Source organism: Flavobacterium rhamnosiphilum (assembly GCF_004349195.1).
Taxonomy (GTDB): Bacteria; Bacteroidota; Bacteroidia; order Flavobacteriales; family Flavobacteriaceae; genus Flavobacterium; species Flavobacterium rhamnosiphilum.
In genome coordinates this window covers 1-57,671 of sequence record NZ_SMLG01000007.1, presented here as the reverse complement: position 1 = coordinate 57,671, position 57,671 = coordinate 1, and the positions used below count along the sequence as shown (strand labels likewise).

Below are 57,671 nucleotides of genomic sequence, written 5' to 3'. Positions count from 1 at the left end.
TTTAGCACCTTTATTCTTACAATTATACTTCAAATAATGAATCGCATTTTCCGAAACATATTTGTGACTCGTTCCGTGAAAACCGTACACGCGAATTTTATTCTCCGTCAAAAGGTAATTTGGCACCGCATATTTGTGTGCCACAACAGGAATCGTCTGATGGAATGCCGTGTCAAAAACGGCCACTTGTTTTGCGGAATTAAAAATTTCTTCGGCAACATTTATTCCTTCCAAGTTAGCAGGATTATGCAAAGGCGCTAAATCAAAAAGCTGTCTGATTTTATCTTTTACTTCACTGGTAATGATTACCGTATTCGAAAAAGCGCTTCCGCCATGCACCACACGATGCCCGACAGCTTCAATCTCATCCGTACTTTTGATTACCCCCACTTTTTCATCCATCAGTAATTTGGCAATTTTTTCCAAACCAATTTTATGGTTCGCAATAGGCAACGTTTCTTCTAATTTAGTAGTATTGGTTACATACGTTAGATTTGAAGTTTCCAATCCTATTCTGTCAATCATCCCCGAACAAATAACTTCATTCGCCGGCATGTCGATTAATTGGTATTTTATAGACGAACTTCCTGAGTTGATAATTACTATTTTCATTTTATAATTTTTTTCCTCTCCCCAACCCTCTCCGAAGGAAAGGGTGACCGGACGATATTACTTTGTGTTTACTTTTTTTCTATTTATTCTACTATTTAGCTTAAAGTTTTTAAACTCTTAAACTATAGTCCCGGAGGTTGAGGATTAAGGAAGGCTTGTCTTTCGTTTAATACAATACTATAAAGTACAAAACCAACTTTAAATTAAGCCTAGACCCCCAATCTCCCCAAGCACCTATTAGATGCTGATTTTTTCCAGATAGTTATTTACTTTTTCATTTAAAAAACTTACTAATTTTTGGTCCATAAACTCATAATTATCCTTAATATTTAAAACTTCCGTTTTTGGCAAATCGATTTTATCAAATAATTGACGAAGCCTTTTAGAATGTTCATATTCCATTAAAAATATTAAATCTGCCCATAATATTAATTGTTCAGAAATTCTGACAGGGCTTTTTTCGCTAAATCCAGCAGACTTTACATAAAACAAGTTATGGTTTTTGAATATTTTTTCTGCTGTTCGACTTCTCCTTTTATTCCTACTGCAAACAAATAATATTTTCATTTTTTACTTTATTTTCTGATTGAAATATAACTTTCATCCGTCCAAGGAAAATTAGATATATTAATGTATTCTATTGAATTTTTCTTTAAAATTTCTTCCCCTTCAAGAGTTAAATTATTAGTTAAAAATAATAAGTTTGATTTTTCAAAATTGATCTTATTTAATATTTTTTTCAGCTCTCTTGATAACGTTACATCATCTCTATCGGTTTTAAAAGAAATGCAGGTTTTCCCTAAATGTTGTTTTGTTATTAAGCCAATAAATGGATTTGGTACCTTTTTAAAATCATTTTTATCTTTAATTTCTATTTTTTGAAAGTTTATCATTTTAAAATTATTAATAGAACTTTGTCAAATTTTAATTTTGTTTTTAGCAGAATCTTGAGGTAAACTAGCATTTATAATCCTTGTGCTTGAATAGCCGTAATCACGACTGTATTTATAATATCATCTACCGTACAACCACGGCTTAAATCATTAACCGGTTTGTTCAATCCTTGTAACATCGGACCGATGGCTAATGCACCAGTCTCTCTTTGAACCGCTTTATAGGTGTTATTTCCTGTATTTAAATCTGGAAAAATTAGAACGCTGGCTTGTCCTGCCACTTCTGAATTTGGCATTTTACTTTTACCCACACTCATATCAACTGCAGCATCATATTGTATTGGTCCTTCAATTTTTAAATCGGGACGTTTTCTTCTCACTATTTCAGTTGCAGTTCTTACTTTATCTACTTCATCTCCTTTTCCGGATGAACCGGATGAGTAGGAAAGCATGGCGATTTTTGGTTCAATACCAAAAGCCAAACTGGAATCGGCAGAGGAAATCGCTATTTCTGCTAATTGTTCTGCAGTAGGATTTGGATTAATGGCACAATCTCCAAAAACAGAAACCCTGTCTTCTAAACACATGAAAAATATCGAGGAAACCACGGAGGAATTGGGTTTGGTTTTAATGAACTGCAACGCAGGTAAAATAGTATGTTGCGTGGTATGTGCCGCTCCGGAAACCATTCCGTCCGCGTGCCCTTTATACACCATCATCGTTCCAAAATACGAGACATCTTCCATTAAATCTTTAGCCATTCCTATGGTTACATTTTTTGCTTTTCGCAACTCATAATAGGTGTTTACATAATCATCATAATGCTCTGATTCTATCGGATTTATGATTTGTACTTTAGAAAAATCGAAAGGTAGTCCCAATTCCGCCACTTTACTTTCAATTTGTTTTTTGTTGCCGATAATCGAAATATCAACCACATCCATCGTCAATAATTGTGAGGCTGCAATAATGATTCTTTCATCATTTCCTTCCGGTAAAACAATGTGTTTCCTGTGTTGTCTGGCTCTTTTTACCAAATTATATTGGAACATTTTTGGAGTCATTCCCTCCGCTTCAAAAGTAATTAGCTTTTCAGCCAAGTTGTCTAAGTCGACATATTTTTCGAAAGTATTGATCGAAATTTCAATCTTCTGCTTGTTGTTTGCGTAAATTTTGGATTTAATGGAACCTATTTTATTGGTAATATAATACGTGCCTTCTTCCACCGCAATAATTGGAACAATGGTAGAAAGTCCTTCTATCAATTTCAAAATACTAATTTCCGGCAAGATATTCCCTGTCAAAACAATTCCGGAAATAGTAGGATAATTTACGGACTCATTAGCTTGTAATGCGCCAAGAATAATATCGGCTCGGTCTCCAGGAGTGATTACCAAGCTATTTTCTTTTAAATGCAACAAATAATTACACAATTGCATGGCGCCTACGCTAAAATTCCCGGTTTGATTGTTCAAGTGTGCCGAGCCAAATAAAACTTTAGCATCTAACTCATTTACAATTTCCTGTACCGTTGGATTATTCAAATTATGAATCAAAGGAATTGAATTGACCAATATACTTTCGGGCAAACTTTTCTTTAAACCGTTGGTTACTAACTCAATATTTTCCGGCTGCACTTTATTGGCGATGACAGCCAAAACTTCGACATCTTTGACTTTAAAAGAATCGTAAGCTAGGTAAAGACTATCTATCAATTCCTCTAATGTTTTGCCCACTCCGGAGCCCACGATAATAGTTGGAATCCCAAGATTTTTGGCAATCAAAACATTCATATCTAATTCGATAACTGTTCCTTCTCCGGTAAAACTGGTTCCTTCAACCAAAACAAAATCGAAACGCTCTTCTAATTTCTTATATTTTTCAATAATCAAATCGAGAACCTCTCCTATTTTTCCCTTGTTTTTCTTTTTGATTAATTTACTTTTTGTTATGGCATATGCATCTTCAAATTCAATATCCATCCCAAAATGACCAATCACGGTTTCAATATGATTGTCAAATCCTCCTTCTTCAAAATCTTCAACAATCGGTCTAAAATAACCAACTTTGGCCATTTTGCCAATAAGCATACTCATCAATCCCAACGTAATAATCGACTTCCCACTATTTTGTTCGCTTGTTGCAATGTATATGGCCTTGTTCATTTTTTTATTTTTAAATTTAATTCCAAATTAATTGGATGCATTCCTTTTTAATTTCTAAAACCAACGGCGTTTTTTAAAATAAACAATCATTCCAACTACTATTAAAAACATTGCGCCAATAACGGTATGATAGCCATAATGACGTTTGAGTTCCGGCATATATTCAAAATTCATTCCGTAAACCCCCACAATAAAAGTAAGCGGAATAAATATCGCCGATACAATGGTCAGGGTTTTCATAATCTCATTCATCTTATGCGTTTGTGCCGAAAAAAAGAAATTAGACGCACTTTCCAAAGATCCCATATCGGATTCAATTTGTTCTAAAAGTTCCAAACTCTTTTGATGCAATCGGGCAAAAAAGCTAAAACTATCTGCTTCCATCACATTAAATATGTTATCGTCTTTTATACTTTTTATATCATATAAAGAATCCCGAAGTGGAATAATGGAGCGTTTTAGAAAATTTAAATTATCCCTGTGCTTCTCTATTTTTTCTAAAATTATGGGATCAACACTTTCCTTGGTAAGATTAATCAATTCCTCTATTTTATCTTCCTCGTTTTCTAAAGTGATGTAGAAATTTTCCATGATGGCATCCAGAAGAATGTACAACAAATAATCAGCTTTCTTTGTTCTGACAATTCCTGAATGCGTTCGAATGCGTTCTCGAATATGGGTAAAAAAGTCACTTCGCTTTTCCTGAAAAGAAATTAGAATCCCATCTTTTAACAAAAAACTAATTTGTTCCACACTTATATTATCCGAATGTTCCGCAGGCAAGAGTGATTTTATATTAAAAAACAAAAAATCATGAGACTCTTCCAATTTTGTTCTTCGGGCGGTATTTAAAATATCGGCCAACATGAAATTATCGATTTCAAAATAATCTCCAATCGATTTTAACCAATCAACATTATTTAAACCGTGAATATTAATCCAATTTGTTTTTTGTTCATCAATATATTTATCTAAATCTGAAACCTTAAAATCCTCATATTCGGTAAGATTCAAATCATCATAAACAAACAATTGCATCTCCGATTCCTTACTTTTATGAATACCTGTATATTCTAAATTATAAGGTTGCATTTTCCTTCCTTTCTTATACTTGATTTTTCTCATCCCAACTTATTTATGTAGTAATATTACGAAAAACTTTTACAAAAATATCGCTTTTCAGCACTTTTGATATTTCTAAAAATGAAAAAAATGGGTTTGAATTAGTATTAAAAAAAACAAAGATAACTCGAAACAATAATTCCTTTCATGAGAAAAATCATATTACAAAATAGAAAAAGCAATTAATCAACGATTGTTAAATAGTGTTAATTTATATAAAACTGCACTTCAAAATGGCATTTTCTTAAAAAGATATCAATAAATTTGACCATAAATAGTAACAAAACACAAAAAATGTTACTTATTAACCAAAACCAATTATAAACTTTTTTAATACATTGACTAAATGGTAAAAAAAAAACTAACCTTAATTATTACATGTCTGTTATTTTGTTTTGCTCAAGGCACATTTGCACAAAGCAAAAAAAAGAAAAGAGCCGATAAAAATGCCTCCGCTAAAGTTGAAGCTAAAGCTCCTGATGCTAAAGACGGCAAGAAAGAACCGAAACCGTACAAAAAAGTTATTGACTCAACAGCAGTAACGCAAAAAGGATTAATTGACATTCATAAAATTAATGACAAATATCTTTTTGAGATTCCAGACTCCCTTTTAGGAAGTGAAATAATGACTATAACCCGATATTCTAAAACTCCTGCTGGAGGAGGAATTTTTGGAGGAGAAGAAATCAACAGACAAGTTGTTCGTTGGGAAAAAGGGCTGAACAACAACATTCTTCTTAGGTCAGTTACCTATGTTATCATGTCTCCGGATGAAGACAAGCCAATGGCTCAGGCTGTTAAGAATTCAACTTCAGATCCAATTATTGGAAACTATGATATCTTGGCCTTCAAAAAAGATTCAACCGGGAAAAATAATGCTGGATATGTGATCGATTTAACGAGCACTTTCGATGCTGACGTACAAACTTTTTCATTAGATCCTATAAAGAAACAATTGTTAAATATACAAACGTTTCAAAAAGACAAATCATTCATTTCTAAAATAAGCAGTTACCCAATAAATACTGAGATTAGAAGTGTAAAAACATTTACGACCACTCCTCCGCGTATTTCAACTACTCCAACACCACAAATTGGAGTTAATTTACCTTCCGGATTAGATGCGGGAGTAATCACGGTAGAGATGAATACCTCCATGATTTTATTGCCAAAAACGCCAATGCGCAAAAGAGAATTTGATGCACGTGTTGGATATTTTGCAAACCAATATGATGTTTTTGAAGAAGAATCTCAAAAATCAGATACCAAAGTATTTGCAGTGAGATGGCGTTTAGAGCCAAAATCTGAAGAAGATGCTCAAAAACAAAAAAGAGGCGAATTAATTGAGCCTAAAAAACCAATTGTATATTACATTGACCCTGCAACTCCTGAAAAATGGAAAAAATTCATCAAACAAGGTATCGATGACTGGCAGGTTGCCTTTGAAAATGCGGGATGGAAAAATGCTATTCGTGGAGAATATTGGCCAGAGAATGATCCAACAATGAGCTTGGAAGATGCCCGTTTTTCAGTATTACGATATTTTGCTGCTGAAATTCAAAATGCATACGGACCTAATGTTCACGATCCTAGAAGTGGTGAAATTTTAGAAAGCCACATTGGTTGGTATCACAATATCATGAGCCTTTTAAGAAACTGGTACTTAATTCAAACTGCAGCTGTAGATCCAGCGGCAAGATCTAAAAAGTTTGATGATAAATTAATGGGTGAACTAATCCGTTTCGTTTCTTCTCATGAAGTAGGACATACTTTGGGATTGCGTCACAACATGGGAGCAAGTTCTGCCACTCCGGTTGAAAAACTGAGAGACAAAGAGTACCAAGAAAAAAATGGACATACTTCTTCTATCATGGATTATGCTCGTTTTAATTATGTGGCTCAACCAGAAGATGGCGTTACAACCTTATTTCCTAGAATTGGAGATTATGACAAATGGGCCATTAAATGGGGATATTCTTATTTTGACGAAGCTAAAACTGAAACTGAGGAAAAAGCGAAGTTGAATGAAATGACTAAGGAAGCCTATAAAAATAACCGTTTATGGTTTGGTACAGAAACCAGTCCTTATGATCCAAGATATCAAACGGAGGATATTGGAGATAATGCGATGAGAGCTTCTGAATATGGTATCAAAAACTTGAAAAGAATTTTACCTAATTTATTAGAGTGGACTAAAGAAAACGGGGAAAGCTACGCTGAACTAGACAATCTTTATGGCGCACTTACAGGACAATTTAGAAGATATATGGGACATGTTACTAAAAACGTAGGTGGAATCTATGATTCTCCAAAAACGTATGACATGACTGGAAATCAATTTGAAGTAGTTCCAAAAAGTATCCAAAAAGATGCGGTTTTATTCTTGAACACTCAATTATTTACAACACCAAAATGGTTATTGGATCAAAACATCCTTTCGAAAATAAACCCAGAAAGCGGTGTTGAAGCAATCAAAGCAATGCAAGATGCTACCTTATCAAGTTTATTGGCTGGAGATAGAATTGTTCGTCTTATAGAAACTTCTTCTATGAATAAAAACAACTATTCCGTTGATGAATTAGTAAGTGACTTAAAAAATGGAATCTTTTCTGAATTGAAAGGAAGTGGTTCAATTGATCTGTATCGTAGAAACATACAAAAATTGTATGTAGACAAAATGATCGAATTACTTAAACCAGGCACAGCCATGGTTAGAGCGGTTCCTGTAGGTGTAACTTACGGTTTCACGACAAGAAGAGTAAATTTAGCTCAAACCGACTTACCTTCTATTTCCAGAGGTCAATTGAATAGTTTAAAAAACGAAATGAAATTAGCCTCGTCAAGAATGACTGATCGAATGAGTAAGTATCACTTACAAGATTTAATTTCTAGAATAGGACAAGCTTTAGATCCTAAATAATGAATTAAAAAAGGGGAAATGTTCAACAACATTTTCCCTTTTTTTTATGATGTATTTGATGTGATTTCAACGTAGAGACGCATATTATATAGAAATACACATTATTGTAAAAACGCACATTGTAGAGACGCACTGCAGTGCGTCTCTACGTGATAAATAATAATAACAAAACCCGACCCGTTTTTAAAACAGGTCGGGTTTTTTATTTAATCCCACAAAAAAACCGTTCACCAAAGGCGAACGGTTTTTTAAATCAACAATAAAGACGGACCACATCCGTCTCTACGGGAAATTATTATTTTACTTCTTCGAATTCAACGTCTTCAACATTGTCTCCTTGAGCAGCATCCCCTTGAGGTTGTGCTTCACCTTGACCTTGTTCACCTTGAGCATACATCGCTTCAGTTGCTTTTTTCCAAGCAGCGTTGATGTTGTCAAGAGCCGTTTGAATTGCAGGAATGTCTTGAGATTGGTGTGCCATTCTCAATTCAGTTAATGCATATTCTACAGCAACTTTGTTGTCATCAGATAATTTAGAACCTAGTTCTTTCAATTGAGTTTCAGTTTGGAAGATCATTCCGTCAGCTTCGTTCAATTTTTCAGCTCTTTCTCTTAAAAGTTTGTCAGAATCAGCATTAGCTTCTGCATCTTTTTTCATTCTTTCGATTTCTTCAGCTGTTAATCCAGAAGAAGCTTCGATACGAATATCGTGAGATTTTCCAGTTCCTTTGTCAGTTGCAGAAACTTTGATGATACCATTAGCATCAATATCAAAAGTTACTTCAATTTGTGGAACACCTCTTGGCGCTGGTGGGATACCATCTAAATGGAAACGACCGATAGTTTTGTTGTCAACTGCCATAGCTCTGTCTCCTTGCAAAACGTGGATTTCAACTGTTGGTTGAGAATCTGCAGCAGTAGAGAAAACTTGAGATTTTTTAGTTGGAATAGTTGTGTTAGACTCAATTAATTTAGTCAATACACCACCCATAGTTTCGATACCTAAAGATAAAGGTGTAACGTCAAGTAACAATACATCTTTTACATCTCCAGAAAGAACTCCACCTTGAATAGCTGCTCCAATTGCAACAACCTCATCAGGGTTAACTCCTTTAGACGCTTTTTTACCAAAGAATTTCTCCACTTCGTCAGCAATTCTTGGCATACGAGTAGAACCTCCTACAAGAATAACTTCGTCAATATCAGAAACTGTTAAACCTGCATCTTTCAACGCTTTAGCAACTGGTGCCATAGAACGTTTTACTAAAGAGTCAGTTAATTTTTCAAATTGAGCTCTAGTTAATTTTTTAACTAAGTGTTTTGGTCCTGAAGCCGTAGCAGTTACGTATGGCAAGTTGATTTCAGTTTCAGCAGAAGAAGACAATTCAATTTTTGCTTTCTCAGCAGCTTCTTTCAAACGTTGCAATGACATTGGATCAAGACGTAAGTCAATACCTTCTTCAGTTAAGAATTCAGCAGCTAACCAGTCAATAATTTCGTGGTCAAAATCATCTCCACCTAAGTGAGTATCTCCGTTTGTAGACAATACTTCGAAAACTCCGTCTCCTAATTCCAGAACAGAAATATCAAATGTACCTCCACCTAAATCGTAAACAGCAATTTTTTGATCTTTACCTTTTTTATCTAAACCGTAAGCAAGTGCAGCAGCTGTAGGTTCGTTGATAATACGCATTACTTTAAGACCTGCAATTTCACCAGCTTCTTTTGTAGCTTGACGTTGTGCATCATTAAAATAAGCTGGAACAGTAATAACTGCTTCAGTAACAGTTTGACCTAAATAGTCTTCAGCTGTTTTTTTCATTTTTTGAAGTGTCATAGCTGACAATTCTTGAGCAGTGTATAAACGACCATCAATATCCACACGTGGTGTATTGTTGTCCCCTTTTACTACTTTGTAAGAAACTCTTTTTGCTTCAGCAGAAACCTCTGAAAAAGAGTGACCCATAAAACGTTTGATAGAAGCAATAGTCTTAGTTGGATTAGTTACCGCTTGTCTTTTAGCAGGATCTCCTACTTTAATTTCTCCACCTTCTACAAAAGCAATGATAGATGGCGTTGTTCTTTTTCCTTCTGCATTAGGAATAACAACTGCTTCATTACCTTCCATTACAGAAACACAAGAGTTGGTCGTACCTAAATCAATTCCGATTATTTTACCCATTTTTAATATATTTAATTTTATTGTATACTTGTTTTAATGACTCGAAGTCGATAAGTCAATCTTTGTGCCAATACAAAACCAACTATTAAATTGTCAGTTTATGTTAAAATTGGCGTAAAAAAATCTGACAAGATGACATTTCAGTGGGTTTGTCATTACTTCTATAAAACAAAACAGCATTCCTTTTAAGAGTGAAGCCACAAACAAAAGAAAACAGCGATTTAAATTCGTTTTAGATTGTATCCCTTTAAAAAAGTATTTCCATAAAAAAACGGGAATAAATCCCGTTTTAATAATTGTCCTTTTAATTCCTCTTTAAAATTTAAAGTTTAACCCCGCTGTAAATGTGGTTCCGTTAAAACCAAATTGGTTTACTTCCCATGGATATTCAAAACGACCTCCCAAATCAGTAGCTACGTCACCTTTAGGATCCAGTTTGTCAGGATAAACATTTAATAGATTGTTTACCATCACATTGGCTGATATTGTGCTGGTAAATTTATAAGAAATACCTAAATCTGTGATCACTTTTCCTGCAAAAGTTTGATCTTTTGACATATCGGTAGCATGCTGCCAAGTAACTTTTCCAAAATAATTATTATTAAAAATAATACTCATTTTATTAATATCATAATTGATCCCTAACAATACTTTTGTATTCGGTCTGGAATTCAGTATTCTGCCTTGTTCTTTACGGTTAAAAATGTCATACCCATTTGCTTTTAAAATAGCTGGTGTAGCAATTTGCCCGTCAATTTTAGTTTTAGAAATATTAGATGCTAAACTAAATCCTAGTTTCCCATTTCCTAATGCTAAATTTTTATAATTCATCACGACATCAACTCCGTTAGTTACGGTATTAACAGCATTGATAAAAAATTTCATACTTGTTATATCATTATCAATTAATACTTCTTCAACCGGGTTTGTAGTTGTAGTATCTTTATCAAAGCCAATCTCTCCAGAAAAAAGAACACGATCTTTTACTTTGATATGATAGTAATCAACCGAAGCAGAAAAATTTGCTCCTGATCTAAAAGTAATCCCTGTTGATAAATTTTGAGATTTCTCCGCATGCAATTTAGGAACTCCTAATCCTATAACCGCCGGATCCACATTGTTAAAAGTCCCTTGATTAGCAATTTTATTATCTGTAACCAAAGTTTGAATATTACTCAAATAAATCTGATGTAATGCAGGTGCTCTAAATCCTGTACTGTAAGAGGCACGTATAGCAATATCGTTATTCAGTTTGTAACGAGAATTTACTTTCCAAGAAAAATTATTCCCAAAATCAGAATAGTTCTCATATCTTAAAGATCCTCCTATTAAAAAAGCCTCAGTCACATCATAATCTAAGGTAGTATAAACACCTACGTTATTACGGTCTTTTTTTAATGCATTTGCTGGTTGCAATCCAGGAAAAGACTGTGCGCCTCCACCTACATACGACTCCTCTTGACCCGCTCTCGCTTCAAATTGTTCTTTTCTCAATTCTGTACCAAAACCGAAAGTCACTTTATCAAAAGTTCTGCTAAAATCGGCATTACCCACTAATTGACTAAAAGTATATCCACCCACATTAAATTCAGTTGGACTATTAGCCCCTAAAGAAACGTTTAATGTGTTTTTTACTGTATAATCAACCTTATTAGAACCCGCTGTTAAACTGAAATCCGAATTAAAACCAAACAAAGTAGATCTTAACCCAACAGATCCCAGATTATCAAGCACATTCGTATTAAATGTAGGCTGAAAACCATTATAAGGAGTTCCTGCTTCATGTAATAAATTGTTAGGATCTGAAACCCAATAAGGAGTTCTGTAAAGTGCAAAACTGGTTCCTTTTCTAATATTTAAATCTCCAAAAGCATAAAGCGTTGTTTTCTCCGAAAGAGGATATTCAGCATTAACTACTAACGCTCCCATTTTAGAATCAGACTGTCCAATAGTCATTCCTAAGTCAGGATTGTTTTTTAGCCAGTCTCCCCATTCCGGATCGTTTGACGGTACTCCAAACAAATCATCTTTTCCTGGTTTTCCAGCTCTATTGGTTTTATTTTGATCAAAATAAGAAAGGTTGAAATTTACAAACCCTTTGTCAGCAAATTTAAATCCCGAGTTTAGATCAGCTCCAAAATTAAAACCATCTCCTTTTGACGTTACTCCCGAAGTAAGACTTACTTCAGTAAAGTTGGTTTGCTTTTTAAGGATAATATTTACTACTCCGGCAATGGCATCAGAGCCATATTGAGAAGACGCTCCATCACGCAATACTTCCACTCTTTCGATTGCAGAAAACGGAATACTTTTCATATCTGTTCCTACTTCTCCTTTCCCCGGAGTATCGTTTATGTACACTAATGCACTTTGATTTTTTCTTTTTCCATTCACCAAAACTAAGGTACGACTGGGTCCTAAACCACGCAAATCTGCCGGGTCAAAATGAGCTGTGGCATCAGAAATAGCTTGACTGCTAGAATTGAAGGAAGGAATTTTGTAGGCCAACATTTTATCAAAAGTAACCTGACCACTCGATTTAAGATCTTCAGAGTAAAGCTTATCGATAGGAACAGCAGAATTTAATACACTACGCACTTTTGATCTGTTTCCTGTAACAACAACCTCATCTAAACTATTATTAGGCAATAGCTTAAAAACAATGGGTGTGGTATCATTAGTCACCTCAATATTTTGATTTTGGTATCCCACATATTTGGCTGTCAATGTAGCGGGTAATCCTTTTACCTTAATTTCAAAGTTACCGTTTCCGTCCGTGGTCACACCATTGGATGTCTCTTTATCTATAACATTAGAATAAGGCAAAGCTTGCCCATTCTCGTCCGTCACAATTCCTTTGATTGTTTGGGCATTCATAACTGCAGGCATTATTATCATAAATAATACACCTAAAATAAAACGGTTAAATCTCATAAATAGTTTTTTAATAGTTTCAAATACTGAATATAGCAAACCTATGTGTTTTTGTTAAAACAATCTTAAAAAAATCATATTTTTATTGAAAAAATTATGAACAATGCATTTTTACTCAAAAAGTCTTACAAACATTACTTTTATACATTTAGCCATCCGCTATTATTTTGATGTGTGACACGCTTGTACAAACAGCTAAATAAACTCTACTTTAGGGGTCAAGTCCTTTAGTTTTCTGGAGCTCTCCCGATAGCTATCGGGGCCCGCTCTCCGCTATATCTTTTCTTTTTTAAAGAAAAAAAGAAAAGGATGCCGCTGCTATCGGGGCTAGGGAATCTGATTCATAAGTTCTATTTCACATCTTGACTTTTTTCAGGATTTCAATACAAATAATTCGTAATAAATTAATTACATTAGCGGAATGATAGAAAAATAGATTATTGAGTATATTTAACCAAATAAGGTTGAATTTGCTCAATTAGTGGCAATTTAAAGAAACACTTTCGTAATAAAATATTGAAAAATGAATGATCGTCCAAAAAAATTAATTAGTGTTACTTTATTGCTTACAATTGTCCCTGCATATATTTATTTAGCAAGCTTTGAATATGAGCTAGGATATTGTAATAATTTTGACATACCAATGTATTTAATTGAGCCGAGTTTAAACACAATTTTGATTTTTGCAACTACTCTTTTGGGCGTTTTGATTTCTAGTTCAAAATTACTAGGTCTTTCATTACCGCTAATCCAAGCCGCAACTTCTGAAAAAAAACCACATCTACGTGGCATTAATTTTATAAACGGAATTTGCTTATTTGGCTCTGTATTAATAATTCACGCATATCCTCTAAGTTGGACTCTTATAATAGTTTTAGTTAGTATAACTTTCTTTCTAAATTTTATTACTTGGGGCTTTCCGTATTTGTTTATGTTAAGAAAAAAGAAAAGTTTTAAAGAAAAACTAGATGAAATACATGAAGGGTTCAATTATAAAGATAATTCTGATCTGATAACATATTTAATGAGAAATTTCAATGCTGAAGAAAGAAGTTTTCTTTTAGTGATAATCATTATTCCTTTAATAAGCTATGCTTTGGGTGATGGAGAAGCTATGAAACAAAATAAATTCCAAACATTGGCATCAGATAAAAACACTGTCGTTTTAAAAAAATATAATGATATTTTTGTTTGCGCAAAATTTAATCGCAAAAAAAAAGTTTTGTCAGACAGTTTAATTCTCATTAAAATGGGTGATGCAAGTCCATTAATTTTAAAAACTGAAAAAATCGGTCCTTTAAAATTGAAATAAAAAAAACTACCGTACTCCGCTAGCCCGAACGTCCCGCTCGTGACCATAAAAAATTAATTCGTTCAAAAACATCAATCACTAAAACCAACAATCATCATGAAAAAAACTTTCAAACATTTTGCAGTAAAGACAATCCTAATTGGTCTATTCATCCAGCTCATTACAGTAACGGTTTCCTTTGGGCAAACCAAAGCAGATCAAATCGATAAGTTGATGAATCAATATTCGGAATATGGGCAATTTAACGGCTCTATCCTTGTCGCTGACGCAGGTAAAGTTATTTATAAAAAGGGATTTGGAATGGCAAACATGGAATGGAATATTCCGAACCAGCCGGATACCAAACACCGATTGGGTTCTGTTACCAAACAATTTACCGCTATGTTGATTTTACAATTAGTTGAACAGGAAAAATTAAAGTTAGATGCTCCTATCTCAACGTATATTCCCGGCTATCCTAAAGCTTCGGGCGATAAAATCACTATTCATCATTTACTGACGCATACATCTGGAATTCCTAATTATACTTCGTTTCCTAATTTCGTAAAAGATTTAAGTATCAATCCGTACAGCCCGGAAGCATTTGTGAAAAAATTCGCTGACTTACCGCTGGAATTTACGCCAGGCGAAAAATTTGCGTATAGCAATTCCGGTTATTTTTTATTGGGTTACATCATAGAGAAAATCTCCGGTAAAACCTATGAGCAATGTCTACAAGACAATATTCTTACACCACTCAAAATGAATAATACTGGATTCGATCACCATGAAACGATTCTGAAAAACAGAGCCTCAGGTTATGAGAAAAACGGTAAAAACTACAGCAATGCCAGTTATCTTGATTTATCTATTCCCTACGCTGCCGGTTCTTTGTATGCTACTGTAGATGATTTGTATTTATGGGATCAAGCACTTTACACAGAACAATTACTTTCGAAAAAAAATAAAGAGCTTTTATTTAATTCCTATATCCCTGCAGGACCGGGACATTATGGTTACGGATGGTTCATCAATAAGGCTTTCAATGGAGAAAAGAATGAAAGCATCCAGGTTATTGAGCATGGTGGTGGAATAAATGGATTCAACACGTTGCTTTCCCGTATTCCGTCTGACAAAAATCTGGTGGTATTACTAAATAATACAGGCGGTACAAACTTAAACGAAATGAATAAAGCAATTAGAAATATCCTATACAATAAACCGTACAGTTTGCCTAAAAAATCATTGGCTGCTGCTTTCGTAGACGTTATTCTGGAAAAAGGAATTGCATCTGGATTAGCTTATTTTAAAGAAAATAAAAATTCAAATACCTATGCTATCAATGAAAATGAAATGAATAGCGCAGGATATCAATTATTACAAACCGGAAAAGTAAATGAAGCAATCGAAGTTTTCAAACTAAATGTAGAAGCTTTTCCGCAATCAGGAAATACATATGACAGTTTGGGAGAAGCCTATTTGAAAAACGGAGATAAAAAGCTTGCCATTATAAATTATAAAAAATCCGTAGAACTGGATCCAAACAATGAAAACGGAAAAAAAGTATTGGAAGAAATTTCAAAATCGTAAATTCGTCCTTCTTTCGTATTAAATTAAACCGAAAGGACAGCGACATTAACTAAAACAAAACAACAATGACTTCATTTAGCAAAGAATTATCCTTTCGTTGGTCTGATCTTGACCCTAATTTCCATGTACGACACAGCGCTTATTATGACTTTGGAGCACAGCACCGTATCGAAATTCTGGAAAGTCTTGGTTTAACGATGAAAGTCATGCAAGCACAACATTTTGGGCCTATTCTATTTAGGGAAGAATGTGTTTTTAGAAAAGAAATAAAACTTTCTGACAAAATTTTCATGCATACCAAAACCTCAAAAGTAAATGCTGATGCTTCCCGTTGGTCTATTGTACATGAGTTTTTGAACGAAGACAACAAACTTTGCGCAACCATAACGGTTGATGGTGCTTGGATGGATACCAAACTTCGCAAACTAGCTTCTCCTACTCCAAAAATTGCCATTGAAGCCTTGAGTATTTTTCCTAAAAGTGAAAATTTTGAAGGACTTTAAAATTATATCCGAGTCCCTATTTCCTCAAAATTGAAATCCCTAAGCGATAAATAACCGTTACTACTAATGGATTTCAATCCTAAGCTACAAAAACTACAACTCTAAAAAAGTTGTAGTTTTTTTTATTTAAATGTCCCGATCACACTTGATTATGAAGCCCTGCAATCCTTTTTAACGCTTGTATCTGTTTTTTATCCAGAAGTGAAGCACTGTCTGTTTTTTTATTAAAATCATACAATTCGTACTTACAATTAGTTAATTAACAATATCTTAGCTAGTAATTTAACTAACTTTACAACATGTAAATATTAAATCCGGAGTGTATGAATTTTAAAATTACAACAAAAATAAAATTGTCAATTTATAATTAGACATCATTTTATAACACTCGAAAAATAATATTTAAAAACAACTGTCATGGAACCTACAAATAGAAACCAAGAAGCTAAAGGATTTGCGGAAGCAAAATCAGAAGCAGCATATAATTTAAGAGACTTATTTGAAGTTGGGTTGAAAGATATTTACTCAGCAGAAAAAGCATTGATGAATACCTTACCAAATATGGTGGAAAATGCTTCATCACCCGAATTAGCCAACACCTTAAAAAATCATTTGACCGAAACGAAAGCGCATGTTTCCCGCTTGGAGGAAATATTCGAATCTAAGGGTATTAAAGTCGTTGCAGAAAAAAGTGAAGCTATAGAAGGATTAATAAACGAAAGTAAAGACATAATAGCAAAAACCGAAATAGGTGCCGTGCGTGATGCTGGAATTATTGCCACTGGACAAAAGTTAAAACAATATGAAATTGCTACCTATGATGCTTTACAATCATTTGCAGAAAATCTTGGTGAAAACAAAGCCGCAAGTTTGCTCGCTATGACATTAAATGAACAGAAAAAAGCGAATGCTTCTTTGAAAGAAATAGCTCAATCTAACAATAATTTTAATGCTTCAGGAGCAGAAGCAATTGAAAATATTGAATAATAATTTTGATTGAAGATCAGCAATTATTTACTGTTTTTCAGTTTGATATAAAGCCTGCCAAGTGCAGGCTTTTTTTTGGCTAAAATTATCCACAATAAAGGCAGCTCTTCCAGATTTGATGTTCGGGTATTTTATTCTTATCTTTAGTCCTATTTTTAACTATGGAAACCCTCAATACTATATTTAAACTTTTCGCTGGCGTAGGGCTGTTTCTTTTTGCCATGTATCTTGTCGAGGAATCCTTAAAAAATCTTTCCGGGAGAAATTTCAAACTGTTTCTTCAGCGAATCACAAAAAACAACATTGGTGCAGTAGCGGGCGGAACAATAGTAACTGGTATTCTTCAGAGCAGTTCTATGGTTTCGTTGATGGTTTTGGCATTTGTTGGTGCAGGCGTTTTTACCATGAAAAATGCAATGGCCATTATTTTGGGGGCAAATCTGGGCACAACACTTGCCAGTTGGCTGGTGGCAACACTTGGTTTTAAAACCAATATAGAAGTGATTGCTTATCCGGCAGTTTGTTTGGGAGGTTTTTTGCTAATTCTCCTTGGAAACCGGAAAACCATAAAATATGTTTCTTATTTTCTTCTGGGATTTGGTTTAATGTTTATCGGTCTTTCCTTCATGAAAACTGCTATGGAAGCACAGGTTCAACATTTTGATTTTTCACAATATGCTTCGAAACCATTACTGATTTTTCTGATTATTGGTTTTTTGATTACGCTGGTTGTTCAATCAAGTTCCGTAACTATGGCACTTACATTGAGTGCTCTCAACGCTGGAGCAATTGGATTTCCCATGGCAGCGGCAATCGTTCTGGGTAGTGAAACGGGTACCATTATTAAAATAGTGTTGAGCGCTATTGGTGGAAATGCGTCAAAAAAACGAGTCGCACTGGGCAATTTATTGTTTAATATTTTCATCACTGCCATTGCTTTTATATTGCTCAGACCTATTCTTTTGCTGATAACTGATATCCTAAAAATCAAAGATCCGCTCATTGGGCTGGTTACTTTTTCAAGCTTAATAAACCTGTTGGCAATTGTATTATTCCTCCCTGTTTTGGATTTATTTACTACATTTTTGGAACGCTTTTTCAAAAATACGGATGGTTCGACGGCAGCATTTATAGGCAACGCGTCAATCGCAGAACCAGAAACAGCTTTGGATTTATTCCGAAGAGAGACTCGATATTTTATTCATAACTCGATGCTTTTCAATTTGGAATTATTCAAAATCCAAACCCACAAATTTGACCAACGAATTGATTACAAGGAAATCAATGATAAAAGAAATTTTGATTCAAAAAATACCGAAGAAAAATATGAATTCCTAAAACAGTTGCAAGGCGAATTACAAGCTTTTTATTTGAAATTAAGAGTAAAATTAAATAGTGAACAAAATTCTGAACTGAACCAACTGATTTCTGCAGTGCGAAGTTCCATGCATGCTGTAAAAAGTATAAAAGATATTGGAAGTAACATTACGAACCTCAGCCGTTCGTCAAAAGAAATTAAATATCAATTTTTCCTTCATCACAAAAAAGAAACTCAGGAACTGTACTTAAAATTAAATATGTTTTTGAGCACCGAAAAACGGTCAAGTTTTGAAGAACTGAGAACTCAATTTGATATTGTTCAAAAAAATTACACAACAGCACTCAATACATTTTACACCGAGGCGCAACTCGCACCTATTGAAGATATTGATATTACAACCGTAATAAACTTTAACAGAGAACTTTTTACTTCAAATAAAGCCATGTTAATGGCGGTAAAAGATATTTTATTAGATGAAAAACAAGCTCAAAATTTTAATGAAATTCCCATCTATAAAACATAAAAATTGTTCATTCGCTTATAATGCCTTCCAGTAATTTTGCAACATTATTTTTGAATTTTGTAATATATTTCGCTTCCAATTTTTAATCTTTGTACGTGATCTCATTTGCATACAAGATTGCAATTTTGATTTAAATTGGTTAATTTTAACAAAAAAACACACCACATTTGAAAACATATGTAAAGAAAAGTTTAAAAATTTTCCTTTGGATAATAGGATCCATAATCCTGTTGTTCTTAATTCTGGTTGTGGTTATTCAAATTCCCTCCGTTCAGAATTATGCCAAAGAAAAAGCGGTAACTTATCTGGAAGGAAAAATCAAAACCAAAGTGAGGATTGATAGTCTCGCAATTGAATTTCCAAAAAAAGTTATTCTCGAAGGCGTTTATTTTGAAGACCAAAAAAAAGACACTCTTTTTGCTGGAGAAAAGCTGGCTGCTGATATCAGTCTGTTTCAATTGATAAACAATAAAATAGAAATCAACTCTTTAGAATTAGTAGGGATTTCAGCCAAATTAAATAGAGATTCCAAAGCCGTTTTTAATTTTGATTATATCATAAAAGCATTTGCTTCGCCAGAGAAACAAAAGGGTGATTCGCCACCCATGCAGTTTTCTGTAGCAGAAATAATGCTCGACCGCATCCAGTTTAAGTATACCGATGCCGTTACAAAAAATGATATTTATGCCAATCTAAAACATTTTGAAACGAAAATTAAAACTTTCGATTTAGATGAAATGAACTTTGAAATCCCGAAAGCAAAAATCAATGGATTACAATTTAAGTTAAAGCAAGGTTTGGTTCAAATATCCAATGCGACCAAAGTGGCAGCGATAAAAAACGAACCGGAATCCATCTTAAAATTAAAATTAGGTGAAATTGATTTGGCAAAAATTGATTTCGATTATAAAAGTGAGGAAACCAAGCTATCCACTAATTTTTATTTGAAAAAACTGCTCGCTAAAATTGATAAAATTGACCTTAACAATCAATTCGCAATTATTGAAAGCCTTGATTTAACGGGTGTGGAAGGTGCTTTGACTTTTGATAAATTAGATAAAATCAGACCTAAAAAAGAAGCTGCAAATGACGAATCGAACAACTGGGAAGTCAAAATAAATAAAACGGAATTCAAGCGAGTAAATTTTCGTTATGACAATAATACTATTGCAACAGTTCAAAAAGGAATCGATTACAACCATTTGAATCTTACCAATTTAAACTTACAAGTGGATTTACTGAATTACAATCCCGAAAACATTTCAGGAGTTGCAAATTCATTAACCGTTAAAGACAAAAGCGGTTTGAACATTCAATCCTTTAATGCGGAATTTTTCTACGGCAAAAAGAATGCTTTTCTTAAAAAATTATATTTAAAAACACCTCAAACGGAACTGAAAGATGAAATTAAAATTGGCTATCCTTCCATTACATCTTTAGCCAAAAATCCTGGTGAATTAGGACTTATTGCCCATTTGAAAAAAAGCAAATTGGGGATTAAAGATATTATGCTTTTTGCTCCAACGCTAGTCAATGTAAATCCGTTTATGAGCAATCCAAATGCGATATTGCTAGTCAATGGAACTGTAAAAGGAAAATTAAAGAACATTGAATTCCCATCTATTGAGATCAGCGGTATTGGAACTACAAAAGTAGCGACAAGTGGCAGAATCATAGGTTTACCAGATGTAAACAAAGCCTATTTTGATTTGAATATTAAAGATTTACAATCCGGTTCGAAAGATTTTGTTGGCTTTTTGCCCAAAGGAACAATTCCAAATTCGATTCAGTTGCCGTCAAAATTCAGCGCCAAAGGAATTTTTAAAGGTACCATTGCTAATTTCAATACCAATATGAATATCGTAAGTAGTTTTGGAAATGCAAAAATCAAAGCTACATTCGACCAAAGCAGAAAAAATTACGAGAAATACGATGCCCAAACGGAACTTACTAATTTTGATTTAGGGAAATTTATCAAAAACGACTCCATTGGAAAAGTAACTTTAAAAGCCAATATAAAAGGAACAGGATTTGATCCAAAAACAGCAACTGCATCTTTAAACGGAACTATTCTAAAAGCATATTATAATAAATATACGTACCAAAATGTAGCCGTAAAAGGAACTATTCGCAACGGAAATTTCAATGCAACTGCTTTGGCAAAAGATCCTAATCTAACTTTTGATTTGGTGAGCAGCGGCAATTTTAAAGACAAATATCCTACCGGAAAATTAAAACTGAATGTGGATATCGCTGATTTGGAAAAACTAAATCTGCACGCTGGCCCATTAAAAATAAGAGGCGTTGTAGATGCTGATATTCAGTCGGTAAATCTTGATTACCTCAACGGAACGGTACATGCGCACAACATTACCATAGTCAATGCAAAAGAAGAATTTGTAATTGATTCCATTAGCGCAGTGGCAACATCCACCTCTGAAAAGAATACATTCGTATTGAAATCACCGTTTTTGGATGTAGACGCCAATGGAAAATACAAGTTGTCAAAAATAGGGACTGCTTTATCAAATTCTATTGCAAAGTATTATGACAGCAAACCAAATTCCAGAAAAACAGCAGTTGAGAAACAAGAATTTGTTTTTAAAATTGGCGTAAAAGACAGTCCAATTCTATTAAAACTTATTCCTGAATTGAAAAGTCTGGAACCTATCAATATACAAGGACGATACAACTCTGTTAACGATTCTATTGTTTTGAATGGTACAATTCCAAAATTAGTTTATGGAGAAAACACCATTACAAACGCTGTTCTTAAAGTGGATACCAAAGACAATTCACTTGTTTACAGTTTTGTTGTTGATGATATTCAAAACAAACAAATTCAATTGCCTCACACCAATATTTCGGGAAAAGTGCAAAATAACATCGTAGATTATACCTTGCAATTAAAAGATTTAAAAGACAAAGAAAGATACTTAATTACAGGAACATTAAAAGCAACAAACGGAAACAACGAAATAAACCTTGATCCAAATAATTTGTTACTGAACTATGAATCTTGGAAAATAACACAAGACAATTTAATTCGCTTTGGCAAAAAAGGAATTTATGCTGATAATTTCGAATTGAGTAAAGACGGAAGTAAAATCCTGATACAATCACAATCTCAGGAAGCAAATGCACCAATCGCAATTGATTTCAAAGATTTTGACATAAAAACCATTACCAGTATCGTTGAGAAAGATGATTTACAAATGAGTGGTAAAATCAATGGAAATGCATTGGTCAAAAATCTAAATACTACTCCGTTTTTCACTTCGGATTTGAATATTGAGAATTTTACTTTCAAAAAAGACACAATCGGAAACATCAGTATCAAAGTAAACAATGCTATTGCCAATCGATATGATGCCGTAATCGCAATTACAGGCCAAGGAAATCAAGTCAATTTAGAAGGAAATTATAAGACTACTGACAGCAGTTTTGACATGAATCTCGACATTGATAAACTGAACCTAAAAAGCATTCAGGGCTTTACATTGGATAACATTACTGAAAGCACAGGATTCTTGACAGGGAATTTTAAAATAACAGGAAATACAAACCAGCCCAACGTAATTGGAGAATTACAGTTCAATGAAATAGGTTTCAAAGTGAAGCAACTCAATGCAAAATTCAAGTCTTTAAACGATAAAATTGTATTTACACCCAATGCTATTCTTTTCGATAATTTTATTATTAAGGATGAAAAAGACAATGATTTAGCCATCAACGGAAAGATTGACAGTGCCAATTTCAGCAATTTTGGTTTTGATTTAGCCATCGATGCTGATAATTTCAAAGCAGTCAATTCTAAGGCAAAAGACAATGATTTGTATTATGGTGAATTGTACTTGGACAATCATTTGCAACTATCCGGAAATTTTGATAATCCCGTTGTTGAAGGAAATATCAAAATTAATAAAGACACTAAGTTCACTATTGTTCTACCACAATCGGATCCATCAATTGCCGACAGAGAAGGAATTGTAGAATTCATTGACCAAGACAATCCAAAATTAGTAGAGACCGTTGTCATGGATGAATTGAATAGTGAAATGGACATCAAAGGAATCAATGCTTCGGTAAATATTGAGATTGATAAAGATGCCGAAATATCGATTGTGATTGATAAAGCCAACGGAGATTTCTTAAAATTAAAAGGAGAAGCGCAATTGAACGGCGGTATTGATCCATCAGGAAAAACGACTTTGACCGGAAGATATGAATTATCCGAAGGGAGTTATGAAATGAATTTTAATGCTATCAAAAGAAAATTCGACATCAAAAAAGGAAGTTATATCCTGTGGACTGGAGAGCCTACAACTGCTGATATCAATATCACCGCAGTTTACAAAACAGAAGCTGCTCCAATTGATTTGATAAATGACCAATTAGGAGATGTCACTGCCGAAGTGAGAAACACCTACAAACAAAAAATTCCTTTTGAAACCGAATTGAAAATGAATGGTGAATTAATGAAGCCAAACATTGCTTTTGATATCATTTTGCCTGAGGGAAACAATAGTGTTTCAACAGAAATTATCAATGCTACACAAGCTAAATTGACTCAACTGCGTCAGCAACCGGATGAATTGAACAAACAGGTTTTTGCCTTACTGCTGCTGAATCGTTTTATTGGAGAAAATCCATTTGCCAGTGAAACCGGAGGAACAAGCGTTTCGTCACTAGCAAGAGAAAGTGCCAGTAAAATTTTGTCGCAACAACTTAATAATTTGGCGGGTGATTTAATTGAAGGTGTAGAGCTCAATTTCGATTTGAATACTTCTGATGATTATACAACCGGTCAACGAGAAAATAAAACCGATTTGAGCGTAGGAATTTCAAAAAAATTATTGAATGACCGATTGAAAGTCACTGTAGGAAGTAGTTTTGGAATTGAAGGACCACAACAAGTGAATCAAAATGCCAATAATATTGCTGGTGATGTTTCCATAGATTACCAACTTTCAAAAGATGGAAGGTATAAAATAAGGGCATATCGCATAAATAAATATCAAGTAGCACTTCAAGGTGAAGTTGTGGAGACCGGAATTGCTTTTATTATCACTATGGATTACAATAAATTCAGTGAATTATTTCGCAAAAGTGAAGCGAAAAAAGCAAGGCAAAAAAATAAATAAAAGTTTTTACACCATTAAGAAATTAAGAAAATAGACCAATCGATTTTCCTTAATGAAACTTAATTTCTTAATGGTTTAATTTTTTTTAATAAATAATAAATTGATGAACAAGAGCCATTTACTATATTTTCTTTTTTTAGGATTGTTCGCTTCCTCCTGCAGCAATACCCGGTTTTTGCCCGAAGGTGAACTCCTGTATACGGGTGCAAAAGTAACCGTGGAAGGAAAAGAAGTCTCTAAAAAAGAAAAAAAAGCATTAAAAACGGCATTAAAAGAAGTAGTTAGACCAAAACCTAATTCCTCAATTTTGGGATTAAGACCTAAACTGTACATCTACAATTTGGCTGGGACGCCAAAGAAAGAAAAAGGATGGCGCCATTGGTTGAGAACCAAAGTAGGCGAAGCACCCGTTTTATACAGTCAAGTAGATTTGGAATACAACAAAAGTGTTTTGCAAAATTTTGCCGAAAACAGTGGCTATTTCAACACAAAAACATCGGCAGATTCAACCCGTCATGGTAAAAAAGCAACCGCAGAATATAGTGTAAAACCCGGAAAACAATATAAAATTAAAGAAGTAAAATTCCCTACGGATTCCTCTATAATTTCGACTGCAGTTCGCAATACCCGACGAAGAAGTCTGTTAAAAAAAGAAGAAGGCTACAGTCTTGATGCCATCAAAGAAGAAAGAGTTCGCATTGGCGCCAGACTAAAGGAAAAAGGATTCTTCTATTTTAATCCTGATTATCTTAAAGTACAAGTGGATACAACTGTTGCAGACCATCAGGTGGATCTTATTGTAAAAGTAAAGGACGAAGCTCCAAAACTGGCAGAGACACCATACAAAATCAATAAAATTATCGTTTATCCAAACTATTCGATTGGTTCTGACAGTGTGAAAACCAATATGGATTCCATCCAAAAATACAATGACTTAACCATTATTGATCCGGAGAATTTATTCAAACCCCGCATTTTTGATCGAGCGCTGTATTTCAAAAAAGACGATTTATACAACCGTACCAATCATAATTTATCCTTGAATCGATTAGTAAATCTTGGGACTTTCAAATTCGTTAAAAATCAATTCAGGGTTTCTGATACGACTGGAAATTATCTGGATGCGTATTATTATCTGACACCATTACCAAAAAAATCAATACGACTGGAATTATTAGCCAAAACAAACTCCGCTAATTATACAGGAACGGAACTCAATTTAAACTGGAGCAATCGAAATACTTTTAGAGGTGCTGAATTGCTTACCATTTCTGCTTTTGGCGGTGTTGAAGTACAAGTTTCCGGTCAGAATAATGGGTTTAATGTTTATAGAGTCGGTACCGAAGCCAATTTAGTTTGGCCAAGATTAGTCGCGCCTTTTAAACTAAATTCTCCAAGCGGTTTTGTTCCAAAAACGAAGGCAACGTTAGGATATGAATTTCAAAACAGAACCAAATTATATTCCCTGCAAACCTTCAAAGGTTCGTTTGGTTATTTATGGAAAGAAAATGAACGAAAAGAACATTTATTGAATGTTACTGAGATTACGTATGCCAGTCCGCAAAATGTTACTGCTTTGTACCAAGAACAAATCGATGCAAATGAATCCTTGGGAAAAGTAATTGAAAAGCAATTGATTTTTGGCCCAACCTATTCCTATACCTACACAAACACACTACAAAAAAGAAAGAAAAACACCTTTTACTACAAAGGAACTATCGACTTGGCTGGAAACATTGCAGGATTAGTTTCAGGAGCGAATGTTCAAAAAGGCGATACCATTAAATTATTTGATGTTCCGTTTAGTCAATTTGTCAAAATAGAGAATGATTTCAGACATTATTATAAGTTCAGTCCAGATTCTCAACTGGCCAGCCGAATTATTGTAGGCGCTGGATATGCTTACGGAAACTCAGCTGAAATGCCATTTATAAAGCAATTTTTCATTGGTGGAACCAATAGTTTAAGAGCCTTTAGAGCACGTTCTATAGGTCCGGGAAGTTTTGATGGCGCATCAACGAATACGAATACTTTTTTACCCGATCAATCCGGTGATATAAAATTGGAATTTAATACTGAATACCGAGCTAAAATTTACGGATTGGTCAAAGGCGCTTTGTTTATAGATGCCGGAAACATCTGGTTGTTAAATGAAAATCCTGATAAACCCGGAGCCAAATTTTCAAAAAAATTCCTGAATGAAATAGCCGTTGGAGCCGGAGCCGGATTGCGTTTCGATTTCTCGTTTCTGATTCTTAGAACGGATTTCGCCTTCCCTATTCGGAAACCGTATTTACCCGATGGCGATCGTTGGGTTTTAGATCAAATCAATTTTGGAAGTGGCACTTGGCGAAAAGAAAATTTGATTTTCAACTTGGCTATTGGTTACCCTTTTTAAAAATTATAAGATCTGGATAAATAACAAAGAGCACGATGATTTTCGTGCTCTTTTTGTATAAAAGGTATTCGTATTTTATTATTTAATCCACCAAAAATAATGCGTTGCTGAACAATAGATTTCCGTTTTCCCAGAAACCTCTAAACAATGGATTATCTACCATATAAATTACTTCGCCATTCTCTTTTTTATCCACTGCAAAACTTACCGTATTATTCAATTTCTTTTTGATTTCATTACCAACAAAACCATAACTTTTATAATCTTTGGGCACGTAAACAACATTTGTCGCTTTTTTCAATAATGAATAATGTCTGTCATCCGTTTTCAGACTGAAATATTTATCTCCTAAACCAAAAGACATCGGGTGCGTTTTATTCAACAGATTCTCAATGATAGCACCAGGAATCGATTTAGAAATATACCTGCGTTCCGTTTCCTGAAAATCTAAAAATCGCTCTTTTAATTCATTTTCCGAAGCTTCTTTTTCAGAACTAAGTTTGTCTTCATCGGTAGCAAAAGGGCTCAAAGCATATCCTTCCTTTCCTTCAAATAAACTAAGGGCACTATTCATGGCAATCACTTTTCCACCATTTTTCACCCATTCTGCGATTTGTTTTTGTTGATCCTCCGAGAAATTGTAATACCCATCAGGTAATATCAATGTGTTGTAATTGTATAATTTTATCCTTTTAAAATTATCCGCATCCACAACACTTACAGGATATCCAACCGTTTCTTCCAGATAATACCAAACAGAACCAAATTCAGTAGAACCAACTCCTTTTCCTGACAATAAAACAATTTTAGGAGCTTTCAATAAATTAAAATTTTCACCACCAACATCCTTAGAATTTGAAGAAAAACCAGTTAAGATATAATTAAAATCTGTTTTTATTTTCACGAGTTCAGTAATCGTTTTTTCAAAGTCAACTACTTTAGGATTATCCGTTTTGGTAACCAGCAAACCTCCTGGGTCAACAGTTGTATCACCAAAAACGGCTTTTTTCATCGCTGATCTAACTTTAATATTATTTTGGTGCAACAAAGACAAAACCTGAGCTGAGATTCTGTTATTCCACGGAATATGAAACGCATATACATTTTGAGGAATCGTTTTTTCCTTCGCCTCAATTGACGCTTTTGTTTTGATGGTCAAACTATTTTTCAGCGCATAACCTTCAACTCCATACGCCAAAGGCAATGCCCAAGAGGTAATATCGTACGATAAACTGTCATTCAATTTTTGATTCGGTTCAAAAAGCACTTGCGCAAAAACGGCTTTTTGTTGGTCTACTTTTACAATTAAATCATTGGGTTCAATCGTAAAACCTTTCTCTGTTTTTGTATTGTAATTGAATCCGGACGCTTTTTGACTGGCATCGGCATAACTGAATTCTACGTTATTTTTTTTCAACAAATCCGCCATTTGAACTAATTTCGGATTGTTTTTCATCACATACATTTTATAATTTCCCTTAACAGTTTTTCGGGAATTATTCATAAAACCTCTGAATCCTTTCAGTAAAACATCCGCTTGAGATGCCGCCGATTCCACAACCGTCAAAACTGCCGTTGCATGATGCGTTAATCGGTCTTTTATAGTCAAATTGATCCCGTTACTCATCACAACTTCTCTTCCTGCTCCAATTCCCCCTTGTTCCAATGTCATTCCTACTGCTCCGTTGTAAGTAGGATACGTATCGCCATAACTTGGATAAAACAAATCAAAACGTTCACCGGTATTGTACATCCAGTTTTGCGCATCGAATTTTTTAGAAATATTTTTACCTAAAGTGTAATGAAAATCTTTCTGGTATTTCTCAATATATTCATGCAAAGGTTCCGCTGATGGTGGAAAGAAATACGGAGAATCATACCCCATTTCGTGTACATCCGTATGTACTTGTGGCATCCATTGGTTGTACAATGCAATACGCTGTTGGGTTTCCGGTTGCGTTTGCCAAGCCCAATCCCTATTTAAATCAAACATATAATGGTTGAATCTGCCACCCGGCCAAACTTCCATGTGCTCTCTGTCTGATAATTCCGGATGCGTTTTTTTACCTGAAATTTCTCTTAACCAATTCCCGTATCTGGAATATCCATCTGGATTAATGCATGGATCAAGGATTACAATGGTATTCTCTAACCACTTTTTAGTTTCAGCATTCGAAGGATTTACTAATTCATAAGCTACGGTCATAGCACTTTCGGTTCCGGCAAATTCATTTCCGTGAACATTAAAACTCAGCCATACAATTAACTTATCGCCAATCATTTGGAATTTATTCTCGGATAAACCAATAGCTGCTAAATTGTTGTTTCTAATTTGTTCCAAATTAGCCAAATTCCCCGGGCTGGAAATAAAATACACATTCAAATCCCTTTGTTCCGAAGTAACTCCGTATTTCTGGTGTTTGATGAAAGTGGACTTTTCCGTAAGATGCTTGAAATAATTTTCAGCCTGATGATAATAGCTTATTTGTTTTCCGTAATTGGGTAAAAACTGGGAAGGGCTTTGCACTTGCGAATGAACACTCAGCACCAAAGTTAGCATTAGATAAAAAGAAAAAACGGTCTTTTTCATATTGTTTTGGGTTAGTTATGCTTCAAAAATAGCCTTTTACGAAGTATTGCACAAGCTAAATTTTGGATTAATGAAATATTGATTTCACCAAAATCCTTGTTTCTATTAATTCTTTTTTTGTCGAAGAAGAATAACATTATTCAGTATTAAAAAACAATATTATTCTGTTTTGGATTAGTATCATTGCTACATTCTATTATATTTGCAGACAACAAAATTTACACTACAGATGGAAGAATGTATCTCAGTTTTTGACATGCTAAAAATTGGTGTCGGACCTTCGAGTTCGCACACGCTTGGACCTTGGAGAGCTGCCGAACGCTTTCTTGGCGAATTGAGAAACGAAAATTTAATTCATGCTGTAAACAGGGTAAAAATAGATTTATACGGTTCCCTTTCCTTAACTGGAAAAGGACACGCCACGGATTTAGCCGTAATGCTGGGTTTAAGCGGACAAGATCCGGAATACATTCCCGTAGAAAATATTGATGTAATTATCAAATCCATTGAATCCAAAAACGAAATCAATTTAGGAAACGAAAAAACTATCCCTTTTTATTTCCTCCAAGACATCGTTTTCAATAAAAACTTCCTTCCTTTTCATGCCAATGGAATGACTTTTACGGCCTATATGACTGATGACAGCGAATACGTCTCCACCTTTTATTCTATTGGTGGCGGATTTGTAGTCAAAGAAGAACGCATCAATGCCAAAAAGAAAATCCAGATAAAATGTGCTTTTCCTTATCCAATTGAGAAAGCGGCAGAACTATTGGATTATTGTAAAAAAGAGAACAAATCCATATCGGAAATCGTTTATGAAAACGAAAAATCGATGCGTACCGAAGCAGTTATCGATCATGAATTGATGCGCATTTGGAAAACGATGCTCGAATGCATGTATATCGGTTGTCATTCCGAAGGGATTCTGCCCGGAGGATTAAACGTGCGCCGTCGTGCTTTTGACATGCACCAAAAATTAATCGGTTTATCCAATTATAATTCACCACAAACTTGGTTAGACCAAATTAGATTAACCGAAGTAAAATTTCGTCAAATCCTGAAATGGGTTTCTTGTTTTGCCCTTGCGGTAAATGAAGTAAACGCTGCTTTAGGACGTGTAGTTACGGCTCCAACAAATGGAAGCGCGGGCGTGATTCCAGCTGTTTTGATGTATTATTTAGTAATTGAAAACCACAATGCCGGAGAAAAGGAAATCAAACAATTCCTGATGGTTGCCGGAGAAATAGGCAGTATTTTCAAAAAAGGTTCTACAATATCCGCAGCAATGGGTGGTTGTCAGGCCGAAATAGGCGTTTCTTCCTCAATGGCTGCTGCCGCTTTATGCGAATTAATGGGCGGAACTCCCGAACAGGTTTTAATGGCTGCCGAAATTGCTATGGAACATCATTTAGGATTGACTTGTGATCCTATTGGCGGTTTGGTTCAGATTCCGTGTATTGAAAGAAATACGATGGGCGCCATAAAAGCGATTAATGCCGCTGAATTAGCCCTGGAAACCGACCCTAAAAATGCTAAAGTACCTTTAGACAAAGTGGTGGACACGATGTGGCAAACTGCCAAAGACATGAACAACAAATACAAAGAAACTTCTGAGGGCGGATTAGCTATTGCCGTGAATATGGCGGATTGTTAAATTTTTTTATTTTAAAATCGCTGTTTTTGTAGGGATAAAATGATATATTTGGTTTAATGAAAATCTTTTTTATTCAAAAATAAAATTGATAATGCAAAAAATCGGGATGCTTTTTGTCTGTTTTTTAAGATATAAAAAACTATAAATCAATGATTAGTTGAATTTTAATTTTTAACCATACCTGTATTTATCAATTGTGTGCTATACTATCAAAAATCGTAAATAGAAAAAATGAATACAATAATTAATTGGAATGTTGACTCTGAGATTTTTTGGATCGCTAATAGTTTTCCTGTAAAATATTACGGTTTACTTTTTGCCTGTGGATTACTTCTAGGATTTTATATTGTTAAACGCATTTATATTAAAGAAGATATCCCTGTTCAAGATTTAGACAACCTTTTAGTCTATATTGTATTTGGAACTCTTTTAGGCGCAAGACTTGGACATTGTTTTTTTTATGAGCCTGCATATTTCTTAAAAAACCCAATAGAAATACTTTTACCAATCAAAAAAATTGGCGAAACATATAAATTTATTGGATACGCTGGTTTAGCAAGTCACGGAGGAACAATTGGAGTGTTTATTGCAATACTAATGTATTGCAAAAAGTTCAAAGTAAATATGCTATGGATATTGGACCGAATTGCAATTGGAGTTCCAGTAACGGCCGCATTTATAAGATTTGGAAATTTTATGAATTCTGAAATCTATGGAAAACCAACAAATGGAAATTGGGGTGTAGTTTTTCAAAAAGATGATTTTATTCCTAGACATCCAACGCAACTTTACGAAGCATTTTCATACTTATTAATTTTTACAATTCTATTTGTTATTTACAAATCGAAAATTGCAGCAAAAAATAATGGAATACTATTTGGTATTTTTCTAACATTATTGTTTTTAGCGCGATTTATAATTGAATTCTTTAAAGAAAATCAGGTCGATTTTGAAAATGGAATGACATTGAATATGGGGCAAATGTTAAGTATTCCATTTATTATAATTGGATTGATGATTATCATATGGAAAACAAGTACAGCATACAAGGATTTTGCATGATTGCGGTTTAGGTCTGAAAATTAAAGATAAAATTCGGTTTATTAATAACAAATTATTGCCCTAGTTTTGAACCAAACTTTGCTAAATATCAGAAATAACCCGTTGAGTCTAATTATTCAAAACGTCAGTTCGAGTGTTTTTTGTGTAGTAAAACGGAACAAAAAATGTATCGAGAACCGTTTTTAATTCCAAATTTTCTTGTTCTCGATACGATTTTCTAACGAAAATCACTCGAACTGACGAAAATTATAATTAAAAACTAATTACACCCAACGGGTTAGAAATAGTTCTTTTATTTACATAACCTAAAATTAAAACACTGATAATCTAAAATTCAACTATTTATAGTAGATTTAATCTATATTCTTAAATCAAAATCGATGGAAATCAATTGGGTAATAGTTGGCATAGTAGTCTTTTGTATGATAATTTTGATCGTATTTCTTATTAGAAAAAATCAAAAGGAGAAAAAAAAATACACCCATTTTTTAAACAATGATTACAAAAAAGCAAATGAGGAAGAGTCAGACTTGAATGACGACACGTATTAATTTGTATTGTTAAATTCTTTTGAAAGCCCATTGACATCAAAACTACTTTCTTCGGGTATCAATAAGATGAACGATTTTCCAAACGTTATCTTTTTTGAAAAGTGTAAAAGCATTCACTCCTTTATGACTTAATTTTCCATTTAGATAAAACTCATAAGGTGTCCAAGCGTGCGCCATGCTTCCATCGACTTGAATGGAGTAACTCAGAATTTTTTCCTGAAACTTTAATTCGGCAGGAATAGAAGCTATCGATTTAAAAAATACTTGTGGTTTTTCATTGGATAATTTATTGCCTTTGGTACTCTCAGTAATGGATTGTAAAATCATTGTATCCTCACAAAGAGCCTGTAATTTCAAAGTATCCTTGGCATGAAAAGCCTCAAAAAAAAATTCAACCACTTTTTGAATTTCTTGATTTTGAGCCTGAGAATTAGCGGATATAAATAACACAAAAATCAATAAAAATTTCTTCATCGTTTCTTAGTTTAATTAATTGGTTCTACAAATAACATTACTGTTACATTTTTGAGTTAAAAATATACATTTTATTACCTTTACAATCTTAAAACAACAAATATGTCTGTCGCAAAAAAAGATTATAAAAGGATTACTACAAAATCACTGATTGAGATGAAAGCCAATGGAGAGAAAATTTCCATGCTTACCGCATACGATTACACCATGGCAAAAATCGTTGATACCGCTGGAATTGATGTCATTTTAGTAGGTGACTCTGCTTCGAATGTAATGGCCGGTCATGAAACAACTTTGCCTATTACATTGGACCAAATGATTTATCACGCATCATCTGTGGTGAGAGCAATCGAAAGAGCGTTGGTTGTTGTAGATTTACCTTTTGGAAGTTACCAATCAGATCCTAAAGAAGCATTGCGTTCTGCCATTCGAATCATGAAAGAAAGTGGTGGTCATGCCGTAAAACTGGAAGGTGGTAAAGAAATTAAAGATTCTATCAAGAAAATATTAAACGCAGGAATTCCAGTTATGGGACATTTGGGTTTAACGCCACAATCTATTTATAAATTTGGAACCTATACGGTTCGTGCCAAAGAGGAAGAAGAAGCACATAAGCTAATAGAAGATGCTAAATTGCTGGAAAGATTGGGTTGTTTCGGATTAGTATTAGAAAAAATTCCTGCTCATTTAGCTGAGAAAGTGGCCCAAAGTATTTCGATTCCAGTAATTGGGATTGGTGCAGGTGGCGGTGTTGACGGACAAGTTTTGGTGATTCACGACATGTTAGGAATGAACAATGAATTTAGCCCGCGTTTCTTGAGAAGATACATGAATTTATACGAAGGAATGACAACTGCCATTGGTCAGTATGTTGCCGATGTGAAATCAAGTGATTTCCCTAATTCCAGCGAACAATATTAAGTCCCTAAACCCCAAAGGGGAATTGAAAAATGAAAATAGTTTCCAATAAAAATAACCTTCAAGTTCTTCACGAAGACAATCATCTTATTGTGGTAAACAAGCGTGTAGGCGATATTGTGCAAGGCGATAAAACCGGCGATAAACCATTATCTGATGTGGTGAAAGAATACATCAAAGACAAATACAACAAACCCGGAGAAGTTTTTCTGGGTGTGGTACATCGTTTGGACCGACCAACAACCGGAATAGTCGTTTTTGCCCGAACCAGTAAAGCGTTGACGAGAATGAATGAATTATTCAGCAATCGTGAAACTCAAAAAACGTATTGGTGTATTGTCAAAAACAAACCTTCGAATCCAACAGATAAATTAGTTCATTTCCTGAAAAGGAACGAAAAAAATAATACTTCAAAAGCGCATTTAAAAGAAGTTCCTGACAGCAAATTAGCCAGTTTAGATTATAAAATAATCAAAGAACTCAACAATTATTTCGCTTTGGAAATTAATCTTCATACGGGAAGACACCATCAAATCAGGGCTCAACTTTCGGCTATTGGTTCACCGATAAAAGGCGATTTAAAATATGGTTTTGACCGTAGCAATCCTGATGGAGGAATCCATTTGCATGCCCGAAAATTAGTTTTCACACATCCAGTTTCCAAAGAAAATATAGAAATCATCGCGCCAACACCGGATGATGTGATTTGGAATGCTATTTAATACTAAAAAACAGTATTTTTACTTTTATTCATTCCATAAACCCAACATTAAACATTCACAAAAACCAAATTTTATGAAAAAACAATACCTGATTTTTTGCTTCATTTCTTTTTTGAATATGGCTGCTCAAGACCATTTTTCAGGAGTAAACATGTCTAACAGAGTCGGATTACTTAATGCCAGTATCAATCCGGCAGAACTATCCAATTTAAGTTCTAAATATGAAGTAAATCTTTTTTCAACGAGTATAAATGTTGCCAACGATAAAATAGGTTTTAGTGATATCGTTAACGGAGAAAATATCGAAGATTTATTATTTAAAGGAAATGATCCTGTAAACATGCGTGTAGATGCTGAAATTTATGGTCCTGGTTTTGCCATGAGATTGGATAAATGGGCATTTGGCATTACAACAAAAGCAACTGCAAAATTAAATCTTATTGATATAGATCCAAAACTTGCTGATGCGATTAATTCCGATAACATTGTTGGTTCTTCAACGATAAGTAATGATTATAATCAGCGTTTAAACGGAACAAGCTGGGGAGAAGTAGGATTCTCATTAGCAAGAAACCTATTCGAAAATGAAACCCATAAATTCAATGCCGGTGCCACATTAAAATTACTATTCCCAGGTTCTTACACGAATTTAGGGGTAGATAAATTTCAAGGAACCATCAACAATATTGCTGCCGAAGCCTATCTAAATAATACCCAGGCAAATATCAACATTGCTTATTCAGGAAACTTTAAAGATGGTTTTACTGATTTTAGTAATTATTCAGAATCTGTTTTTGGAAAAATAAACGGAGTTGCCGCTGATTTTGGCGTAAATTATCTATGGAAAGACAAAGACAGTTACAAAATAAAAGCAGGTTTAGCAGTACGAAATATTGGAGGAATGACTTTTGAGGATGAAGCAAACTCATCCACGGATTATGCCTTAAATATACAATCGACACCAGCAAATCCAAATGGTTTGGCTTTAAGCCAATTTCAAGATGCCAAAAATTTACAAGAAGTAGAAACCATTTTACAAAACGATGGCTATTTAACTAAAACGGAATCCAGTAAAAGTTTCAAAGTAAACCTGCCTGCTGTTTTCTCCGCTTATGCAGATATAAAAGTAGTTCCTAAATTTTTTGTGGCACTTTATACCCAACAAAAACTAGGAGATGATACTAAAGATAATCAAATAACAACTCAAAATGTAGTTTCTGTTACGCCACGATTTTCATTAAAAAACTTTGAGGTTTATTCTTCATGGGCCAGTAATGAGATTTCAGGTACAACTGGTGGATTAGGATTTAGAGTGTATGGTTTTTATATGGGATCCAGTTCTGTAGTAACCGCTTTAACAAGCGACACAAAACAAGCTGATTTTTATATAGGATACAGACTTGGGTTAAAATAACGGTTCTACAAATTTTAAAATCATCCTATGAAACACAAGAACGACATCAGTTATAGAAAAGAATCCCTTAAAAAACTATTGCACAACATTATAGAAAATGAAGAGGCAATCATTAAGGCTTTGTACGATGATTTTAAAAAACCTGCTTTTGAAGCTGTTTTAACCGAAACCAACTATGTGATTAGTGACTTAAAAGAAACCATAAAAAGAATGGATTCTTGGGCAAAGCCAAAGAAAGTTTTCGCTTCTCTTTTGAATTTCCCGTCATCCGATTATATTTATAGTGAACCTTACGGAAATGTATTGATCCTTTCTCCTTGGAATTATCCGTTTCAATTAGCCTTATGTCCGCTGGTTGCTGCTGTTGCCGCCGGGAATAAAGTAACCTTAAAACCATCGGAACTTACTCCGAATACTTCGAATATTATTTCCAAAATTATAAGCGAAACTTTTGCGGTAAAAGATGTTGTTGTGGTAACTGGAGATGCAACAATCGCACAGGAATTATTAAACAAACGTTGGGACTATATTTTTTTCACCGGAAGTGTTGCAGTTGGGAAAATAGTGGCGAAAGCAGCTGCCGAAAACCTAACGCCAGTCACACTGGAATTGGGAGGAAAAAGTCCTTGTATTGTTGATGAAACGGCTAATTTAGAATTAAGTGCCCGACGCATTGTGTGGGGAAAAATCATAAACGCCGGACAAACGTGTGTTGCTCCTGATTATATATTGGTACACCATAAAATGAAGGATACTTTCGTGAAATTACTGATTCAAGAAATTGAAAAAGCACTTGGAACAAACCCGGAAGAATCATCTGATTTTGCCCGAATTATCAACCTCAAAAACTGGCAGCGTCAATTAAGCTTATTGGAAAATCAGACCATACTTTTTGGCGGACAATCTAACAAAGAGACATTGTACCTCGCTCCTACTTTGCTTGACGAGCCAAATATGGATAGTGTAGTGATGAAAGAAGAAATTTTCGGACCAATACTTCCTATACTTTCTTATCAATCGAAATCAGATATTGAAAAAATAATTTCGAGCTTCGAAAAACCATTATCCTTGTATTTATTTTCCCAAGACAAATCTTTTATCGATGAAGTGTTGCGAAAATATTCTTTTGGTGGCGGTTGCATTAATGATACGGTAATTCATTTGGCTAACAATCGCCTGCCTTTTGGCGGTGTTGGAAATTCCGGAATGGGAGCGTATCATGGAAAACTAAGTTTTGATATTTTTTCCCATAAAAAAGCTATTGTAAAAAAAGGAACTTGGCTGGATTTACCGATGCGTTATGCGCCTTATAAAGACAAATTAAAAACCATTCAAAAAGTATTAAAATGGTTGTAGCCAAGGAAAAAACCAGTAAGCTCGGGACTTGCAGCGCAGAATTTTATGATAAGCATGGCAGCCATAAATTATGATCCGTGTCCAATGGAAGGTTTTGATTCGCTGAGAATTAAAAAAATATTACATTTACCAGCATCTTCAGAAATAAATATGATTTTAGGATGCGGAATCAGGGAAGAACAAGACGTATATGGGGAACGATTCAGAGTTCCTTTTGAAGAAGTCTATTTTAAAAAATAAAAAACTAACAAACCAAATAATACCAAAACCAAATGATTAGAACTACACAAGACCGAATTGAGGAAATAAAAAAGAATGGTTACACCTTAGATTTTGGAAATGTCTTCAACCATGCATTCGAAAATTATAAAAAAATTGCACTGTATAGCGGTTTAATATTGTTTGTGGGTATTATTCTGATAAGTATTTTGTTAGCTATAATAGCTCTTTCAATTTTTGATTCCGAAACTGTTTTAGAAAAATTAAAAGCTGAAAATTTACAACCGGAAAATTTAAGTTTAAACTCCATGTTAATTTTCTCAGGAGTCACTATATTAATAACGTGTTTGCTTAGTCCATTTACTGCTGGATTAATCAAAATGGCGTATTGTGCCGAAAGAGATGAAGAATTTCATGTGTCAACGATGTTTGAATATTACAAAGCTCCTTATTTTAAAGAACTATTTATTGCAATATTATTAATTTCTTTATTGAGTACTGGCATTCCAGAATTACTTGACTATGCACAAATACCGTTTGTTGGGTTTTTAATTACTATACTCACTACATTTTTTACGTTCCTTACAATTCCACTTATTATTTTTGGTAATCTGAAAGCTGTTGAAGCTATCCAAGCCAGTGTTTTAATTGTTTCTAAACAACCAATAGTCTTACTGGGATTATTTGTTATTGGAATCATAGCTACTTTTGTAGGATTAATTGGATGCTGTATTGGAATCGTTTTTACTATTCCGTTTATGTATTCATTATATTATGCTATTTATAGCGAAATAATAGGATTTGATCCTGAAACTGGGATTGAAAACAGAAACTAAAAACATTTTTTATAGCTCAAAACCAAAATTTATTGAAATTTAAATTTTAATAAATTTTGGTTTTTTATTTAAAATAAATCCTTACATTGAAATCCATAAAGATAGAATCCCAGAACTAGCCTTTCAAATCTAATCAAAATATTTCTATGGTATTATACTGTAGCCTATTGACTGTTTTCAACTCGAAATTTGTTTTATTTTGGGCTTCTAATTTTTTTATAATGAGTAATCCTTTATGGATTATAATTCTTGTTCTATTTATTTTCCTGGCTTATAAAATTTATAAAATAAAAGCTACATTAAAAAGTAAGCTGCTGGAAAATGGCACAGAAACTGCTTCAAAAAACAAAGAATACCAACTCTATCTCCTCTTTTTAGGTATCATACTTCCTTCAATAGAAGTGATTTTTGAAATTTTTAAAATTAGGCCTATCAGTTTATTAGTGCCCAATTGTACTATTGGCTTTTCTTTAATTTTATTGTATTTTGTAAGTACCAAGTCGGCTATTGTATTTAGAAATATTAAACAAATTTTCATTGCGCTATTCTTAATTTATTTTTGTTTTATATCCCGCAATCTAATTTATTCCCCAACTGATGTTATACCCATAACAGCATTTGTTGTTTCTTTTTTCTTTGCTTATAATGTGTTAAGCCCCATAAAAGTGTATTGGTATTTTGTTGCGGCTGTTTTTATCTTCTTAGGTGTCACTTCTATATTAGAAATAATCCCGTTAAAGACAAACATTGCACTATTTATCTATTCGACCATAATTCTGATTATAAATTACATTCACCATATATCATTGTTAAACATTGATGTTGAATCTCGTTTTAATAATCAAATTATTAATAAAGGGAATTCGCTTATTCTGGCAACAAACAGAAAAGGTGAAATTGTTTTTTGCAGCGAAAATGTAAAAACTATTTTAGGTTATTCTGTTGAGCAAGTAATGGGATTGGGCTACTGGAAAGTCACGGAAGACCCTGAATTCTATGGGGAAGATTATCATCCAAAGTTTAAGGAAGACGAGGTATTTATCCGGAAAGTTAAATGTAGTAACGGAGAATACAAACACATCCAATGGAACGATAAAAAATTTTCGGACGATTTAATCATAGGAATTGGACAAGATGTTACCAATGAGATTCACATTCAGGATCAATATAAAAATTTGATCCAAAATGCTACTGATATTATTTTTGAGGTAGATGATGATGGGAACTTTACATTTGTTAATGACTTTACCATTAAAGTTTTAGGCTATGAAGAAAAAGAAATTCTAACCCGAAACTATTCCGAATTTATACGAACGGACTATATCAATGAAATGATGAGTTTTTATCAAAATTTGGAAGAAAACGAACATGATTTCCCTATAATTGAAATTCCTTTATTAAAAAATGATGGGGAAATACTATGGATTTCTCAAAAAGTGATTATACGTAGAAATGATTTAGGTAAGGTAATCGGTTATTCCGGTATAGCAAGAGATATAACTAAATTTAAAGATATTGAATTTGAAAATAAAATTCGTCAGGAAAAAGTAGAAGAGTACAACAAAACGATTAAACAATTATCGACTACAAACTTCAATAATTATAAAAATCTGGACTATGGCATAATGCAAATCATTGAATCCGCAGCAATAATTTCAAAATGCAATCGGGTAAGTTATTGGAAATATACTGAGGATAAAATCATCTGTAAAAATTTATATGAATTACAAAAACATACTTTTAGCAAAGGATTTATTTTAGAAAAAGAAAAATATCCAATCTATTTTGAAGCGATTAAAAGTGAAAAAGTTATTAGTGTTTCAGATGTTTTCAATAAATTTAAAACATCGGAATTTACTGAAAATTATTTTTCACAAAATGAAATTAAATCCTTACTTGACATTCCTATATTTATAGATGGGGAATTAATTGGAATAGTATGTTTCGAAACTACATCTGAAAACAAAAATTGGGATAATGAAGATGTCAATTTTGTCAGAACAATATCTGATATTATTTCTCTAGCAATAATCTCACACAGTCGATACGAAGCGGAAAAGAAATTAGAATACAAGAGTGAACTTTTATCAGCAATGGCTCTTTGCACAGAGAAATTTTTGAACAGTAAAGATATAAACGATATTTTCTCGGATGTACTTATAATTATGGGGAAAGCAACTAAATCCCATAGAGCCTATTACTATGAAAATGATGAAAATACGGGATTAATAAGTCAAAAATACAGATGGATAATCAATAATCTCAAATTAACTGAGAATAATATTAAGCTTCAAAATTTACCGCATGCGTACTTTGAAGAGCTGATAACGCCACTTTTAAACAATAAAATATATAGAGCAGTAATACCAAAAATCGAAAATATTTCATTGAGGAATAAATTAGCCAACGTAGATGTAGTCTCATTAATTCTTTTTCCAATTTTTGTGAGAAACAAATTTCATGGCTTTTTAGGATTTGATGATACTCAAAATGAAAGATACTGGTCAGAAGATGAAGTAAATATTTTACAAACATTAGCCAGTAACATCGCGTCTTCGATTGAGCGTATTGCTAACGAGACTGCTATTAATGAAAGTGACGAAAAGTTCCGATTATTAGCGAATAATATTCCCGGGACGGTCTATTTATCGAAATATGATGAGAATAACACCAAAATTTATCTTAACGATGAAATAGAAAAACTTACTGGTTATTTGAAATCTGATTTTCTTACCGATAAATTATCCTTCATTGACTTAATTCATCCTGAGGATAAAATAAATACAATTGCAGCACAAAAAAAGGCAATAGAAAATAAAAGAGCCATTCACTTAACGTACCGAATTATACATAAAGACAACCGTATTGTTTGGGTAGAAGAATTTGGAGATGCTATTTACAAAGAGGAAAAAATTGCATTTATAGAAGGTATTTTTATCGATATTACGGAAAGAAAACAAGCAGAAATCTTTATTAAAGCAAAGGAATTAGCGGAAGCTGCCAACAAAGCAAAATCAGAATTTCTTGCTAACATGAGCCATGAAATCAGAACGCCATTAAATGGAATTATTGGTTTTACTGATTTGTTAATGAAAACTCATCTTGGAAAAACCCAAGAGAAATACATGACAACCATAAATCAATCGGCTCATTCTTTATTATATATCATAAATGATATTCTTGATTTCTCAAAAATAGAAGCCGGAAAACTCGATTTATTCATTGAAAAATATGACATTAAGGAACTATTGAATCAAATTATGGATTTAATAGTATATCAATCCAATCAAAAAAAATTAAGTTTAGAACTGAATATAGCACCCGATGTTCCTAAATATTTTTGGACAGATGGTGTTCGTTTAAAACAAATATTAATTAATCTTTTATCTAACGCAGTAAAATTCACAGAAAAAGGCTCTATAAAATTAAATGTTTCCATTATTGAAAAAATAGATGATTCCAGAGCCAAATTTCTTTTTACAGTTATTGATACGGGGATTGGAATACAAGAAGAAAACAAAAAGAAAATATTCAATGCTTTTTCTCAAGAAGACAGCTCAACAACAAGAAAATTCGGAGGAACTGGTTTAGGCCTCACCATTTCAAACCAATTATTAGGTTTAATGAATTCGCATTTGCAATTAGTAAGTACGGTTAATTTTGGCAGCGCCTTTTATTTTTATTTAGATTTAGAAATTAGTAATGAAATATCAGAAGATGTAAAGCAAATTACAATTCCTGCTATTACTAATGAAATTGTAGGCAAATCAAATAAAAGCTCAAAAAAAATAAAAATAATGATTGTTGAGGACAATAAAATCAATATGCTATTGCTTAAAACAATCATTAAAAACGTACCTATAAATTCCGCTATTTTTGAAGTTATAAATGGCAAAGATGCGGTAGAGCAATTTGAAACGATAAATCCAGATATTATTTTCATGGACATCCAAATGCCAATCATGAATGGATATGAAGCTACCCAATTAATTAGAACCTTAAAATCTGGACAAAATGTTCCCATCATTGCAATAACTGCAGGTACAGAAAAAGAAGAGAAAGAAAAATGTCTTACGGCAGGAATGAATGATTATATCTCAAAACCAATAGTAAAAGGAATCATTGAAGAAATAATTTCTAAATGGACCAGTTAACATCTTCGAAAAAAGAATATTTATCGTTTAAAATTTTATACTTTTATGTATATACGTTTTTTAATAACAACTAAAAATAACACAATATGAAATGGAGTGGTAGACGTTCAAGTGAAAATTTTGAAGACCGAAGAGGAATGTCCTCAGGAGGAAAAACAATTATAGGAGGTGGAATTATTGGTATTATTATCTTGTTATTGAATCTTTTTGGTGGAGAAAATGCTCAAATGCTAACTCCAATACTAGAACAAATGAATCAAGGACAAAGCACTCCCACTGAACAAAGAGCCTTAACTGCAGCGGAAATTGAAGAAGGCAAATTTATAGAAGCGATATTAGTAGATACAGAAGATGTTTGGGGAAAAATATTTCAGGAAAATAACATGCAATATGAAAGACCCAATTTACTATTGTTTACTGATGCAGTAGAAACTGCTTGTGGTAATGCTACCTCTGCTTCGGGTCCTTTTTATTGTCCTGGTGATCAAAAAGTATATATGGACTTGGCTTTCTTTGAAGAGCTGAAAACAAGATTTGGAGCTCAAGGAGGTGATTTTGCTACCGCCTATGTAATTGCGCACGAAATAGGACATCATGTACAAACTTTATTGGGAACTTCCAGTAAAATGAGACAAATGCAAGAAGGAAAAAGTGAAGCCGAAGCCAATAAATTATCTGTAGCTTTAGAATTACAAGCTGATTTTTACGCTGGAGTTTGGACGCATTACAACCAAAAAATGAATGACATATTAGAAGAAGGTGACATTGATGAAGCTTTAAGCGCAGCTCATGCTGTGGGTGATGATGCGATTCAATCTAAAATACAAGGACATATTGTTCCGGAATCCTTTACTCACGGAACTTCAGAACAACGTAAATATTGGTTTATGAAAGGCTATAAAACGGGTGATATCACGCAAGGAAATACCTTTTCGGAGTTGAGATAGATGACTATATTCTAAGATAAACAGCATTTAATTTTAACCATATAAGGAATATAAGGTCATTTAAGCAGGATGTAAAAAGCAATAACTTATCTGTTCTTATATTCCTTATATGGTAAACCTTTTCATCCAGATTCCTTTAATAATGCTTATAAAATCTGTGTGAATCTGTGAAATCTGTGGCAAAAAAAAGACTGGGCACGAATTAAGGACAGTCATGTAACAATTTTAGCTCCCCCTTTAAATTTACCATAATTATTTAACGTCTCGACTATTGTTTGTAACGAAGTACTATGATTTTATTTAAACAAAATCAAGCAATCAAAAGTACATCGAAAAATTAGCAGTACCTTTGCGCCCACTTAAAGAAGTAAACTAAATAATTGTGTTTACTTCATAAACACCATTTATGTCATTTAACTCATTAGGTTTATCTGATGCTTTACTAAAAGCCATCAGCAAAAAAGGATATTCAACCCCTTCTCCAATACAACAAAAAGCAATTCCACCAGTTTTAGAAGGTAAAGATGTATTAGCATCCGCACAAACAGGAACAGGGAAAACAGCCGGTTTTACACTACCTATTTTACAAATATTATCACAAGGGCAACACTTAAGTCGCAGACCTATTCGTGCCTTAATATTGACTCCAACACGAGAATTGGCAGCACAAATACTTGCCAATATTAAAGAATACAGTGAGTTCTTAGACTTACGCAGTACCGTTATTTTTGGAGGTGTAAACCAAAACCCACAAGTGACTCAATTGCGTCAAGGTGTCGATATTTTAGTCGCCACTCCAGGTCGACTAATCGATTTGCAAAATCAAGGATTAATATCATTGGCAAAAGTTGAAATCTTAGTTTTGGATGAAGCAGACCGTATGCTGGACATGGGTTTCGTACGAGACATTGAGCGTATTATAAAAGTATTACCTTCAAAAAGGCAAAACTTACTATTTTCGGCAACCTTTTCAAAAGACATTAAGAAATTGGCCATGGGCATTTTGCACCATCCCGTTCATGTTGAAGCGACCCCGGAAAACACAACCGTGGATGCTATCATTCAAAAAGTATATCCTGTTGCCAAAGAGAAAAAAACAGAACTGATCATTAAACTTATTTCTGAAGGAAACTGGAAACAAATTTTGGTGTTTACCCGTACCAAACAAGGCGCCAATAAACTGACTGAAAGCATGATTAGTGCCGGAATCAAAGCAGCTGCCATTCACGGAAATAAAGGGCAGGGCGCACGAACCAAAGCATTAGCGGGTTTCAAAGACGGAAGCCTGACCGCTTTAGTCGCTACAGATATTGCAGCGCGAGGTTTAGACATCCCGTTGTTACCGCATGTGGTAAATTTTGAATTGCCTAATATTCCTGAAGATTACGTTCACCGAATTGGTAGAACTGGTAGAGCTGGAGCAAGTGGAGAAGCTATTTCGTTATTTAGTCCAGACGAAACTGTCTTTTTACGCGATATAGAAAAATTGGTGGGCATGAAATTACCTGTAGAAAACATTAAAGGTTTTGAGCCAGACCCTAACGCTTCAACAGAACCTATTAAACAAGGTCAAGGAAGGCAACAACGCAATTCGACTCCTAAGAAACCAAAAACGGATACTACAAACCGTAGCAGCAACAATAGTTTTGGTCCAAGACGTCCAAGTCAAAATAATGACAGACGTTCTAATAGATAACAACTAAGAAAATATATTTTCTTTTTTTAGGAGCAGAATATTTTCGTTTTTTAAGAACGTATTTTCCCGCTATACATTACAAACCTAGTAAGAGCTGAACACCAGCTCTTACTAGGTTTTTCATTTCTATCGGGGCTATTTAGAGCGTTTTTACTTTCAAAATAGCATTTTGCAAGTTACTCCCACAAATCTAAAATAGCCAGATGATTTGTAAGAAAAAATTAATATATTTGGAATAAAGTAAAGTATGAGCTTTATGATACATTTCTACCCTAAATTGGGTGGCTTTGTATGATTTTGTCAGACCTATATATTAGTTATGCGCTAGTCGCCAATTGGAATGCATAAAACAACAGTAATTATGGAATGTATTCATGAAAAAATGAAAAGTACTGATATGATAATTGCACAGCTATTTGTTTGCTCTAATTGCAATTATGAAACAGTAGAATATCCTTCATCGTGTTGCTTTCATCCGCAAGATGAACCCGTAATATTTTACAAAGACGAAACTGATTATTATACGAAACCCGAAAGCTATACTGTATATAATCAATGTAAATCATGTGGAAGGAAGAATGGATCGGCTTTAAAAAAATCCAATTACAATAAAGCAGAACTTGCATATTTTGACAATAGCATCAGAGAAAAAACAGAAAAGCTAAAACAAGAGTTGCGTGAGCATCTCAAGGAGATGGAAATACGAAGGTCTGAAAAAAGACGTGACGCGTTTTGGGATGATTATGGTGAATATCTAAAATCTGATGAATGGAAATTGAAACGGAAATTGGTTTTGGAAAGAGACAAAAATTTATGCCAATCTTGTTTAAATGCAACTGCATATGAAGTTCATCATACTGTAGGGATATTTAGAAAAAATGAGCCGCTTTTTACATTAGTTTCTCTTTGTAATCCTTGTCACAATATTATTACTGCAATTGAACGCGGAAATCATAAAGATGCAGCAAAGATTCAACATAAGAAATGACCAGCGCATAACCGCCGTTTCAAGAAATTACCACTCTGGTGCTCGTTTGCAACGAGTACTTACTTAAATTAAGAGACAAATTATAGCGTTTGCAACGCGGAACGTTGTGATAAACATCTGAAATTAAAAATCGTTGATCAAAAATCTGAAATCTGCTCATCTTTATACTGAAAACTGTTGTTTCAAAATACAACAATAATTTAAAGCATTAATTTACAAATTATTATTCTATTCATATGTAGATAATATTTGTTTTTTATAGGAATATGGTATCGCCAGATCTTCATTGGTGTTTGCGACAGCTTCTGTCATGGCGATTTCATACTTATTCAAATCTAGATTAAGAATATTACCTACTCTGCTAAACTCTTCATTAATCTTTGCATTCAAGATTAGTTGTTCATTTGTTATTGGATGATTAAAAATTAACTGATGTGCATGAAGCATCATTCCTTTCAGTTCAAAATTCTCCAACCATAATTTATTTTGTTTGTTACAACCATGTGGACGACTTCCTAAAATGGGATGAAAAATATGTTTGAAATGTTTTCGTAATTGATGCATACGTCCAGTTTCAGGAATCGCTTCTACCAAACAATATCGTGACGTTGGTTGATTGTTAAATTCTAACTCAATTTCGGTACTTTGCAATCGATGAAAGTAGGTTATTGCATTTTGTATAATGCCATCATCATTGGTTAAATCATAATCAATCGTTAGTTCTTCGGGTGACCAACCACGTAAAATTGCTAAATATTTTTTTTCGACTTCGCGTGTGGCAAAACGATCATTCATAATTTTTAAAACGGCTGCATCCAACGCAAATAACAAGACACCAGATGTTTTGCGATCTAACCGATGAATAGGATAAACGTGTTGCCCTCCTATTTGATTTCTCAATTCTTGAATAGCAAACACTTTTGCATCGCGCGCATAAAATGATTTGTGGACCAACAATCCACTTGGTTTATTAATTGCTATAATATATTCGTCTTGGTAAAGAATTTCTAACATTTGGCAAAAATAAAAGAGATTTCTATCGAAATCTCTTTTTTGACTTATTTATTTCTATACTTTTCTTTTTTCATTTTAGTTCGAAAAACAAAATAGAAGATTACGATTGCTAAAACTGTTATTAAAATTGTATCCCAATGCTCTTTTATACTGTTGATTATATTATCCGTATTCTTGAAATTATAGTTAAAATTAATAAAAAAAAGCTACGCAATCTGCTACGCAAAATCTCCGACTTTGAGTATGTGTTTTTCAGTCTCTGACTGACCTTAAAATTCAAACATTTGAAAACCAAAGTCGGTTGAAAACCGAAACTATTTCCTAAGAGTCTAAGACTTTTAGGAGCAAAAGCATTGGACTTTGTGAAGCATTGATAGTTCTATTATTAAAATTACTTTATACAAAATTGACTTTTTTACTCCTGCAAGGTCTTTTTTTGACCTTGTAGGTATATTTAGGATACCTACAAGGTCAAAAAAAGACCTTGCAGGATAATAAAATTAGCCACTAACTACCCCAACCAACCATCACGATCCAAACTTCTATACTGAATGGCTTCGGCAATATGGCTGGAAATTACTGTAGGCGCCGCATCAAGATCGGCGATCGTGCGTGCCACCTTCAAAATTCTGTCATAGGCTCGTGCCGAAAGATTCAAACGTTCCATAGCGGTTTTCAATAACTGCTTTGAAGCATCATCCAAAGCACAATGTTCCCGAATGTGTTTGGTATTCATTTGCGCATTATAATGGATGTTTTCCATTTGCTCAAAGCGTTCCGTTTGAATTTCTCGAGCCGCAGTCACTCTTTTGCGAATATCAACACTGCTTTCTGCTTTTTGGTCTTCCGATAATTTTTCGAAAGGAACGGGAGTCACTTCAATATGAATATCAATTCTATCTAATAAAGGTCCTGATATTTTACTCAAATACCGTTGCATTTCGTGAGGCGAAGAAGTTTGGGGCGAATCGGGATCATTGAAGAAACCACTTGGACTCGGATTCATACTCGCCACCAGCATAAACGAGGACGGATAAGTAACCGTGAATTTCGCACGAGAAATAGTCACTTCTCTATCTTCTAAGGGTTGACGCATCACTTCCAAAACATCTCTCTTAAATTCCGGCAACTCATCCAGAAACAAAACGCCGTTATGCGCCATCGATATTTCGCCCGGTTGCGGATAACTTCCTCCACCAACCAATGCCACATTTGAAATGGTATGATGTGGACTGCGAAAAGGGCGTTGATTCATCAAACCTACTTCCTTCAATTTTCCTGCTACACTGTGAATTTTTGTTGTTTCCAATGCTTCCCGCAACGTCATCGGCGGAAGAATACTGGGTAACCGTTTCGCTAACATTGTTTTTCCGGCACCCGGCGGACCAATCAAAATAATATTATGCCCTCCGGCAGCGGCAATTTCCATGCAACGCTTGATGCTTTCTTGTCCTTTGACATCCGAAAAATCAAATTCAGGAAAATCTAAGGTTTTATAAAATTCGGCCCTGGTGTCAATTGTTGTTGGCTCAAGAGTTCCTTTTCCTTCGAGAAAATCAATCACTTCCTGTACATTTTCGACTCCGTACACATCTAAACCAGCCACAATAGCAGCTTCTTTTACATTTTGCTTTGGAAGAAAAAAACCTTTAAAACCTTCTTCTTTGGCTTTGATTGCAATAGGCAAAGCGCCTCGGATAGGTTGAAGACTGCCATCAAGGGAAAGTTCCCCCATGATGATGTATTTGTCAACTTCATCGGCTTTTATTTGCCCAGAAGCTACAAGAATTCCAATAGTTAAAGTCAAGTCATAAGCAGAACCTTCTTTACGTAAATCAGCTGGAGCCATATTGATGGTAATTTTTTTCCCCGGCATGGCATATCCGTTATTTTTGAGTGCAGCCGCAATCCGGTAACTACTTTCTTTGATGGCGTTATCAGGCAAGCCAACTAAATGATATCCAATCCCTTTATCGATATTCACCTCTACGGTAATTGTTGTGGCTTCCACTCCAAAAACAGCGCTTCCAAAAACTTTAACTAGCATGTTTACTTATTTGATTCTAAAATTAGAGAAAACATTTTTAATTACTATAATTAATCCTACAAAATTTAGAAACGATAGAGAATAGTACAGATTTATGTCAAAATAATTAGAATAGTATGATAGAGTAGCTTAATAATATTCAAATTCTGCAAAAAACAACTGTTAAAATCAAAAAAAATAATGCTTAACATTTCCTTTTTTTTACTTTTAGAGAATAATTAGAAACTATACTATGAAAAAAATCTTACTTCTACTCTATTTCAGTGTTTTATTGCCAAAAACCTATGCACAAGAATACTTTCCCAATAATGAAAGTGTTCAAAACAGAAACACCAATTTTACCGCTTTTACCAATGCAAAAATTTATGTTACACCAACACAAATTATTGAAAAGGGTACCTTATTGATTCAAAACGGAAAAGTTATTGGTGCAGGAAATAACATCGCCATTCCTAAAAATTGCATGATAATCAACTTAGATGGAAAATCAATTTATCCTTCATTTATTGATATGTACACCAGTTTTGGGATTGAAAAACCAAAAGGAATTACCAGTACTGAAAGGAATCCTTTATATGATACCAAAAGATCAGGGTATTATTGGAATGAAAGTATTCGTTCAGAAGTAAATGGATATGAAAGCTTTAAATACGACCAAACTAAAGCCGAAGAATTATTAAAAGCAGGATTTGGTGTCGTGGGAACTCACGTCCAGGACGGAATTGCTCGCGGATCAGGAACGCTGATCGCTTTGAATAATTTTGATAAAAGCACCCAATTATTATCTGATAAAGTAACCAATCATTTTGCGTTTACTAAAAGTGCCACCACAAATCAAGCCTATCCAAGCTCATTGATGGGAATGATGGCATTACTTCGCCAGATGTATTTAGATTTGGATTGGTACAAAAAAGGAAATGCCACAACCAAAGATTTATCCTTGGAAGCCTTATCCAATAATGAAAAATTAGTTCAAATATTTGCTTCTGAAGACAAATTAAACAGTTTGAGAGCAGCCAAAATAGCGAAAGAATTTGGCTTAAATTATGTATTGAAAGGAAACGGAAATGAATTTGAACGAATTGAAGAAATCAAAAAAACAAATTCGAAATTTATTATTCCAATCAATTTCCCGGAAGCTTATGATGTTTCTGATCCCAACCAAGCCAATCAAATGGAATTGAAAGACTTGCGTTTTTGGAATCAGGCACCAACCAATCTTAAAGTTTTAACCGATAATGGAATTGTTTTCGCTTTGACGACTGACAAGTTAAAGAAACTCGAAGATTTTAGACCGAATCTATTAAGAGCCATTAAATACGGATTTGATAAAACGAAAGCATTAGAAGCATTGACCACTATTCCCGCTGCTATTTTAGGAAAAAGCAACGAAATAGGAAGTTTGAAAACAGGAAGTTTAGCCAATTTTGTTATTACATCCGGTGAAATTTTTGAGGAGAAAACAATTTTTTACGAAAACTGGGTTCAGGGTAACAAATTTGTTATTACCGATATAACAATTAAAGATATTCGTGGTGATTACGATTTAAGTGTAGCTAATCAACAATACAAATGGAAAATTAGTGGCGATATTACTGCTCCAAAATCGATAATTACGACGATTGATTCCAAAAAAGTTAGTTCAAAACTTACGGTTTCTAATAATTGGATTTCAACTGTAATGAAATCTATGGATTCAACAAAAACAACTTTCTCCAGATTAATTGGATATATCGATGACATCCAATTACTTTCAGGAAAAGCAATTTTATTCAATGGAAATGAGGTAAAATGGTCTGCTGTAAGAACGGCTCCTTTTATAAAACCAATCGACTCCTTGAAATTGGAAAAAAATAACATGATTATTCCAACAACATTTCCAAATGTTGCTTATGGCAATTTGAAAAAACCAACTACACAAACACTATTGTTTAAAAATGCCACTGTTTGGACAAACGAAAAAGACGGTATTTTAGAAGAAACTGACGTGTTGGTTAAAAACGGAAAAATTGCATCTATTGGAAAAAATATTTCTGACGCTTCAGCAACAATTGTTGATGCCAAAGGCAAACATTTAACCAGCGGAATTATTGATGAGCATTCTCACATTGCAATTTCTAATGGTGTAAATGAAGGCGGGCACAATTCCAGCGCCGAAGTAACCATTCAAGATGTAGTGAATTCTGAAGACATTAATATATACAGGGACTTAGCCGGTGGAGTTACCACTTCTCAATTACTACATGGATCTGCAAATCCAATTGGTGGTCGTTCAGCGATTGTAAAATGGAAATGGGGCGCTTCGGCAGATGAAATGCTTTACAAAGACCAACCTGGATTTATCAAATTTGCCTTGGGAGAAAATGTAAAACAAGCAAACTGGGGAATCACTAATCCTACTCGTTTTCCTCAAACCAGAATGGGTGTGGAACAGGTTTTTACGGATTATTTCCAACGTGCTAAAGAATACGATGTTGCTTGGAAAAATTACAATGCAACTGGTAAAAAAGGAAAAGGGAAAGCACCAAGAGTGGATTTAGAACTACAAACATTAGCTGAAATATTAAATAAAGAGCGTTTCATTTCTTGTCATTCTTATGTGCAATCTGAAATTTTGATGTTGATGAATGTAGCCGAAAAATTTGATTTTAGAGTCAATACGTTTACCCATATTCTTGAAGGATATAAAGTTGCCGATAAAATGAAAGAACACGGTGTTGGAGCCTCGACTTTCTCAGATTGGTGGGCATATAAATTTGAAGTAAATGATGCCATTCCTTTCAATGGTCCAATTATGCATAATGCCGGAGTTGTAGTAGCCTATAATTCTGATGATGCTGAAATGTCCAGAAGATTGAATCAAGAAGCAGCAAAAGCAGTGAAATACGGTAATGTTTCAGAAGAAGATGCTTGGAAATTCGTGACTTTAAATCCTGCAAAGTTATTGCATATCGACGACAAAGTAGGAAGTATAAAAGTGGGTAAAGATGCCGATATTGTATTGTGGAATACCAATCCGTTATCTATTTATGCCAAAGCTGAAAAAACGTTAATCGAAGGTGTAGTTTATTATGATCTTCAAAAAGATGAAGAACAAAGAGTAGCTATTGCTAAAGAACGAAATGAGTTAATCGGTCAATTATTACAAGAAAAGAATAAAGGAATGATTACTCAAGAGCCTAAAAAAGCGGAGAAAAAAGAATACCACTGTGATACTTTAGAACAATAAAAATTAAAATCTAAGATTCACTGCGAGCGCTTTTGCAAAAAAGGCAAAGCAATTCCAAATAAAAAAATATAAATATGATGAGTAAAAAAACATATATATTGCTATTGGTATTTAGTTTATCAATACTTACAAAAGCACAACAAACACCCGCTCCTAAGCAATCAAAATCGGTTCTAATTCTTAATGCTACGGCACATTTAGGAAATGGTGAAGTAATCGAGAACAGTGCTATAGGATTCGTTAACGGGAAAATTAATTTGGTAGCAGATGCCAGAGTGATTCGACTTGGAGAAGGCGCGTATGACATTACTATTGACGCCGCAGGGAAACATGTTTATCCGGGATTTATTGCTCCTAATTCAACACTGGGTTTAGTTGAAATTGATGCCGTTAAATCTTCTGATGATGAAGACGAAATTGGAAATATGAATCCACATGTAAGAAGTATTATTGCATACACTGCTGACTCTAAAGTAATAGAAACAGTAAGACCTAACGGGATTTTAATGGCTCAAATCACACCGCGTGGCGGAAGAATTTCAGGAACTTCATCAATTGTTCAACTGGATGCCTGGAACTGGAAAGATGCTCTTATTAAAGAAAATGATGGAATTCATATAGACTTCCCTTCTAGTTTTAGAAGAAGCGGTTCTTGGTTTGAACCAGGAAGTATTGAAGCCAATAAGGATTATGCCAAACAAGTTTTGGAATTATCTTCTTTTTTATCTAATTCCAAAGCCTATTTAGGCGATAGTTCAAAGGATCGAAATTTGACTTTGGAATCTACAAAAGGGTTATCTGATGGAAGCCAGATTTTATACATTCATGCCAATGAGGAAAAACAAATTATCGATGCAGTACAATTTGCAAAAGAAAATGGAGTTAAGAAAATGGTAATTGTTGGTGGATACGAAGCATATAAAACGGCTGAATTATTACAAAAAAACAACATCGGAGTACTATTAAAACGAGTACATCAAATGCCTGAAAATGACGACCATGATATCGATTTACCTTATAAACTAGCAAAAATACTGACTGACAAAGGTGTGCTGGTAGGTTTAGAAAACAGTGGAGATATGGAACGTATGAACACTCGAAACCTACCTTTTTTAGCTGGAACGTGTGTTGCATATGGCCTAAATAAAGAACAAGCTTTGCAATTAATAACATCAAATACTGCTAAAATACTAGGAATTGATACCCAATGTGGTACTTTAGAGCAAGGAAAAGATGCCACGTTATTTATATCTGAAGGAGATGCTTTAGACATGAGAACCAATAAATTGACCAATGCTTTTATTCAAGGAAGAATGATTAGCCTGGAAACGCATCAAACAAAGTTGAACAGTAAATACAAAACAAAATACAATCAAAAATAATTAATATAATGGGACTATTTAATGCCATCTTAGGCAATGCATCCGAAGTAAACATTGAAAATGTTTCGAATGAATTTGAGCCAATCTTAATAGAAGGGGAAATAATTGAGAAAGCGTACAAACTCATCCGCGACATGTTTATTTTTACCAATAAAAGACTGATTTTAGTCGAAAAGCAATTGGTTGGAACCAAAGTCGATTATATGTCAATTCCGTATTCGAGCATCAAAAAATTCTCTAAAGAAAGTGCCGGAATATTGGATATGGATGCCGAATTAAAAATTTGGCTCAATAATGATAATACACCGATTGTTAAACAATTTGGTAAAGGAGGTAACAATATCAATGAAGTCTATAAAATTTTAAGTCAGCATCTTTTAAAATAAAGACATTATTTATTTACTTTAAAATAATTGCACCAATTGAATTAATTCAATTGGTGCAATTTTTTTAAACGATATTCAACTTTTAGAACAAAATATAGAACCGTTAGGATATAGACCTATTAATTCTTAGAATGATTACCATATAATCTCCTAAACCGATAATTTCTCTTAACCTTAGTTTAACAAATTACAAATTTTAACTTTAAATTATAATATACCCATAAAAAAATAGGGGTCATATTGTAAAAATGATAAAAATATAACATTAAACTATTTTTTCAAAGGGGCCTATTGATGATTTTTATATTTTTATCAAAATTTAAAACTAAAAAACAATGCGAAAAATTATTTTAAGTGTGCTATTAATCACGATTTTGGTATTAACCCTTTTTTCTAATTATTTCATAATTGACAGCCCTGCTCCAACAGAAGCTGTAAAATTTGATACCGGCGATACCGCTTGGATGATCGTTGCAACTGCACTTGTATTAATAATGACTCCTGGTTTGGGTTTCTTCTACGGAGGAATGGTGGGAAAAAAGAATGTTATCAGTACTATGCTTCAAAGTTTTATGGCTATGATAATTGTTACCGTTTTATGGGTAGTTATAGCCTTTGGTTTATCATTTGGCCCTTCAATAGGAGGAATAATTGGTAATCCGTTACCTAATTTATTTTTTCAAGGTGTTGGTACCAATACCGCTTGGAGTCTTGCTCCAACAATACCTTTTATGTTATTTGCTTTATTTCAAGCAAAATTTGCAATCATTACACCTGCCTTAATAACTGGAGCTTTTGCAGAAAGAATTCGTTTCTGGGCTTATCTATTATTTATGGTATTATTCATATTACTTGTTTATGCTCCATTAGCACACATGACTTGGCATCCAGATGGTATTTTCTTTAAAATGGGAGTTTTGGATTTCGCTGGAGGAACAGTAGTTCACATGAGTGCGGGATGGGCTGCACTAGCTGGAGCAATTTTCTTAGGAAAAAGAAAAATACAAAAAGTTAATCCTGCCCGTATTACTTACGTACTGTTAGGTACTGGCTTATTGTGGTTTGGATGGTTTGGTTTCAACGCAGGTTCAGCATTAGGATCTAATGGTTTAGCTGTACAAGCATTAGGTACAACAACTGTAGCTGCTGCAGCTGCCGGAATGGCTTGGGTATTTCTTGATAAAATTCTTGGACACAAACTTTCTGCAATGGGAGCTTGTATAGGAGCCGTTGTAGGTTTAGTAGCAATTACACCTGCTGCAGGTTTTGTAACTATCCCTCATGCCATGTTTATCGGTATATTTGCCAGTATTGTTAGTAATCTAGTGGTTAGTAAATTTCCTAAAGGTAAAATTGATGACGCTTTAGATGTATTTGCCTGTCATGGTGTTGGTGGTATGGTTGGTATGTTATTAACAGGTGTGTTTGCTTCTAAAACTGTTAACTCAGTGGTAGGAGATAATCAAGGACTTATATTTGGCGATGCTACATTATTTTTAAACCAATTAACTGCTTTAGTAATCGTTTCAGCATTTGCATTTTCAGCATCTTATTTCCTTTTCTTTATTGTAAACAAAATAACTCCACTAAGAGTAAGTGAAGAAAAAGAGGAATTAGGTTTAGATATTTCTCAACACGGTGAGTTTCTATAAACCGATTTTTATGAAATAAATTAAAAACACTCTGAGATTAAATTTCAGAGTGCTTTTTTTTTACAAATTAACCATTTAGAATGTTACCCTAAAAAGTTAAACTTTAATCATGGATGAGCCAAAACTGAAAAAAATAAAAGTCATCCCGCTTTTATAATCGGGATGACTTTTTTAAACCATCTTCACAAAAACAATTTTACTTTTTCACCAGTCTGACCGTTTTTTGTTTCACACCCTGATTGATAATCGCAATATATGTACCTGATGGAAGCTCTTCACCAAACTTGATTTCTTGGCTATCACCATTCTCAATATGTTTGACCATTCTGCCTAATATATCATATACCATCACTTCCGTTTTTTCATTGCTACCGCCTTTTATGTCAATACTAAAATATTGGGTAGATGGGTTTGGGTATGCCGTTATAGTGAATGGTACAATTTCTGGAGTTTTCTCAACAATTACCACTTTTGCAGTTGTATTTTTCTTCGCCTCATGTATTACTATAGAACCACCACCAAGCGCTGTTATTGGATCAGCATTATCACCGGTATTTAATGCATTTACTTGATTGTCATAAATAACAACACCTGTCATGTTCGTAATTTTCATACGGAGTTTATCCACATTACCTCCTCCACTTACGTTACCGTCAATAGCAGTTAACATAAATTTATAACTACCCGCTCCATTAATGGTTCCTATACCTTTGTAGCTTGCTTTAGCTCCCCCAACTACTAAAGACATGTTCTCGTAAGATGAGCTATTAAATTTAAGATTACCAGCCTGGAACTGAAATTCAGTATTTCCATCCGGTATGGTGGAACCTTTTTTGTATTTCGCTACAAATCCAAAATTGGCTTTACCTGTTAATAAAGGTTCTGCTCTATAAGCTCCTGCTGGGGAATTAATCCATCCGCCACCCGTTACAAAACCACCATTGGGATCATAAATCACAATATATTGATAAATACTCGTGACAGTATTTAAACAAACATCAGTTCCCGTAATTTTAGGGGCATATACTCCCGGATTTGAATAATTATGACTTGATGTGACTGAATTAGTGATAGCTCCTGATATTGGAGTAGTAAAAGAATCACCCCACTCTATAGAAACGTTAGTTAAAGTTACTCCTGTAAATGTTATTGTCGGAGTAATATTTAAGCTTCCACTTGTTGGAAGTTGTTGAGGAGTGCCGGTTACGTTAGTTCCACTCCATACAAAAGTTGATGGCGTAACTGTTAATGTAGCTGTATTTGTTGAACTTGAACTTAAGTAATTTGAGTCTCCTGCAAAATCTGCCTGAATAGTAGCGCCATTAATGCAGGCGTTAGTTGTCATACTAGCAACCCCAAATCCATCGGTGGTTGATGTACCTATTGTAGCACTATCTAGCTTGAATGTTACGGTTTTACCGTTTAAGTAAAGGCTATTTGAAACATCTTGTAATCTAGCTGTAAGGATAGTATATCCTCCTAAAGCACCACTTGCATTGGTAACAGTAATACCAGTTGTTGCTTGGGTTACGGTAAGAGCTCCATCAGAATTAGTTACATTATAGTTTGCAAGCCTGTTACTTGGATCAGCCAGTGTGGCCACAATAGGATAGTTAGAACCTGCCACTGTTGCTGCTATCCCTTGTCCTGTGCTACTGCGAGTCAGAGTTATATTATCCCCCGCTACAACATCGATCATGCTTCCTCCAAAATCTGTATTAGTCAGGATTTTACCATATACTTTAGATCTGTTTGTATTAGCTATAGACAAGGTTGCAGGCGTTACGGTCAG

Annotated in this window: 35 protein-coding genes and 1 pseudogene (1 of these 36 running past the window's edge); 24 read left to right on the top strand and 12 right to left on the bottom strand. The window is 34.0% G+C overall.

Annotated features, from left to right (window positions below):
- The 5 genes from E0I26_RS10440 to corA all read right to left on the bottom strand — a co-directional run.
- Positions 1–612, bottom strand: partial view of an acetate/propionate family kinase gene (locus E0I26_RS10440; protein ID WP_131916424.1) — the 5' portion only. Its footprint begins 588 nt before the window's first position; only the first 612 of its 1,200 coding nucleotides appear in the window; it begins with the start codon at positions 610–612; its stop codon lies beyond the left edge, outside the window.
- A gap of 237 nt (positions 613–849) precedes the next feature.
- The gene (locus E0I26_RS10435) at positions 850–1,179 is read right to left on the bottom strand and encodes a low molecular weight phosphatase family protein (protein WP_131916423.1); all 330 of its coding nucleotides are present in this window, start codon (positions 1,177–1,179) and stop codon (positions 850–852) included.
- Positions 1,180–1,187: 8 nt separating this feature from the next.
- On the bottom strand, positions 1,188–1,505 hold the full coding sequence (locus E0I26_RS10430) for a hypothetical protein (protein ID WP_131916422.1): 318 nt from the start codon (positions 1,503–1,505) through the stop codon (positions 1,188–1,190).
- 71 nt (positions 1,506–1,576) lie between these two features.
- A complete protein-coding gene (gene pta, locus E0I26_RS10425; protein WP_131916421.1) occupies positions 1,577–3,670 on the bottom strand; it encodes a phosphate acetyltransferase in 2,094 nt (697 codons plus the stop codon).
- A 54-nt stretch (positions 3,671–3,724) separates the two neighbouring features.
- Positions 3,725–4,795, bottom strand: coding sequence for a magnesium/cobalt transporter CorA (gene corA, locus E0I26_RS10420; RefSeq protein ID WP_131916420.1), 1,071 nt, complete (start codon positions 4,793–4,795; stop codon positions 3,725–3,727).
- A 343-nt stretch (positions 4,796–5,138) separates the two neighbouring features.
- Here corA and E0I26_RS10415 point away from each other — a divergent pair, with 343 nt between their 5' ends.
- Positions 5,139–7,712, top strand: coding sequence for a zinc-dependent metalloprotease (locus E0I26_RS10415; RefSeq protein ID WP_131916419.1), 2,574 nt, complete (start codon positions 5,139–5,141; stop codon positions 7,710–7,712).
- Between the two features lie 295 nt (positions 7,713–8,007).
- On the opposite strand, the gene dnaK is transcribed toward E0I26_RS10415, so the two are convergent.
- Together dnaK and E0I26_RS10405 are read right to left on the bottom strand one after the other, a co-directional pair.
- Positions 8,008–9,894, bottom strand: a complete 1,887-nt coding sequence (gene dnaK, locus E0I26_RS10410; protein WP_131916418.1) for a molecular chaperone DnaK — start codon at positions 9,892–9,894, stop codon at positions 8,008–8,010.
- Between the two features lie 315 nt (positions 9,895–10,209).
- The gene (locus E0I26_RS10405; RefSeq protein WP_131916417.1) at positions 10,210–12,828 is read right to left on the bottom strand and encodes a TonB-dependent receptor; all 2,619 of its coding nucleotides are present in this window, start codon (positions 12,826–12,828) and stop codon (positions 10,210–10,212) included.
- 523 nt (positions 12,829–13,351) lie between these two features.
- On the opposite strand from E0I26_RS10405, the gene E0I26_RS10400 reads away from it, so the two are divergent.
- From E0I26_RS10400 to tamL, 7 genes are all read left to right on the top strand, one after another.
- Positions 13,352–14,140 carry a hypothetical protein gene (locus E0I26_RS10400; RefSeq protein ID WP_131916416.1) on the top strand — a complete coding sequence of 263 codons (789 nt, stop codon included), beginning with the start codon at positions 13,352–13,354 and terminating at the stop codon, positions 14,138–14,140.
- A gap of 96 nt (positions 14,141–14,236) precedes the next feature.
- Positions 14,237–15,709: a serine hydrolase gene (locus tag E0I26_RS10395; RefSeq protein ID WP_131916415.1), complete on the top strand. Its 1,473-nt coding sequence runs from the start codon at positions 14,237–14,239 to the stop codon at positions 15,707–15,709.
- Positions 15,710–15,774: 65 nt separating this feature from the next.
- On the top strand, positions 15,775–16,212 hold the full coding sequence (locus E0I26_RS10390) for an acyl-CoA thioesterase (protein ID WP_131916414.1): 438 nt from the start codon (positions 15,775–15,777) through the stop codon (positions 16,210–16,212).
- A 417-nt stretch (positions 16,213–16,629) separates the two neighbouring features.
- Positions 16,630–17,199, top strand: coding sequence for a YciE/YciF ferroxidase family protein (locus tag E0I26_RS10385; RefSeq protein ID WP_131916413.1), 570 nt, complete (start codon positions 16,630–16,632; stop codon positions 17,197–17,199).
- A gap of 161 nt (positions 17,200–17,360) precedes the next feature.
- Positions 17,361–19,043 carry a Na/Pi cotransporter family protein gene (locus tag E0I26_RS10380; RefSeq protein WP_131916412.1) on the top strand — a complete coding sequence of 561 codons (1,683 nt, stop codon included), beginning with the start codon at positions 17,361–17,363 and terminating at the stop codon, positions 19,041–19,043.
- Positions 19,044–19,210: 167 nt separating this feature from the next.
- A complete protein-coding gene (locus E0I26_RS10375) occupies positions 19,211–24,187 on the top strand; it encodes a translocation/assembly module TamB domain-containing protein (RefSeq protein ID WP_131916411.1) in 4,977 nt (1,658 codons plus the stop codon).
- Between the two features lie 103 nt (positions 24,188–24,290).
- The gene (gene tamL, locus E0I26_RS10370) at positions 24,291–26,585 is read left to right on the top strand and encodes a translocation and assembly module lipoprotein TamL (RefSeq protein WP_131916410.1); all 2,295 of its coding nucleotides are present in this window, start codon (positions 24,291–24,293) and stop codon (positions 26,583–26,585) included.
- An 82-nt stretch (positions 26,586–26,667) separates the two neighbouring features.
- Here tamL and E0I26_RS10365 read toward each other — a convergent pair whose 3' ends face one another.
- A complete protein-coding gene (locus tag E0I26_RS10365; RefSeq protein WP_131916409.1) occupies positions 26,668–29,175 on the bottom strand; it encodes a M14 family zinc carboxypeptidase in 2,508 nt (835 codons plus the stop codon).
- 229 nt (positions 29,176–29,404) lie between these two features.
- Here E0I26_RS10365 and E0I26_RS10360 point away from each other — a divergent pair, with 229 nt between their 5' ends.
- A complete protein-coding gene (locus tag E0I26_RS10360) occupies positions 29,405–30,832 on the top strand; it encodes an L-serine ammonia-lyase (RefSeq protein WP_131916408.1) in 1,428 nt (475 codons plus the stop codon).
- 231 nt (positions 30,833–31,063) lie between these two features.
- Positions 31,064–31,894 (top strand): prolipoprotein diacylglyceryl transferase, encoded by an 831-nt coding sequence (gene lgt, locus E0I26_RS10355; protein WP_131916407.1) that lies wholly within the window; start codon positions 31,064–31,066, stop codon positions 31,892–31,894.
- Between the two features lie 593 nt (positions 31,895–32,487).
- On the opposite strand, the gene E0I26_RS10350 is transcribed toward lgt, so the two are convergent.
- Positions 32,488–32,919 carry a Cif family virulence factor gene (locus E0I26_RS10350; protein WP_131916406.1) on the bottom strand — a complete coding sequence of 144 codons (432 nt, stop codon included), beginning with the start codon at positions 32,917–32,919 and terminating at the stop codon, positions 32,488–32,490.
- 102 nt (positions 32,920–33,021) lie between these two features.
- Between E0I26_RS10350 and panB the strand changes: the two genes are divergently transcribed.
- The 10 genes and pseudogenes from panB (at position 33,022) to E0I26_RS10300 (ending at position 46,169) form a co-directional block, all read left to right on the top strand.
- Complete coding sequence (gene panB, locus E0I26_RS10345) at positions 33,022–33,840, top strand: 3-methyl-2-oxobutanoate hydroxymethyltransferase (RefSeq protein WP_131916405.1); 819 nt, start codon at positions 33,022–33,024, stop codon at positions 33,838–33,840.
- A 29-nt stretch (positions 33,841–33,869) separates the two neighbouring features.
- Positions 33,870–34,559, top strand: a complete 690-nt coding sequence (locus E0I26_RS10340; protein WP_131916404.1) for an RluA family pseudouridine synthase — start codon at positions 33,870–33,872, stop codon at positions 34,557–34,559.
- A 73-nt stretch (positions 34,560–34,632) separates the two neighbouring features.
- Entirely contained in the window at positions 34,633–35,973 is a 1,341-nt protein-coding gene (locus E0I26_RS10335) for a hypothetical protein (protein WP_235831755.1), read from the top strand.
- A 27-nt stretch (positions 35,974–36,000) separates the two neighbouring features.
- A complete protein-coding gene (locus E0I26_RS10330; protein ID WP_131916403.1) occupies positions 36,001–37,329 on the top strand; it encodes an aldehyde dehydrogenase in 1,329 nt (442 codons plus the stop codon).
- 18 nt (positions 37,330–37,347) lie between these two features.
- Positions 37,348–37,569, top strand: a pseudogene (locus E0I26_RS10325) (nitroreductase family protein); the annotation flags it as partial.
- Positions 37,570–37,601: 32 nt separating this feature from the next.
- Positions 37,602–38,384: a DUF2189 domain-containing protein gene (locus E0I26_RS10320; RefSeq protein ID WP_235831754.1), complete on the top strand. Its 783-nt coding sequence runs from the start codon at positions 37,602–37,604 to the stop codon at positions 38,382–38,384.
- A gap of 221 nt (positions 38,385–38,605) precedes the next feature.
- Positions 38,606–42,538, top strand: a complete 3,933-nt coding sequence (locus tag E0I26_RS10315) for a PAS domain S-box protein (RefSeq protein WP_165929436.1) — start codon at positions 38,606–38,608, stop codon at positions 42,536–42,538.
- An 86-nt stretch (positions 42,539–42,624) separates the two neighbouring features.
- A complete protein-coding gene (gene ypfJ, locus E0I26_RS10310; protein WP_131916401.1) occupies positions 42,625–43,485 on the top strand; it encodes a KPN_02809 family neutral zinc metallopeptidase in 861 nt (286 codons plus the stop codon).
- 406 nt (positions 43,486–43,891) lie between these two features.
- Entirely contained in the window at positions 43,892–45,181 is a 1,290-nt protein-coding gene (locus E0I26_RS10305; protein ID WP_131916400.1) for a DEAD/DEAH box helicase, read from the top strand.
- A gap of 361 nt (positions 45,182–45,542) precedes the next feature.
- The gene (locus E0I26_RS10300) at positions 45,543–46,169 is read left to right on the top strand and encodes an HNH endonuclease (protein WP_131916399.1); all 627 of its coding nucleotides are present in this window, start codon (positions 45,543–45,545) and stop codon (positions 46,167–46,169) included.
- 228 nt (positions 46,170–46,397) lie between these two features.
- On the opposite strand, the gene E0I26_RS10295 is transcribed toward E0I26_RS10300, so the two are convergent.
- A complete protein-coding gene (locus E0I26_RS10295; RefSeq protein ID WP_131916398.1) occupies positions 46,398–47,183 on the bottom strand; it encodes a pseudouridine synthase in 786 nt (261 codons plus the stop codon).
- Positions 47,184–47,694: 511 nt separating this feature from the next.
- Positions 47,695–49,230, bottom strand: a complete 1,536-nt coding sequence (locus E0I26_RS10290; RefSeq protein ID WP_131916397.1) for a YifB family Mg chelatase-like AAA ATPase — start codon at positions 49,228–49,230, stop codon at positions 47,695–47,697.
- A 232-nt stretch (positions 49,231–49,462) separates the two neighbouring features.
- On the opposite strand from E0I26_RS10290, the gene E0I26_RS10285 reads away from it, so the two are divergent.
- From E0I26_RS10285 to E0I26_RS10270, 4 genes are all read left to right on the top strand, one after another.
- A complete protein-coding gene (locus tag E0I26_RS10285; RefSeq protein WP_131916396.1) occupies positions 49,463–52,459 on the top strand; it encodes an amidohydrolase family protein in 2,997 nt (998 codons plus the stop codon).
- A gap of 77 nt (positions 52,460–52,536) precedes the next feature.
- The gene (locus tag E0I26_RS10280; protein ID WP_131916532.1) at positions 52,537–53,841 is read left to right on the top strand and encodes an amidohydrolase family protein; all 1,305 of its coding nucleotides are present in this window, start codon (positions 52,537–52,539) and stop codon (positions 53,839–53,841) included.
- An 8-nt stretch (positions 53,842–53,849) separates the two neighbouring features.
- Positions 53,850–54,227 carry a PH domain-containing protein gene (locus E0I26_RS10275; protein ID WP_131916395.1) on the top strand — a complete coding sequence of 126 codons (378 nt, stop codon included), beginning with the start codon at positions 53,850–53,852 and terminating at the stop codon, positions 54,225–54,227.
- A 335-nt stretch (positions 54,228–54,562) separates the two neighbouring features.
- Positions 54,563–55,879, top strand: coding sequence for an ammonium transporter (locus tag E0I26_RS10270; protein WP_131916394.1), 1,317 nt, complete (start codon positions 54,563–54,565; stop codon positions 55,877–55,879).
- 196 nt (positions 55,880–56,075) lie between these two features.
- Here the strand turns inward: E0I26_RS10270 and E0I26_RS10265 are convergent.
- Positions 56,076–57,671 (bottom strand): T9SS type A sorting domain-containing protein (locus E0I26_RS10265; RefSeq protein ID WP_131916393.1); only part of this gene is annotated, 1,596 nt, incomplete at its 5' end.

Excerpts from the sequence above, each read along its gene's own strand:
- E0I26_RS10395 (WP_131916415.1), top strand. The coding sequence starts at position 14,237 with ATGAAAAAAACTTTCAAACATTTTGCAGTAAAGACAATCCTAATTGGT.
- corA (WP_131916420.1), bottom strand. The coding sequence starts at position 4,795 with ATGAGAAAAATCAAGTATAAGAAAGGAAGGAAAATGCAACCTTATAAT.
- E0I26_RS10275 (WP_131916395.1), top strand. The coding sequence starts at position 53,850 with ATGGGACTATTTAATGCCATCTTAGGCAATGCATCCGAAGTAAACATT.
- E0I26_RS10335 (WP_235831755.1), top strand. The coding sequence starts at position 34,633 with ATGAAAAAACAATACCTGATTTTTTGCTTCATTTCTTTTTTGAATATG.
- E0I26_RS10320 (WP_235831754.1), top strand. The coding sequence starts at position 37,602 with ATGATTAGAACTACACAAGACCGAATTGAGGAAATAAAAAAGAATGGT.
- E0I26_RS10280 (WP_131916532.1), top strand. The coding sequence starts at position 52,537 with ATGAGTAAAAAAACATATATATTGCTATTGGTATTTAGTTTATCAATA.
- tamL (WP_131916410.1), top strand. The coding sequence starts at position 24,291 with ATGAACAAGAGCCATTTACTATATTTTCTTTTTTTAGGATTGTTCGCT.
- E0I26_RS10300 (WP_131916399.1), top strand. The coding sequence starts at position 45,543 with ATGGAATGTATTCATGAAAAAATGAAAAGTACTGATATGATAATTGCA.
- E0I26_RS10390 (WP_131916414.1), top strand. The coding sequence starts at position 15,775 with ATGACTTCATTTAGCAAAGAATTATCCTTTCGTTGGTCTGATCTTGAC.
- E0I26_RS10430 (WP_131916422.1), bottom strand. The coding sequence starts at position 1,505 with ATGATAAACTTTCAAAAAATAGAAATTAAAGATAAAAATGATTTTAAA.
- ypfJ (WP_131916401.1), top strand. The coding sequence starts at position 42,625 with ATGAAATGGAGTGGTAGACGTTCAAGTGAAAATTTTGAAGACCGAAGA.
- E0I26_RS10295 (WP_131916398.1), bottom strand. The coding sequence starts at position 47,183 with ATGTTAGAAATTCTTTACCAAGACGAATATATTATAGCAATTAATAAA.
- E0I26_RS10340 (WP_131916404.1), top strand. The coding sequence starts at position 33,870 with ATGAAAATAGTTTCCAATAAAAATAACCTTCAAGTTCTTCACGAAGAC.
- E0I26_RS10385 (WP_131916413.1), top strand. The coding sequence starts at position 16,630 with ATGGAACCTACAAATAGAAACCAAGAAGCTAAAGGATTTGCGGAAGCA.
- E0I26_RS10350 (WP_131916406.1), bottom strand. The coding sequence starts at position 32,919 with ATGAAGAAATTTTTATTGATTTTTGTGTTATTTATATCCGCTAATTCT.
- E0I26_RS10405 (WP_131916417.1), bottom strand. The coding sequence starts at position 12,828 with ATGAGATTTAACCGTTTTATTTTAGGTGTATTATTTATGATAATAATG.
- E0I26_RS10365 (WP_131916409.1), bottom strand. The coding sequence starts at position 29,175 with ATGAAAAAGACCGTTTTTTCTTTTTATCTAATGCTAACTTTGGTGCTG.
- dnaK (WP_131916418.1), bottom strand. The coding sequence starts at position 9,894 with ATGGGTAAAATAATCGGAATTGATTTAGGTACGACCAACTCTTGTGTT.
- E0I26_RS10380 (WP_131916412.1), top strand. The coding sequence starts at position 17,361 with ATGGAAACCCTCAATACTATATTTAAACTTTTCGCTGGCGTAGGGCTG.
- E0I26_RS10285 (WP_131916396.1), top strand. The coding sequence starts at position 49,463 with ATGAAAAAAATCTTACTTCTACTCTATTTCAGTGTTTTATTGCCAAAA.
- E0I26_RS10400 (WP_131916416.1), top strand. The coding sequence starts at position 13,352 with ATGAATGATCGTCCAAAAAAATTAATTAGTGTTACTTTATTGCTTACA.
- E0I26_RS10315 (WP_165929436.1), top strand. The coding sequence starts at position 38,606 with ATGAGTAATCCTTTATGGATTATAATTCTTGTTCTATTTATTTTCCTG.
- E0I26_RS10360 (WP_131916408.1), top strand. The coding sequence starts at position 29,405 with ATGGAAGAATGTATCTCAGTTTTTGACATGCTAAAAATTGGTGTCGGA.
- E0I26_RS10330 (WP_131916403.1), top strand. The coding sequence starts at position 36,001 with ATGAAACACAAGAACGACATCAGTTATAGAAAAGAATCCCTTAAAAAA.
- E0I26_RS10415 (WP_131916419.1), top strand. The coding sequence starts at position 5,139 with ATGGTAAAAAAAAAACTAACCTTAATTATTACATGTCTGTTATTTTGT.
- lgt (WP_131916407.1), top strand. The coding sequence starts at position 31,064 with ATGAATACAATAATTAATTGGAATGTTGACTCTGAGATTTTTTGGATC.
- E0I26_RS10305 (WP_131916400.1), top strand. The coding sequence starts at position 43,892 with ATGTCATTTAACTCATTAGGTTTATCTGATGCTTTACTAAAAGCCATC.
- E0I26_RS10435 (WP_131916423.1), bottom strand. The coding sequence starts at position 1,179 with ATGAAAATATTATTTGTTTGCAGTAGGAATAAAAGGAGAAGTCGAACA.
- E0I26_RS10270 (WP_131916394.1), top strand. The coding sequence starts at position 54,563 with ATGCGAAAAATTATTTTAAGTGTGCTATTAATCACGATTTTGGTATTA.
- pta (WP_131916421.1), bottom strand. The coding sequence starts at position 3,670 with ATGAACAAGGCCATATACATTGCAACAAGCGAACAAAATAGTGGGAAG.
- E0I26_RS10290 (WP_131916397.1), bottom strand. The coding sequence starts at position 49,230 with ATGCTAGTTAAAGTTTTTGGAAGCGCTGTTTTTGGAGTGGAAGCCACA.
- panB (WP_131916405.1), top strand. The coding sequence starts at position 33,022 with ATGTCTGTCGCAAAAAAAGATTATAAAAGGATTACTACAAAATCACTG.